Source organism: Rhizobium mesoamericanum STM3625, from assembly GCF_000312665.1.
In the GTDB taxonomy this organism is placed as follows: domain Bacteria; phylum Pseudomonadota; class Alphaproteobacteria; order Rhizobiales; family Rhizobiaceae; genus Rhizobium; species Rhizobium mesoamericanum.
In genome coordinates, this window is sequence record NZ_HF536773.1 from 183,100 (window position 1) to 235,481 (window position 52,382).

The 52,382-nt window shown below is 57.7% G+C and carries 49 protein-coding genes and 5 pseudogenes; 23 read left to right on the forward strand and 31 right to left on the reverse strand.

Annotation, left to right across the window (positions count from 1 at the left end):
* Positions 1–223 (forward strand): annotated as a pseudogene (locus BN77_RS34190) (ABC transporter ATP-binding protein); the annotation flags it as partial.
* 354 nt (positions 224–577) lie between these two features.
* Positions 578–802, forward strand: a pseudogene (locus BN77_RS32365) (BON domain-containing protein); the annotation flags it as partial.
* A 582-nt stretch (positions 803–1,384) separates the two neighbouring features.
* On the opposite strand, the gene BN77_RS33645 reads toward BN77_RS32365, so the two are convergent.
* From BN77_RS33645 to ccoN, 11 genes are all read right to left on the reverse strand, one after another.
* Complete coding sequence (locus tag BN77_RS33645; protein WP_007535850.1) at positions 1,385–1,795, reverse strand: hypothetical protein; 411 nt, start codon at positions 1,793–1,795, stop codon at positions 1,385–1,387.
* A 367-nt stretch (positions 1,796–2,162) separates the two neighbouring features.
* Positions 2,163–2,657, reverse strand: a complete 495-nt coding sequence (locus BN77_RS34920) for a hypothetical protein (RefSeq protein WP_244426225.1) — start codon at positions 2,655–2,657, stop codon at positions 2,163–2,165.
* Entirely contained in the window at positions 2,632–2,799 is a 168-nt protein-coding gene (gene ccoS, locus BN77_RS21205) for a cbb3-type cytochrome oxidase assembly protein CcoS (protein ID WP_007535853.1), read from the reverse strand. Before ccoS ends, BN77_RS34920 begins: the two co-directional genes overlap by 26 nt.
* On the reverse strand, positions 2,796–5,072 hold the full coding sequence (locus tag BN77_RS21210) for a cation-translocating P-type ATPase (protein ID WP_040678256.1): 2,277 nt from the start codon (positions 5,070–5,072) through the stop codon (positions 2,796–2,798). The genes ccoS and BN77_RS21210 overlap by 4 nt, the downstream gene beginning before the upstream one ends.
* Complete coding sequence (locus BN77_RS21215) at positions 5,069–5,560, reverse strand: FixH family protein (protein WP_007535855.1); 492 nt, start codon at positions 5,558–5,560, stop codon at positions 5,069–5,071. Before BN77_RS21215 ends, BN77_RS21210 begins: the two co-directional genes overlap by 4 nt.
* On the reverse strand, positions 5,557–7,125 hold the full coding sequence (gene ccoG, locus BN77_RS21220; protein ID WP_007535856.1) for a cytochrome c oxidase accessory protein CcoG: 1,569 nt from the start codon (positions 7,123–7,125) through the stop codon (positions 5,557–5,559). Before ccoG ends, BN77_RS21215 begins: the two co-directional genes overlap by 4 nt.
* Positions 7,126–7,299: 174 nt before the next feature.
* Positions 7,300–7,485 (reverse strand): hypothetical protein, encoded by a 186-nt coding sequence (locus BN77_RS34925; protein ID WP_007535857.1) that lies wholly within the window; start codon positions 7,483–7,485, stop codon positions 7,300–7,302.
* Between the two features lie 11 nt (positions 7,486–7,496).
* A complete protein-coding gene (gene ccoP / locus BN77_RS21225) occupies positions 7,497–8,360 on the reverse strand; it encodes a cytochrome-c oxidase, cbb3-type subunit III (RefSeq protein ID WP_007535858.1) in 864 nt (287 codons plus the stop codon).
* Between the two features lies 1 nt (position 8,361).
* Entirely contained in the window at positions 8,362–8,514 is a 153-nt protein-coding gene (locus tag BN77_RS21230) for a CcoQ/FixQ family Cbb3-type cytochrome c oxidase assembly chaperone (RefSeq protein ID WP_028749039.1), read from the reverse strand.
* An 8-nt stretch (positions 8,515–8,522) separates the two neighbouring features.
* The gene (gene ccoO, locus BN77_RS21235; RefSeq protein WP_007535860.1) at positions 8,523–9,257 is read right to left on the reverse strand and encodes a cytochrome-c oxidase, cbb3-type subunit II; all 735 of its coding nucleotides are present in this window, start codon (positions 9,255–9,257) and stop codon (positions 8,523–8,525) included.
* 9 nt (positions 9,258–9,266) lie between these two features.
* On the reverse strand, positions 9,267–10,886 hold the full coding sequence (ccoN, locus tag BN77_RS21240) for a cytochrome-c oxidase, cbb3-type subunit I (RefSeq protein WP_007535862.1): 1,620 nt from the start codon (positions 10,884–10,886) through the stop codon (positions 9,267–9,269).
* 241 nt (positions 10,887–11,127) lie between these two features.
* Between ccoN and BN77_RS21245 the strand changes: the two genes are divergently transcribed.
* The 3 genes from BN77_RS21245 to BN77_RS21260 all read left to right on the forward strand — a co-directional run bounded on the left by BN77_RS21245 (position 11,128) and on the right by BN77_RS21260 (position 14,745).
* Positions 11,128–11,844: a Crp/Fnr family transcriptional regulator gene (locus BN77_RS21245; protein ID WP_007535864.1), complete on the forward strand. Its 717-nt coding sequence runs from the start codon at positions 11,128–11,130 to the stop codon at positions 11,842–11,844.
* Between the two features lie 25 nt (positions 11,845–11,869).
* Entirely contained in the window at positions 11,870–13,804 is a 1,935-nt protein-coding gene (locus BN77_RS21250; RefSeq protein ID WP_040678259.1) for a hybrid sensor histidine kinase/response regulator, read from the forward strand.
* A 497-nt stretch (positions 13,805–14,301) separates the two neighbouring features.
* Positions 14,302–14,745 carry a pseudoazurin gene (locus tag BN77_RS21260; RefSeq protein WP_007535869.1) on the forward strand — a complete coding sequence of 148 codons (444 nt, stop codon included), beginning with the start codon at positions 14,302–14,304 and terminating at the stop codon, positions 14,743–14,745.
* A gap of 68 nt (positions 14,746–14,813) precedes the next feature.
* On the opposite strand, the gene BN77_RS34930 is transcribed toward BN77_RS21260, so the two are convergent.
* From BN77_RS34930 to BN77_RS21270, 3 genes are all read right to left on the reverse strand, one after another.
* Positions 14,814–15,200 carry a hypothetical protein gene (locus BN77_RS34930; RefSeq protein WP_244426226.1) on the reverse strand — a complete coding sequence of 129 codons (387 nt, stop codon included), beginning with the start codon at positions 15,198–15,200 and terminating at the stop codon, positions 14,814–14,816.
* Positions 15,201–15,298: 98 nt separating this feature from the next.
* Complete coding sequence (locus tag BN77_RS34935; RefSeq protein WP_007535871.1) at positions 15,299–15,622, reverse strand: hypothetical protein; 324 nt, start codon at positions 15,620–15,622, stop codon at positions 15,299–15,301.
* Positions 15,622–15,963: a hypothetical protein gene (locus BN77_RS21270; protein WP_007535872.1), complete on the reverse strand. Its 342-nt coding sequence runs from the start codon at positions 15,961–15,963 to the stop codon at positions 15,622–15,624. The genes BN77_RS34935 and BN77_RS21270 overlap by 1 nt, the downstream gene beginning before the upstream one ends.
* Before the next feature lie 963 nt (positions 15,964–16,926).
* On the opposite strand from BN77_RS21270, the gene BN77_RS21280 reads away from it, so the two are divergent.
* Genes BN77_RS21280 through BN77_RS21305 form a run of 6 tightly spaced genes read left to right on the forward strand, consistent with a single transcriptional unit; the run spans position 16,927 to position 21,179 of the window.
* A complete protein-coding gene (locus BN77_RS21280) occupies positions 16,927–17,766 on the forward strand; it encodes a transporter substrate-binding domain-containing protein (protein ID WP_007535874.1) in 840 nt (279 codons plus the stop codon).
* Between the two features lie 57 nt (positions 17,767–17,823).
* Entirely contained in the window at positions 17,824–18,486 is a 663-nt protein-coding gene (locus BN77_RS21285) for an amino acid ABC transporter permease (protein WP_007535876.1), read from the forward strand.
* A gap of 4 nt (positions 18,487–18,490) precedes the next feature.
* On the forward strand, positions 18,491–19,150 hold the full coding sequence (locus BN77_RS21290) for an amino acid ABC transporter permease (protein ID WP_007535877.1): 660 nt from the start codon (positions 18,491–18,493) through the stop codon (positions 19,148–19,150).
* Positions 19,151–19,162: 12 nt separating this feature from the next.
* Positions 19,163–19,933 (forward strand): amino acid ABC transporter ATP-binding protein, encoded by a 771-nt coding sequence (locus BN77_RS21295; RefSeq protein ID WP_007535878.1) that lies wholly within the window; start codon positions 19,163–19,165, stop codon positions 19,931–19,933.
* A gap of 36 nt (positions 19,934–19,969) precedes the next feature.
* The gene (locus tag BN77_RS21300; RefSeq protein ID WP_007535879.1) at positions 19,970–20,359 is read left to right on the forward strand and encodes a RidA family protein; all 390 of its coding nucleotides are present in this window, start codon (positions 19,970–19,972) and stop codon (positions 20,357–20,359) included.
* A 13-nt stretch (positions 20,360–20,372) separates the two neighbouring features.
* On the forward strand, positions 20,373–21,179 hold the full coding sequence (locus BN77_RS21305; protein WP_007535880.1) for an IclR family transcriptional regulator: 807 nt from the start codon (positions 20,373–20,375) through the stop codon (positions 21,177–21,179).
* Positions 21,180–21,274: 95 nt separating this feature from the next.
* Here the strand turns inward: BN77_RS21305 and BN77_RS21310 are convergent, their stop codons facing one another.
* The 9 genes from BN77_RS21310 to hemN all read right to left on the reverse strand — a co-directional run bounded on the left by BN77_RS21310 (position 21,275) and on the right by hemN (position 31,396).
* Positions 21,275–22,993, reverse strand: a complete 1,719-nt coding sequence (locus BN77_RS21310; protein WP_007535881.1) for a glycoside hydrolase family protein — start codon at positions 22,991–22,993, stop codon at positions 21,275–21,277.
* Positions 22,994–22,996: 3 nt separating this feature from the next.
* Positions 22,997–23,881, reverse strand: coding sequence for a carbohydrate ABC transporter permease (locus BN77_RS21315; protein WP_007535882.1), 885 nt, complete (start codon positions 23,879–23,881; stop codon positions 22,997–22,999).
* On the reverse strand, positions 23,874–24,806 hold the full coding sequence (locus tag BN77_RS21320) for a carbohydrate ABC transporter permease (protein WP_007535884.1): 933 nt from the start codon (positions 24,804–24,806) through the stop codon (positions 23,874–23,876). The genes BN77_RS21315 and BN77_RS21320 overlap by 8 nt, the downstream gene beginning before the upstream one ends.
* Positions 24,807–24,880: 74 nt before the next feature.
* Entirely contained in the window at positions 24,881–26,170 is a 1,290-nt protein-coding gene (locus BN77_RS21325) for an ABC transporter substrate-binding protein (protein ID WP_007535889.1), read from the reverse strand.
* Between the two features lie 36 nt (positions 26,171–26,206).
* The gene (locus BN77_RS21330) at positions 26,207–27,217 is read right to left on the reverse strand and encodes a LacI family DNA-binding transcriptional regulator (protein ID WP_040678268.1); all 1,011 of its coding nucleotides are present in this window, start codon (positions 27,215–27,217) and stop codon (positions 26,207–26,209) included.
* 164 nt (positions 27,218–27,381) lie between these two features.
* Entirely contained in the window at positions 27,382–27,615 is a 234-nt protein-coding gene (locus BN77_RS21335; RefSeq protein WP_007535891.1) for a hypothetical protein, read from the reverse strand.
* Between the two features lie 55 nt (positions 27,616–27,670).
* A complete protein-coding gene (gene groL, locus BN77_RS21340) occupies positions 27,671–29,299 on the reverse strand; it encodes a chaperonin GroEL (RefSeq protein ID WP_007535892.1) in 1,629 nt (542 codons plus the stop codon).
* A 46-nt stretch (positions 29,300–29,345) separates the two neighbouring features.
* Positions 29,346–29,660 (reverse strand): co-chaperone GroES, encoded by a 315-nt coding sequence (groES, locus tag BN77_RS21345; protein WP_007535893.1) that lies wholly within the window; start codon positions 29,658–29,660, stop codon positions 29,346–29,348.
* Between the two features lie 383 nt (positions 29,661–30,043).
* Entirely contained in the window at positions 30,044–31,396 is a 1,353-nt protein-coding gene (gene hemN, locus BN77_RS21350; RefSeq protein WP_007535894.1) for an oxygen-independent coproporphyrinogen III oxidase, read from the reverse strand.
* 147 nt (positions 31,397–31,543) lie between these two features.
* On the opposite strand from hemN, the pseudogene BN77_RS34940 reads away from it, so the two are divergent.
* A pseudogene (locus BN77_RS34940) lies at positions 31,544–31,871 on the forward strand (Crp/Fnr family transcriptional regulator); the annotation flags it as partial.
* A gap of 990 nt (positions 31,872–32,861) precedes the next feature.
* Positions 32,862–34,430, forward strand: coding sequence for a Na/Pi cotransporter family protein (locus tag BN77_RS21360; RefSeq protein ID WP_007535896.1), 1,569 nt, complete (start codon positions 32,862–32,864; stop codon positions 34,428–34,430).
* A 176-nt stretch (positions 34,431–34,606) separates the two neighbouring features.
* On the opposite strand, the gene BN77_RS21365 is transcribed toward BN77_RS21360, so the two are convergent.
* The 5 genes from BN77_RS21365 to BN77_RS21385 all read right to left on the reverse strand — a co-directional run bounded on the left by BN77_RS21365 (position 34,607) and on the right by BN77_RS21385 (position 38,817).
* Positions 34,607–35,059: a universal stress protein gene (locus BN77_RS21365; protein WP_007535897.1), complete on the reverse strand. Its 453-nt coding sequence runs from the start codon at positions 35,057–35,059 to the stop codon at positions 34,607–34,609.
* A gap of 295 nt (positions 35,060–35,354) precedes the next feature.
* Entirely contained in the window at positions 35,355–35,678 is a 324-nt protein-coding gene (locus tag BN77_RS21370; RefSeq protein WP_040678598.1) for a DUF6665 family protein, read from the reverse strand.
* 675 nt (positions 35,679–36,353) lie between these two features.
* The gene (locus tag BN77_RS21375; protein WP_007535899.1) at positions 36,354–36,638 is read right to left on the reverse strand and encodes a DUF1236 domain-containing protein; all 285 of its coding nucleotides are present in this window, start codon (positions 36,636–36,638) and stop codon (positions 36,354–36,356) included.
* Between the two features lie 81 nt (positions 36,639–36,719).
* Positions 36,720–38,030, reverse strand: coding sequence for a hemolysin family protein (locus BN77_RS21380; RefSeq protein ID WP_040678599.1), 1,311 nt, complete (start codon positions 38,028–38,030; stop codon positions 36,720–36,722).
* A 205-nt stretch (positions 38,031–38,235) separates the two neighbouring features.
* Entirely contained in the window at positions 38,236–38,817 is a 582-nt protein-coding gene (locus tag BN77_RS21385; protein ID WP_007535901.1) for a DedA family protein, read from the reverse strand.
* A 220-nt stretch (positions 38,818–39,037) separates the two neighbouring features.
* Here BN77_RS21385 and BN77_RS21390 point away from each other — a divergent pair, with 220 nt between their 5' ends.
* The 5 genes from BN77_RS21390 to BN77_RS21410 are packed head-to-tail and all read left to right on the forward strand — an operon-like array spanning position 39,038 to position 45,905.
* Positions 39,038–42,112, forward strand: a complete 3,075-nt coding sequence (locus BN77_RS21390; RefSeq protein WP_007535902.1) for an AAA family ATPase — start codon at positions 39,038–39,040, stop codon at positions 42,110–42,112.
* The gene (locus BN77_RS21395) at positions 42,096–43,307 is read left to right on the forward strand and encodes a YcaO-like family protein (RefSeq protein WP_007535903.1); all 1,212 of its coding nucleotides are present in this window, start codon (positions 42,096–42,098) and stop codon (positions 43,305–43,307) included. Before BN77_RS21390 ends, BN77_RS21395 begins: the two co-directional genes overlap by 17 nt.
* A 10-nt stretch (positions 43,308–43,317) precedes the next feature.
* The gene (locus BN77_RS21400) at positions 43,318–44,073 is read left to right on the forward strand and encodes a TfuA-like protein (protein ID WP_007535904.1); all 756 of its coding nucleotides are present in this window, start codon (positions 43,318–43,320) and stop codon (positions 44,071–44,073) included.
* Between the two features lie 40 nt (positions 44,074–44,113).
* A complete protein-coding gene (locus BN77_RS21405; RefSeq protein ID WP_007535905.1) occupies positions 44,114–45,292 on the forward strand; it encodes a gluzincin family metallopeptidase in 1,179 nt (392 codons plus the stop codon).
* Between the two features lie 22 nt (positions 45,293–45,314).
* Complete coding sequence (locus BN77_RS21410; protein WP_007535906.1) at positions 45,315–45,905, forward strand: hypothetical protein; 591 nt, start codon at positions 45,315–45,317, stop codon at positions 45,903–45,905.
* Positions 45,906–46,301: 396 nt separating this feature from the next.
* Here the strand turns inward: BN77_RS21410 and BN77_RS34200 are convergent, their stop codons facing one another.
* Both BN77_RS34200 and BN77_RS21420 read right to left on the reverse strand, forming a co-directional pair.
* Entirely contained in the window at positions 46,302–46,814 is a 513-nt protein-coding gene (locus BN77_RS34200; protein WP_007535907.1) for a hypothetical protein, read from the reverse strand.
* A 413-nt stretch (positions 46,815–47,227) separates the two neighbouring features.
* A pseudogene (locus BN77_RS21420) lies at positions 47,228–47,470 on the reverse strand (DUF2934 domain-containing protein); the annotation flags it as partial.
* Between the two features lie 221 nt (positions 47,471–47,691).
* Between BN77_RS21420 and BN77_RS21425 the strand changes: the two are divergent.
* From BN77_RS21425 to BN77_RS21450, 5 genes and pseudogenes are all read left to right on the forward strand, one after another.
* Positions 47,692–47,952 (forward strand): type II toxin-antitoxin system VapB family antitoxin, encoded by a 261-nt coding sequence (locus BN77_RS21425; protein WP_007535911.1) that lies wholly within the window; start codon positions 47,692–47,694, stop codon positions 47,950–47,952.
* Positions 47,946–48,331, forward strand: a pseudogene (locus tag BN77_RS21430) (type II toxin-antitoxin system VapC family toxin). The gene BN77_RS21425 and the pseudogene BN77_RS21430 overlap by 7 nt, the downstream one beginning before the upstream one ends.
* 149 nt (positions 48,332–48,480) lie before the next feature.
* The gene (locus BN77_RS21435; protein ID WP_007535914.1) at positions 48,481–48,648 is read left to right on the forward strand and encodes a hypothetical protein; all 168 of its coding nucleotides are present in this window, start codon (positions 48,481–48,483) and stop codon (positions 48,646–48,648) included.
* 536 nt (positions 48,649–49,184) lie between these two features.
* Complete coding sequence (locus tag BN77_RS21445) at positions 49,185–49,862, forward strand: dimethylsulfonioproprionate lyase family protein (RefSeq protein WP_007535916.1); 678 nt, start codon at positions 49,185–49,187, stop codon at positions 49,860–49,862.
* A gap of 116 nt (positions 49,863–49,978) precedes the next feature.
* Complete coding sequence (locus tag BN77_RS21450; RefSeq protein ID WP_007535917.1) at positions 49,979–51,781, forward strand: PAS domain S-box protein; 1,803 nt, start codon at positions 49,979–49,981, stop codon at positions 51,779–51,781.
* A gap of 68 nt (positions 51,782–51,849) precedes the next feature.
* On the opposite strand, the gene BN77_RS31480 is transcribed toward BN77_RS21450, so the two are convergent.
* The coding region (locus BN77_RS31480; RefSeq protein ID WP_051177211.1) for a DUF4082 domain-containing protein at positions 51,850–52,382 on the reverse strand (533 nt) is incomplete at its 5' end.

Sequence of the window (52,382 nt, forward strand, 5' to 3'; positions counted from 1 at the left end):
CTATGCCGGGATTTTTGCGCTCGGCGGCTACTACGTCATAACGGGCAGGATCGAGATTGGGACGGTCGTCGCCTTCATTTCGGGCCTCAACAAGGTGTCGGATCCCTGGGGAGCGCTTGTTGACTGGTATCGTGATCTGCGAGTGACTCAGGTCAAATACGAGCTCATCCGCGACGCAAGCGCTCCTGACGCGCACCAGCCAAGCGCGGTTACTCCGGACTAGACTTGTTGCGGTAAGTCATCGGTCGATCGTGCAGATGCTCGAACCGTTTTGCTCTCTTCCGAAGGAAGATCGTTGCTGGCCGCCAATGCTCCCAGGCTTTTTGACGGCCCACCGGGCAGGCGGGAGCTGATCTTTGGCCTCCGTCAATGCATGCAGTTGCAAACGCTGAATTGTATCGGCCATCCCACTTCCGTGAACGTGAAGGAAGCAGGGACAGATCTGAGAAGAAGTCCTGCTTGGGAGAAACAGACATGCTGGTCGAGAGTGCAATGACCCCGTCCCTGATTACCGTCGCAGCGTCCTCCACTTGCCTGTGATGGACGACAAAGGCGTGCTCCTTGGCGTGATCACCGAAGGCAGAGCTGGAGCCGGAACGGCTTCATCCGCTGTCAGGTCAGAAATGGCGTAGCTGAACTCGTCGGAACCATTTTCGATGAACCGGGGAGGCGCGCTGCAAAAGTCGCGACGGAGAACGTTCCAGGCGTGAAAGCGATCGCAGATAACCTGACTTGGATCGACCCGTATTACGGAGTGGCAATGCCGCCGCCGGTCGAAGAAGAGCTCGCATCTAGGAGCTAAGATTAGTTTGACACCTCATACTTAGATTGATCTCCGTCAAGGAAGAGATGTCCTCCTCCCCTATGCTGTTTACAAAGCTCATAGGTGGAACATGCAGGATCGAGAGTTATCCTTCCATGGCGCGGCCGGCTCGTTCATCAGTCCCTGCTTCTTTCTAGAGGTCCGGGATCCCAGATTGTGATCGGCTGCGGCATGTTCTGTGCATCCTTGGTCGAGGACCGTTCCCGGCGTGCACCCGAGCGGCTAGCGCGCCCGGATTGGCACAACGACGGCCGGAGCTTTGTCCTCAATCTGTCTGACCATCTCAACCAGGCCACCGATCAGAATGGTTCGGCCTGTCCTTCGGAACGTCAGGCGGGCACGTGAGCCGGAGCAGACATCAGGCAAAAAGGAGAATGCAGATGCTTTCGACCGATCGTGATTTCAAAGCAGGCGGCGAACGCTTTGCCGTTCCCACCCAGGGCGAAGTAGAAGGTAAGCTCATGGTCTCGGAGTTAGTCGCCGTCGCCTGCCTGCAGGAGCTTCTGAAGAAAGAACATGCGCCTGTTATCGAGAGGGTTCGGCGTCGGATCCTGCGAGATCTCAAGCACCGATGCTGTTGTCTGAAGCTCTGCCCGGACGATGAGAAGGCGACTGCAGACTACGCTTTGCAGATTTTGAAGTCCGCCGTGAGAGAGGCCGGATCCCGGTAGCCCGACGGGGCAAGAGAGCTTCAACATGAACAAGGAAGTTGGAAGTGGCCATCAATGCTGGTTCGTCACGCTTGAAAATCGGGATCTTCGACATCAGCGTCGGGACCGTAGCCGCGTCGGCCAAGGCACCATGCTTTTGGATCAACATCCACGGCTCAAATATCAAATGGGCGGAGAGATCCAAGAAATCGAACTGCCAACCGCCGCAGGTGGCGTTGGCATTGGGGTGAACTCGAACGTTCTCGATCGGCTGCGGCAAGGCGATTGCCACATCGGATTTGTCGGTCACCCCAGCGTTCATGGAGGGCTCATATCAAGAGACCAACCGAGTTTCCGGACGCCGACAAACTGGAGGACTTCCTCTCACCGATGCGGACTTCTGGGATACGCAGGCGCTCCTCGACGACTGCCGCCCCGCTTCGATGCGCACAACTGACACAAATCTGAGAAACCGGCTCATCACGCGGGGTCAGAGCCGCGCTCAATATTGGGTTATGTCGAGTTTGTAACGTCAAGAAATTGATGACCGCTCGTGTCAGCGATCTACCGTACTCCGCCTCCCGCCGTGTTTGGCCTCTGTTAGCGGTTTTCTACTTTCCCAAAACAATTGACATTAACGTCTCTTCGGAATGTTCAGAGGTACCATCTGGGCGCCAAGCTCTGAACCGTCAATGGTGTCGCTTCCAATTGGTCACATCAGCCTCACTGATCCGGATGGATTGCCCCAGAGCAAGCGAATTTAAAAGTTTCGCCTCCGCAATATCGCACAGTAATCGCACGTTCTCCTGGAGACGTGTTTCGTCGGCACGTGGCGGCGATCCAAGTGCCATCAATGCCTTCCGATCAACCAGCACCGTCTTTTGCTCGCCCCCGCTTTCGAGCATCACGATGCCGTTTTCGCCGGACGACTTGAGAAACGCGGTGAGAAATCTGACAGACATGTTGATAACCTCCTCCCGGAGACCTGACGCGGTCCAACCTGGACGTGCCAAGCCTCTTATGACATCAGCAACGGCGCTGATGCCGAACGACTGAATTCTAGCCGTGTAGTGGCAGAGTTCTTTGATCAGGATCAAAGTCTGCTGACCGGCGCAGCATAAGCGCGTTTTTTCACAAGCATCGAAATGTCCTTTCGATCTAGAAATTGTCTCGATGACGAACAACGTCATCTTCGTCGTCGAGAACGCGCCAGGCGGCACCCTGCAGATCGTCATACTGTCCGTTTTTAAGAGACCACAGGAACGCTGCGAGTCCGATACCTCCCATAAAAAGTGCAATGGGGATCAGATAGATCAACATGTTCATTGGGTTAAAACCTCTTGCGACGGCAGCGCTGGGGACCTGCCCAAGTGAGCACTATTACTGAAGGTGTTTAGTCGAAGGGCGTTCGTCACAACTATGAGGGACGACGTTGACATCGCAATCGCAGCAATCAGCGGGGTAGCGTACCCGGCAAGAGCGATCGGCACCGCCAGCACATTGTAGCCGATTGCGAGTACGAAGTTTTGCCGAATCAGTTTCGCCGCCCGCCGCGCGACGGCAATCGCTTGTGGCACAGCATCAAGACGTTCGTTGAAAAAGACGAGGTCAGCCGCGTGCCGACCGATGTCCGAGGCGGAAGCAGGAGCCATCGATACATGGGCTGCAGCAAGCGCTGGTGCGTCGTTGATGCCATCGCCAACCATGAGGACATGGTGCTCAGAACTCAAGCGCTTGCACTCCTCGACCTTTTGTTTTGGTGTCAGCGAACAAAAGGCGTTGCGAATGCCCAAGACCTCGGCCGTGTGTTCGACAACGAGCGCGCGGTCCCCTGACAAAATGGTCGCACCTATTCCGCAGGTGGCGAGCTGCGCGATCGCGTCGGCTGCGCCTGGCCGCAGCGTGTCATTGAACTGGAACAATGCAAGTGGGCTGCCATCGCGCGATAGCACGACTTCAGAAAACCGAGCATCTTGACTGGTCGCCTGCGCATCTCGACACGCGAACTTCGCGCTTCCGAGGCGATAGAGGCTGCGCCCTATCCTTGCCTCGAGACCGCCACCGGGAATTTCCTTGACGGTATCAATGAACTTTGGCGCTCTTGGAATGCCGTGCGCCAGCGCCTGAGACAACGGATGTCTGGAATGAGCAGCCATGCTCGTCGCGATTGCAATTGCTTCATCATCACCCGCCTCTGCCTTCACCAGCTGGGGACGGCCCATCGTCAACGTTCCCGTTTTATCGAAGGCAACTACATCCACTTCAGCCAGCCTCTCGAGCGCCGATCCGTCCTTCACCATGATTCCCTTACGGAAGAGCTCGCCGGCCGACACGACCTGGACTACCGGCACTGCCAAGCCCAGCGCACATGGGCATGTGATGACGAGCACCGACACGGCAATTAGCATCGCCTGCTTCCAATCCCCTCCAAGGATACCCCACGCGAGGAATGAGACGAGTGCAAGAAGGTGAACTGCGGGCGAGTAGAGAGCGGCCGCTCTGTCAGCAATGCGCCTATATCGAGCGCGGCCGCCTTCTGCGGCCTCCATCAACCCAATGATTTCAGCTAACAGCGAATTGCCCGCAGTCTTCGTAGCACGTACGATTAGCGAACCCGTCAGGTTCATGGCACCTGAACGAACCTCACTGTCTGGCTCGACCGCGACCGGACTGCTTTCTCCCGTTACGATCGACAGGTCGATTTCGCTCGCACCGCTCGCCACCACGCCGTCAACCGGGATACGCTCACCGGCAGCAATCACGACCTCATCGCCGATTGAAATCTCGTCAATCAGGACAAAACGCTTGCTCCCGTCGGTCGAGAGTACGAGCGCCCCACGGGGCGCGAGACGCGCCAAGCCATTGATCGCTGCACGGGCTTTTTCGCGCATGATGTGATCGAGCGTCCTGCCGATCAGCAGGAAGAAGAGAAGCGACACGGAGGCATCAAACCAGGCATGCTCTCCATGGTGCATCGTCTCCCAGAGCGAGACGCCATACGAAAGCGTGACCGCCAGGGAAATCGGGACATCCATGTTTGTGCGGCCATGCTTGAGGACATTCCACGCTGACGAAAAGAAGAAGCGCCCGGCATAGATCAGTGCAGGTGCGGCGATCAGTGCCGAGATCCAGTGAAACATGTCGCGTGTGGCGGCATCCGCTCCGGACCACACGGAGACAGACAGCAACATGATATTTGCTGCGGCAAATCCGGAGACCCCGACAGCCAAAAGCAATTGGTTCCTAAGGGTGTCGTTTTCTGCCGTCATCGGGATAAAGGGATGGGCTTGGTATCCGCGGCTCGCGATTGCCTCTAGGATCTGCACCGGGTCCACGGGACGCCCCCTTAGGGTTTCATGGTAGACGCAACTGACCCGCTTTGCGGTTAGATTGACACGCGCCTTCTTTACGAATGGGAGGCGGGCGAGCGCCGACTCTATGGTCGCGATACAGCCCCCACAGTGAACCCCCGGGACGCTGAGGTCGAGTTGGCGTAGCCCCTCACCTACGGGATGACTGGATGAAATAATCTCTTCCGAGCTGTGCGAGTTACTGCTGAGAGCTAGGACACTTTCCGCGTTCATCGTGCAGCAGGTCATTGGCCGAACTCCGCCGTATCCAGTCTCCTTGCCTCATGCATGACGACCGCGCCGGCTTTGCGCGAGACGATCTCCACGATCCAATCCCCTTTCCGAACTTCATGGCGCACCTTAAAATGGCCGCTCGCCACCTTGCTCAATGGAACCTGAAAATCTTCATGATCTCCGACAGGCCGTCTAAACGACAGAGTCACGTCATCCACGTCGGCGGGCAAACCGTCCTTGTTGCGAATTGCATAATCGATTTCATTTCCCCGAATCGACAGCGTCCCGGCAACTCCCGAGGCTGCTAACGCCTTCATGGCGGCCGCCTTGGCGTTGAATTCCTGGCTGGCCACGTAAGTGTTTTCGACCACCAAACCACTCCAACTGGACGAGGCATACCAGGCCATGGTGACGTTCACGCCAATTACCACCCCGAAGAAGGAAATCATGGCAACAAGCATGTGGCGTCCGGTGAAACCGTGGGGGGCTGTGCGAGCTGTCATTGGGTCTCTCCGGGCGAATTGAAGGTTGCCTTGTAAATCGATCTGTCACGATGTTCGCTGTCTTCGGCGATGAACAGGAAATCTGTCGCCGACCCCGCATTGCCATGTCGCGTCACGAACACCTTGAGGCTTGTCGCCGCGTCTGGACCCGCATCGATGGTGAAGCTTCGGCCATCCTCTCTGGAGAGTTCGGCAATTCGCATTGTGGCGCCATCCAACCCTTCCAACCTGAGGTTCACTTTCCGAGGGGCGGGAACCATGTTGAGAATGCGAAGCGTATAGCCGTTTCGTATCGAGCCGTCGGACTCCAGGACATACTGCGGATTCCGGTCGTGAACGACATTGAGTTCAAGCCTTTCGCGCAACGCCAGATGGACCAGCATGCCAACCCCGATTGCGGCCCAGACAGCTGCATAGAAAAGAACTCTTGGCCGAAAGATGATGTGCCAATCGAAGTGGCGAATGCTCGCAACGAATGAACCGTCTGGGTATCGAACGAGCGCCGGCTGGACGGGAGTCTTTCCTCCGTCTGTCGCTTGAAGCATGTTTTGCGAATACTCGCTAAGCGTCGCATAGGCTATCAGGCCGCGCGGTTTTCCGAGCTTGTCCATCACCCCGTCACATGCATCGATACAGAGCGCGCATGTGATGCACTCCATTTGCTGGCCGTCGCGAATGTCGATTCCCATCGGGCAGACTGCCACGCAAGCGTTGCAATCGACGCAGTCCCCGACACTTTGGCCCGCCGCCTGAGCCTTCTTGGCGTGGCGCGACCGAGGCTCGCCGCGCCAGTCGTTGTAAGTGACGACAAGCGAATTCTCGTCCAGCATCGCACCCTGGATGCGCGGCCAGGGACACATGTAGGTGCATACCTGCTCGCGCATCAATCCGCCGAGTACATAGGTCGTAGCGGTGAGGATACCGATCGTCGCAAAGGCGACCGCAGGCGCGCTGCCACTCAAGAGCGAAGTCAAGAGCGTTGGCGCGTCGGCAAAATAGAAAATCCACGCGCCACCGGTTGCGACACCAATCAACAGCCAGATGGCGTGCTTGATCAGCCGCTTCCGCAGCTTTTCAAGCGTCCAGGGGCTACAGTCGAGCTTCATTCGCGCGTTACGGTCGCCTTCGATCGCCCGCTCGACAACGAGAAAGAGGTCAACCCAGACCGTCTGGGGACAGGCATAACCGCACCACGCGCGGCCAACGGCGGATGTTACGAGAAACAGGCCGAAACCTGCCATCACAAGCAGGCCCGCCACGTAGTAGAATTCTTGTGGCCAGATCTCGACGAAGAAGAAAAAGAAGCGCCGGGAGGCCATGTCGACGAGGATAGCCTGGTCAGGGGCGTAAGGCCCTCGATCCCACCTGATCCACGGCGCAAGATAATAGATCCCCAGCGTGACCAGCATCACGAGCCACTTAAAACGGCGGAATCGGCCTTCGGCACGCTTGGGAAAGACCTTCTTGCGCGCCGCATAGAGCGGCTGCCTGTTCTTCTTGGCATTGACCGCCTCTGAAGGCAGCCGCTCGATGTCTTCTGGCTCCGGCGCTGTGTCGAGATTCATGGGCTACGTCCGATTTGTTTACCGGCACGTTTTCCCACCTTCGACGACCTGGCTCCTTGACGCAGATCAAGAACGAAACGGTTCGCACAAAACAAAAAGGCCGCGCCTTGGAGAGAAGACGCGGCCAGGAGGAACTGCGGGGGCAAGTTCAAAGGGACGTCCTCCCTTCGACAGCTATCGGCTCGTCGTCTCGTGATCTTTGAGGCACGTCAAATTCACGATTGAATTTCCAAGCTTCTCAGGATCGTCTTCCTCCGGGACGGGCGGGACGATTTTCGCTCTGGCAGAAACACGCTTGCGGATCACCGCCCGCGGAGTGCCATACAGGGACAGGAGAGCATTGTGATCGTGGCTGGACACTCTTTGAACTCCTATTTACCGCCACCGAGCGAGTGGACAAACACCGTCAACTCTTTCACGGTCGTGTCTCCGAGGCGAGCCGACCACGCAGGCATCACGCCGTGCTTCGGCTCAACGATCTGCCGCGCTATCGCGTCCTCGCCCTTCCCTTTCAACCAGATTGCATCGGCAAGATTGGGCGCGCCCATGTCTGGCTTGCCTTTCGCATCCTCGCCGTGGCAGGCTACGCAGTTATCGAGAAACACCTGTTTGCCCGCGTCGGCCATGGCCGGATCCCTTGGAGCGTTGGTTAGGCTCCACACATAAGCTGCCACTTCTCTTACCTGAGTGGGTTCGAGAATATCACGGAAGGCTGGCATCTCCGAAATATGGGTATCCGTGTCGGCATCGAAACGAATACCGTGGGCAATCGTCTGCTGAATGGCATTAAGGTCCCCACCCCAAAGCCAATCATCGTCATTGAGGTTGGGAAAACCGGGCCCACCCGTCGCACCCGATCCGTGACAAGGAGCGCAATTGACCTTGAATGCGGAGGCGCCGCCGGCAATCGCGAATTCCCTTAGGTCCTGGTCCGCGTCGATTTCCTGCACCGTTTTGGCGGCAACAAGGTCTCTGAACTTCGTCTGCGCTAGACTTGCCTGATCAATGTCTTGCTTTAGTTCAGCACGGCTGGAGAAACCCAACAACCCCTTTGTCGTGTCCCTAATCATTGGTATCGAGGGATAAGCGATTGCGTATCCGACCGCCCACAGGATGGTTGCGTAAAAGGTCCATACCCACCATCGCGGCATGGGATTGTTGAGTTCACGGATTCCATCCCATTCGTGTCCGGTAGTCTCGACGCCGCTCAATTCATCTACATGTTTGTCCGACATCTCAGTCATCCTTCAGTGGAATATCAGCCGCCTCGGCGGCGCATTGCTTGCTTCCCGGACGAAGGGTGAAGAGCACTGCGCCAACGAAAAACAGTGCCATGGCCACCAGGCCCCAACTATCGGCGAAGTGCCTCATCGCGGTATAAGTTTCCATAGATCACCTCACCGGTAGCCGCTGGCATCATCGTAGGTCGAGAAATCCACGAGCGTTCCCAGCATCTGAAGGTAGGACACCAGCGCGTCCATCTCGGTGAGCTTGGCGGGGTTGCCGTCGAAGTCGCCGACCTTGGCTTTGGGATATCGCGCGAGGAGTGCCGTCGTGTCGGCGTTTGGATCAGCTTGAGCCTTCATATCCGCTTCGGCGTTGGCCAGCATCTCCTCGGTGTAGGGAACCCCCACATCTTCATTGGCCTTCAGATCCATCCCGATGTCTTTGACGGTCACTTCCTGGTCCTTGAGGAAGGCATAGCTTGGCATGATCGATTCCGGCACGACACCACGTGGATTGGACAAATGCTGCACATGCCAGTCATTGGAGTAGCGCCCACCCACACGCGCCAGATCCGGCCCGGTTCGCTTCGAACCCCATTGGAACGGATGGTCGTACATCGACTCGGCGGCCAGCGAATAATGGCCGTACCGCTCCACTTCATCACGGAATGGCCGGATCATTTGGCTATGGCAAAGGTAACAACCCTCGCGGATGTAGATGTTTCGCCCCGCCAGCTCGAGAGGCGAATACGGACGCATGCCCTCAACCTTCTCGATGGTGTTCTGTAGATAGAATAAGGGCGCGATCTCGACGATTCCGCCTATGCTGACGACGAGGAGAGAGCCCACAAGCAGCAGCGTCGCGTTCTTCTCGAGAATCTGATGTTTGTCTAATATAGATGCCATTGTCTCACCTCACTCGGCGGGTTGTGCCTGGGGCACGAAAGCGGATGGAATAGCGGCTTCGTTGCGTTGATGCCCACGGATCGTCTGGAATACGTTCCACGCCATGACCGCACCGCCCGCGAGATAAAGCGTCCCGCCAACCGCCCGCAACACGTAGTAGGGGAACATGGCCGCGACGGTCTCCGCGAAGGAATAGACGAGGAAGCCTTGGGAGTTGTATTCCCGCCACATAAGCCCCTGCTGAATGCCCGCGACCCACAGCACGGCGGCGTAGACGACGATGCCGAGAGTGGCCAGCCAGAAATGCCAGTTGACCATGCGCAGGCTGTAGAGACGTTCGCGGCCCCAGAGCTTAGGGGTCAGATAGTAGATCGCACCGAACGTGATCATCCCTACCCAGCCCAGCGCGCCCGAGTGCACGTGGCCGATCGTCCATTCGGTATAGTGGCTCAACGAGTTGACGGTTTTCACCGACATCATCGGGCCTTCGAAGGTCGACATGCCATAAAACGCGATCGCGACGATCATCATGCGGATGATTGGATCAGTACGGATTTTGTCCCAAGCGCCCGAGAGGGTCATGAGGCCGTTGATCATACCACCCCAGGACGGCATCCACAGCATCACCGAGAAGACCATTCCGAGCGTTTGGGCCCAATCCGGCAAGGCGGTGTAATGAAGATGGTGCGGGCCGGCCCATATGTACATGAATATCAGGGCCCAGAAATGTATGATGGAGAGCCGGTACGAATAGATGGGGCGGTTCGCCTGCTTGGGAACGAAGTAATACATCATCCCAAGGAAGCCGGCGGTCAGGAAAAACCCGACGGCGTTGTGGCCATACCACCATTGCGTCAAGGCGTCCTGGACGCCCGAAAAAACTGAATAGCTTTTCGATCCGAGGAACGATACCGGCACCGCGAGGTTGTTCACCACGTGCAGCATCGCGATCGTCACGATGAAGCCGAGGTAAAACCAATTCGCCACATAAATATGCGGTTCCTTACGCTTGAGAATTGTGCCGAGGAACGCAGCCAGATAGGCGACCCACACGATCGTCAGCCAGATGTCGACATACCATTCCGGTTCCGCATATTCGCGCGCCTGGGTGATCCCAAGAACGTAACCGGTCGCCGCCATGATGATGAAGAGCTGATAGCCCCAGAAAACGAACCAGCCCAGGCTGCCTCCGAACAGCCGAGCGCGGCAGGTCCGCTGCACAACATAAAACGAAGTCATGATAAGGGCGTTGCCGCCAAAAGCGAAAATGACGGCGGATGTATGCACCGGCCTCAGTCGCCCGAAATTGAGATAGGGTGCGATGTTGAGATCGGGAAAAGCCAGCTGGAGCGCGATAACGACGCCGACAAGGAAGCCAACGACGCCCCAAAATACGGTCGCGATCAATCCATACCGGATTACCTCGTCAAAGTAGACTTCTGTCTTTGGTGGGTTCCGACCGGCCGGCGAAAAATCGATTCTTCTCAAAAGGAGCACCGTGCCTCCCAAGAGGCACCAGAACAGCACCCACATGTGTGCAGCGAATAAATGATCATGCGCCAACGCGGCTGCCAGCAAAGCAAGGAACGCGCTGACCGCGACCGCCATAGTTTCCGTTGAGTAGTTCATATCGTCGTCCCCAAGGCACAGACGACCCAAAACGAGGGTTGCCTTTCTTGCCACGTGATGGGGACTGTTCTCACGAGCAGAGCGCGCTAACCTTGATCTATGTCAACGATCTCCGCGGTCATGCGTGGATTGTGCCTTGTTACAGACTGTTACAGTATCTCGCCAATTCGCACACAACGATCATCGGTGCGTGACATCGCTCGTGTCTGTTGCCCTCGACAAACACACGAGGGCAAAGCCGATGCTGATGCAGAAAACCGCCTCTTTCGAGCGCAACACAATCGTCGGTGAAGCGGTGTCGCTCTCAGAGATATTTCAATATTCGCCGACGGAGACGATAGCATCGGGCAAGACGATCTGTTGGGAGGGAGATGCAGCCAACCATTTGTTCCAGGTGGTGGAGGGCGTAGTGCGACTTCAGCGCATCATAGGTGAAGGTCGCCGGGTCATCACGGCCTTCCTATTTCCGGGTGATCTCGTTGGTGCGGCTTTGCAGGCGACCTACCTCTTCACCGCCGAAGCGGTAAACGATTGCAAGATCCGCCGGATGTCGTGCAAGACCTTTCACGAAGAGGTCTCGCGCTCCGAGAACCTTCGTCCCGAATACATCGCACTCCTCAGCCAGGAAATGGCATCGGCTCACGAACAGATGGTACTTTTGTCGAAGAAGAATGCGGAGGAGCGTCTCTGCAGCTTCGTCGTTCGGCTTTCCGAGCGTCCGCACCTTGCCAAAGAGGATATGCTTTCCGTTCCAATGAACAGGCAGGACATCGCCGATTATCTGGGCCTGACGATCGAAACTGTTTCGAGGACCATCAGCAAGCTTGCGAGCCGCAAAATCCTTTCCCCTGTCGGGCGCCATGACCTCAAGGTTGCCAGCTACGAAAGGCTCGCTCGACTCTCCGGCAACACGGATGATTTTTTCGACAAAACCTGCGATAGGGGCAGCTTGCACTGAATCTATCATGACAAGGTCAGCCTCCATGCCTCATCGACTGGTATCGCCTCGGACAGCTTCGCAAAATGAGCTAGACGCGATGGTCCATGTCCTGGACGGAGCGGACATACTCATCCACGGATTCGACGGCAGGATTACCCACTGGTCGATTGGTTGTGAAAACATGTACGGCTGGGCCCGCGAGGAAGCGGTTGGCCAACAAGTCCACGACCTACTGGAAACGGTGCTGTCCGAGCCTTCTGACGACATCCAGTCTCAATTGCGCACGCGTGGATTTTGGCAAGGTGAACTGGTACATCGACACAAAACCGGTCGCCCAATCCATGTTGCATCCCGTTGTGTAATGGTGAACCTGCCTGACGGTAGTGCGGCCGTCATACAGACGAACAACGACATCACAGCACTGAAGCAAGCACAGGAAGCCGTCAACGCCCGCGAAGCCCATCTCCGGTCAATCCTCGAGACCGTGCCCGATGCAATGGTTGTCATCGATCAAAGGGGCATAGTGACCTCGTTCAGCAAGGCGGCCGAAAAGCTATTCGGCATGGACTCCGACGCGGTCTGCGGCAGCAACGTCAGCTGCCTGATGCCAAAACCGTACCGCGGTGAGCACGATGGCTATATCGAGCATTATCTGGCGACCGGCGAGAAGCGGATCATCGGCTATGGTCGCGTCGTAACCGGCCAGCGGGCTGACGGAACCCAGTTTCCGATGGAACTGCATGTGGGTGAAACGACCGCCAACGGAGAGCGGATATTCACCGGCTTTATTCGGGATTTAACAAGCCGTTACAAGATCGAAGAGGACCTCCGTCAGGCGCAAAAAATGGAGGCTGTTGGGCAGCTGACCGGCGGCATCGCCCATGACTTCAACAATCTGCTTACGGTCATTAGCGGAAACTTGGAGATGATCGAGGACAAACTCCAAGGTGGTGCGATTTGGGAATTGCTTCGCGAAGCGCAAGACGCTGCCGCCGATGGCGCAAAACTGACAGGCCAGTTGCTGGCCTTCGGACGGCGTCAACCTTTGAATTCGACAAGGACCGACCTTGGGCAACTGGTTACGGGCTTTTCGGATTTGTTGAGGCGTACATTGGGCGAAACCATCGAACTTAGGACTGTGCTTTCAGGGTCTGGCCTTTATGCCCTTGTTGACGCCTCACAGCTGCAGAACGCGGTACTCAATATTGCGCTCAACGCGCGCGATGCAATGCCGCGCGGAGGAACTCTCACGACGGAAATCTCGCAGGTTCGCTTGGACGCCGACTACGCCAAAATGTATCCCGACGTGCGGAGTGGCGAATTCGTTCTGATCTCGATGACCGATACGGGTCTTGGCATGAGTGACGAGGTGAAAAAACGAGCAATTGAGCCGTTCTTCACCACCAAGGACGTGGGTTCCGGAACAGGTCTTGGCCTTAGTATGGTGTACGGCTTCGTCAAACAATCGGGCGGCCACCTTCAACTTTACAGCGAAGAGGGGCGTGGAACGACCGTCAGGATCTACTTGCCCGCCGAGAAGATACTTCAGAGTGCCGCAACGGCAGACGAACGGGAGACCGAGGGGCGCTCTCCGCCACTGCCTCATGGGAGCGAAACCATCCTCGTTGTCGAGGATGACGCGCGTGTCCGCCGGGTTGCCGTCGCGAGGCTCGCTTCGATGGGATATTCGGTGTTGGAAGCCGATAATGCCCGTCGGGCCCTGGAAAAGCTTGCGTCCAATGACGAAATTGCCCTGCTGTTTACTGATATCGTCATGCCTGGTGGAATGACGGGGGATGAGCTAGCGAAGGAGGCACGTGCCCTACGTCCGTCGCTGAGAGTGTTGTTCACTTCAGGCTATTCGGAGCCAGGTCTCGCCAGCAAGAATGCCCTTCCAAATACGCATTGGCTTCGGAAACCTTACACAGCCAGAGAGCTTGCATTGCTCGTGCGATCGATCCTGGACAGCAAGGCGTAGCCATCGAATGTTGGCCGCTCGGATGGATCGGTGCCCCACCCCACTTTGTTACAGCCGATGTCTCGTCGAGACCTCATCAAAAGACCGGGATGGTGTCGATATCGCCGGTTCCACCACGCGAGTTCGAAATTTTAATGATTGGTCCTAAATAGGCGTTCGCGAAGTCCGTGCATATGCCATGCGAGGGACTGCCGAAGACCTGGTAGAGAGGACCGTTAGCACAGCAACGCGGTCCCTGGGAGTCCATCTCCGTCATGGCTTGCGACACGAGGATTCCTTTCAATTTCGCTGCCCTGTTGTGTGAATGCAACGTGGACTGCGTGCTCAATCTGATTGGCGCCAATACAACGAACGCTTCGTTCATTGCAGGAGAGCCTTTGAGCGGCAAGAGCTTGCATCGACGTTCCCGAATTTGACCAGCGTCAAAGATCGCGCGTTCCGCATGCCGTATTCCAGTCCACGAGGTCGATACGATCTCGAACAAAGGAGATATGGAAATGCGTTTAAAAGTCTGTCTGATCGCTGCAACGGCAGCCCTGGCTGTTTCGGCAGCTCCGCTGATGGCAGCCGACCACCAGGTTCAGATGCTCAACAAGGGTGCGGATGGAGCAATGGTATTCGAACCTGGCTTCATCAAAGTAGCCCCCGGCGATACTGTCACGTTCGTCCCGACGGACAAGACCCACAATGTTGAAACGTTCAAGGGACTGATTCCCGACGGCGCAGCTGAATTCAAGTCCAAGGCGAGCGAACAGTATCAGGCAAAATTCGATGTGCCCGGCGCATACGTCGTGAAATGCACGCCACATGCGGGCATGGGCATGGTTGCACTCATCCAAGTCGGCGACAATCCGGCCAATCTCGATGCCATCAAGACCGCGAAGGTTCCTAACATGGTGCGCAAGCGTCTGGATACTGACCTCGCGCAAGTGGGCAAATAGCCGCGGATTGTGCGGATGGCAGCGCATGAGCGCACAAAGCAATGGGGCCGCGCCCACTCCGGGTCAAATTAGGCTGTATCTCCCCAGCGACTGCCCGCTTCAGGCAAATCTGGCGAAGCTTCAGGCTCGGAGGTCGCTTTACGATAGACGATCCCGTCGGTGTTGAGGTCATAGATCTCCACCGGAACGCCTACAGTATCGACGGCCAATATCCCCACGAGCTCTGGGGGCGCATTACGCAGGCAGTTCTCTGCGTGATTCAGAGCAATGATGAGTTTGTCCCGGATCATTGCGGCAGTCCAGTCGGAAGGTAGGCCGCGAACATAGTCCTCGCTCCTGACGGACAAGGCTTTGCGCCGGATCTCGTCAATTGTACGCAAGGGCGAGAAGTGGGGAGGCTTGCCTGCTGCGGCCATAACTGATGGCCCTAGCGGACACATGTGGTTTTCGATCATCAGCAGATCGACGTAATCTCGAGCCTTCGTTCGCGAACGAGGCCGCGATCACCTTGTTTACGGCAAGATCAGCAGGGTGCAGACGGGCTCCCCATTCATCATCCCTGACAAGGGGAAAAAAGCGGGTTCGGGTCTCGCTCATCCATTGGAGGGGTGCGTTCCCCTCCGCGCATTACACTTGCCTCAACGCAGCCGTAGATGTTGACTTCGATGGAGACTTTGAAACCGTCAGCCTCTAATTTCGCGATATCAGCATCCGCAGAGATTCCAATTTGCTCATCGGTATCATGGAAGATGTCAATGTCATCGGACATCCGTGGCCAGTCCACATTCAAGACCAGGCCGCCGGCAATATAGCTGCTGTCGGATCTGTTCGCGGCAATGGAGGCCATGATTTCCTTTTGGATCTGCGTCAGCGCCATCAGTGTCCGTTTCCGAGCTGGGAGAGCATTTTTCGTCCCATGGCATAAGCCCGGGCATCACCGCGCTCCATAAGAGCGTTGGCGACAACTCGTGCCTTCTGCGGAAGATCGTTCAACTTTTCGATGTCGATATTGTCGAAAATTCTCAGCCCATACCTCTCGGTCGCAATCCTGATGAATTCCACAAGACGGCTCTTCTCAGCCCGATGCGCAGAGCGCAATTCTGCCGCAACATTCAAAATCTCATCTCTATGTGCTTTAGGAACGAGGACTTCCACCCTGACGAGGTCGGATGCTCCGCCAGTCTCCCGGTACCTCTTGATTCGCTCTTTCGCAGACATGGCAACAGCTCCTACCCGGCCAATATAGGCATATCCCGGATACTCATTAAGTTTTTGTAGCTGCTACAAAAAACTCAAGCTTCTAAGTGTTGGTTTTCTCACCCTAGTCCCGACCGGCTTTTCACCAAACACCGCGGTCTTGTACCAAGACAGGTTTCGCGGAGCGACGCTACCAGACAATCCGTGACGTCTTGGCTGCAAGGGCGACAACAGCTTTGTTCGGATACATACGAGCTGATGGTTACATCGGTTTTAGGCTGCTTCCGTCCGGGCGACATCAGGTGCTTGGCAATGTATCGCATCGGAGTTCACCGATCAGTGTGCGGCTGATTTGATGGTGGCGCCGGTTGTCCGGGCGATGAACTCTTGAGTTTCTTAAAAGAAACACCTGATCAGCTGGCGTTTGCGTTAGGCGATACGCTGAAGGGGAAAGATGGCTAGGGATTCCATTTGCTGGAATATTGGCCAACGCCCGCCTTCTTTAGCCATAGCAAAAGGCATGATTGGGGCTGATGGAACATCGAATACAGCCATCGCCAATCTCCCGATCCCCGTTCGGCCTTTGCAGCCCGCATAAGCCCACATCACTCCGGCACGCCCGCTCAAGGTGAGCGTTTACGGAACCCCAGGAAATGCCATTCGCCGGTAATAGCGCCAAGGCAAGTTGCGACTGTTGTGCTGCAATCCTGATCGCGCGAGCCAGCAGTCTTTACGGGGTATGCCGATGCCTGCAGGGGCCGACAGCTTTGAGAAAGCCCGGACCAAGTTAGATCAAGGAATACTCGTTGAAGGCAGCGACCTCGGACGCAGGGAAATGCTTCGCTGCCAATTGATTGAGCTCGCGGTTTTTTTGGCGGCCTGCCTTGACAAGGCATCGCCTATGACGCTTCCTATGTAAATCCAATAAAACAGACAGATGTCCGGAATATTGGACACTAGCAAAATGTTCACAAGGGGAACGTCATGACATCTTCTTTTCGTGTCGGCCTGATCGCTCTGGCCGCAACCACAATCCTTGCCAGCCCGGTTTTTGCAGACGGGAGCAAGCTCGACGAAGTGCTCGCTCGCGGTCACCTCGTCATGGGGACTGGCAGCACCAATGCGCCCTGGCATTTCAAGAGCGCCGATGACAAGCTCCAGGGATTTGACGTCGACATGGGCCACATCATCGCCAAGGCGCTCTTCGGAGATCCCGAGAAGATCGAATACGTCAACCAGTCCTCGGACGCTCGTATTCCAAACATCACCACCGACAAAGTCGACATCACCTGCCAGTTCATGACGGTGACGGGCGAGCGCGCACAGCAGATCGCCTTCACGATCCCGTACTATCGTGAAGGTGTCGGCCTGATGCTCAAGGCCGATGGCAAATATGCCGACTACGCTGCGCTTAAGGCTGCAGGCTCATCGGTGACGATTTCGGTTCTGCAGAATGTTTACGCCGAAGCCATGGTTCATGCCGCGCTTCCCGAAGCGACCGTCGACCAGTATGACTCCGTAGACCTGATTTATCAGGCACTGGAATCCGGTCGTGCCGACGCTGTGGCTACCGACCAGTCCTCGCTAGCCTGGTACATGACCCAGAACCCCGGCAAGTACAAGGATGCTGGCTTCGGCTGGAACCCGCAGACCTATGCCTGCGGCGTCAAGCGCGGTGACCAGGATTGGCTGAATTTCGTCAATACCGCCCTTCACGAAGCAATGACCGGCGTTGAATTCGATACCTACGCCAAATCGTTCAAGACCTGGTTTGGCAAGGATCTGACGCCTCCGCAAATCGGCTTCCCGGTCGAATACAAGTAACTGGCAAAATGGAGCGGGGCTGCCAATCCCGCTCCCGCTTCTGGAGGGCAGCCTGTCATGGGTTATACGCTGAATTTTGCGGCCGTTTGGCGCAACTTCGATTTCCTGCTCAGCGGCTTGATGTTGAGCCTCGGCTTGGCGGTGACCTCGATTTTAATCGGGGCTATCCTGGGTCTTTTTGTCGCTTTCGCACTGCTCTCCAAGAACCGCATCATCGCCGTGCCGGCGCGCTCCTACGTTACTGTGATCCGAAATCTTCCGATTCTCGTTCTGGTCCTGTTTGCGTTCTTTGCGCTGCCTCAGATGGGCCTCCGGCTCGACAAGATAAAGAGCTTCGTCCTGGTTTTGTCGCTCTACTCGGGAGCGTATCTGGCGGAGGTCTTCCGCGCTGGACTTCTTTCGATTCCAAAGGGATTGACGGAAGCCGGAATGGCGATTGGTTTGACGTCAATGCAGATACGCACTTCGATCATAGCGCCACTGATGATCCGCAACGTTCTCCCTTCGCTGTCCTCGACGATCATCTCTCTCTTCAAGGACACATCGCTTGCCGCAACGATCGCCGTACCCGAGCTGACGTTCGCAGCACGCAAAATCAACGTCGAAAGCTTCCGTGTTATCGAGACCTGGATAGTCACGTCAGGTCTCTATGTCGTCACCTGTTTCCTCATTGCCGCCCTGATGCGCCTTGTCGAGCGGCGGCTGGCATTGCCGAGGTAAGCCAATGTCTCAGACCTTTCTCGATCAGCTTTGGATCGCCCGCCATGTCATCCTCAATGGCATCGCGATGACGGTATCGATCTCCCTCCTGGCCATTCTCGCCGGCTCCGTGCTCGGGATCTTCGTGGGTCTGGCTCTGGTTTATGGAAACGGACTGCTGCGCCTGATCGTGCGGGCCTATACGGACGTGATCCGTGGCACGCCGGTTTTGGTGCTTGTCCTCGCCAGCTATTACGTTTCGAGCGCCGTGGGCATCGAATTGGGACCTTTCGCAGCGGGCGTTCTGGCGCTCGCGATATTTTGCTCCTCCCACGTCGGTGAGATCGTTCGCGGCGCGCTACAAGCCATTCCGAAGGGGCAGACCGAAGCGGCGAAAGCGATCGGTCTAACGTTCACGCAGACATTCACCTCCGTCCTTTGGCCCCAAGCACTGCGCCAGTGCCTGCCAGCCTGGGTCAATACCGCGGCGGAAATGGTCAAAGCATCGACGCTGCTGTCGGTTATCGGTGTCGCGGAGCTGCTGTTGCGCACACAGGAGATCATCTCCCGCAACTTCATGAGTCTGCAGTTCTACTTCCTGGCGGGAGCTCTCTATTTCGTCGTCAACTTCGGTATCGAGCGTTTCGGCAAATTCGTCGAGCGCAAGACTGCCCTTCCATCCTGAGGAGGCCGATCGATGGCCAAGACAATGCTTGAAATCAAGGGGCTGCGCAAAACGTACGGCCAACACGAGGTTCTCAAAGGCGTCGACTGCTCCGTTGAGGAAGGCGAGGTCATCTCGATCATCGGCTCATCCGGCTCGGGTAAGACCACAATGCTGCGCTGCGTGAACATGCTGGAGGAATTCCAGGGCGGCACGATCAGCCTCGATGGCGAAGAGATCGGTTACCACGTTCAAGGCTCGACGCGGCGGCGCAAGAGCGAGAAGGAGATTGCCCGTCAACGCGCTCTCACCGGCACGGCTTTCCAACAGTTCAACCTCTTCCCTCACATGACTGCAGCCCAGAACGTCATGCTCGGGCTCGTCAAGGTCAAGAAGATGCCGAAAGCCGAAGCGCGCGTAATCGCAGAGCGTTGGCTCGATCGCGTCGGGCTGTCGGCGCGGACCAATCATTACCCAGGCCAGCTTTCCGGTGGTCAGCAACAACGTGTGGCAATTGCTCGTGCAATCGCAATGTCACCGCGTCTTATGCTGTTCGATGAAGTGACCTCAGCTCTTGATCCCGAACTGGTGGGTGAAGTGCTGCAGGTAATAAAGGGTCTTGCGGCAGACGGCATGACCATGCTGCTGGTCACCCATGAGATGCGTTTTGCCTTTGAAGTATCATCGCGGGTCATCTTCATGAATCAAGGGGTCATCTGCGAAGAGGGTGATCCAAAGGAGATGTTCGTGAAGCCCAAGACGGCGCGCCTGGCCGAATTCCTCAAGACCTCGAGCTTCAACTAGAAAAGCCAGCTTCAACTAGAAAAGAAAGTGAAAAGAATGACGATCAAGCGTTATGGGGCCGGTGAGACAGGCGCAGGCGGACAACCACTCCCCTTCGCCCGAGCAACCGAAGCAGGCGGCTGGCTGTATGTGTCCGGTCAGGTCCCTATGGAGAAAGGTGAGATCGTCGGTGGCGGAATCGTTGCCCAGAGCCGAAAGGCGATCGAAAACCTGATTGCCATTCTCAATGAGGCGGGCTACAGCCTTGAAGACGTTGTGCGGGTGGGCGTGTGGCTTGACGATCCACGCGATTTCTGGAGCTTTAACGGTGTGTACGCCGAGTATTTCGGTGGCAACCCTCCAGCCCGCGCTTGCGTCCAGTCGCGCATGATGGTCGATTGCAAGGTCGAGGTCGACTGCGTGGCCTACCGTGCGGATCGTACCTAGTTTGGAGAAAAGCATGGCTGAGGCTGGTGTCGACACGGTATCTCGGCGCACCCGGGGACTGGATCGCGCGTTCGAGATTCTCGAATTCCTGCGCGTGAGGCGTCAGCCCATGCGTCCGAACGAGATTGCAACCGAGATCGGCGCGCCGCGCTCCTCGGTCTACGAGCTCGTCAACCTGTTGCTCAGCCATGGCATGCTTGATTACTTTCAGGATGACGGCCGGGTTTATCTCGGTCGTCGGCTTTATTTCCTTGGCACGGCCTATGCCGAACAGTTCGACCTCATGCGCGAATGCGAGCGCATGCTGATCCGCCTCGCGGAGGAAACCCGTGAAACGGCACAGATGTGCCTCCTTGAGGGCCGGAAGTATACTGTCGCCATGATGCGTGAGGGTATCCGCCCGTTCCGAATTTCCTCGAACGTCGGTGAACTCGTGTCCATTCCCTGGACTGCCTCAGGGCGGCTGCTTGTGTCGCACCTTTCCGATCAGGAAATTCTCGATTTCATCCCGCCGGACGATTTCACGCTTCCCGACGGAAGGCGTCTTGATCCGGCAGATTTCATTAGCCAGGTCCGCGGCGCAGCGCGCGATGGATATTTCACCTTCAACAGTGAGGTCGAAAACTTTACCCACTGCTTCGCCGTGCCAATCTATCAAGCCGACGGCACGTGCATCGCCACGCTCTGTCTCGTGGCACCGCGGGAGGATGGCCTACGCAACCGCACAGAATATCTGAAGAGCCTGCTTTCCGCAGCGAACGAGATTTCCGAGAAGCTCGGATATCATCCGGTCGATCGGAGGGTCGCCTCACGCGTCTGATCCTCGCGCAGATCCCGTGGGCGCCCTTGACCTGCGAAACAATCCGGTGATCACCAAATCGGTCGTTCGATGCGCTTCGCCCGATAGTCTCTTCCTCAAATTAAAAGCTTAAGCTGCCAGACGCGGGCGCCGGAGATCGCTCCCCTTGGCGCCGCAAGGCGTACGGAGGTTACGGGCGAAACGCTTGGCAGCCGCTTCGTCCCTACCCAACGGCCGTTATCCGCGAAGACCTCGATGGAGCCTGCATCAAGGAAAACACGCACCGTCGATGGCCGTGCGCCCGTCGCAAGATAACGGGGCGACGCCTTGGCGTTACGATCGCCGAAAAGTATCTCTAGCCCTTCGGTGTCCAAGCGCACTCCAAGGTCGATGTCTGGGTGCTCGAAAACCAACTCGAACGGCGTCCCCGGCATCACCAGATCAAGTTCGATCTCGACCGCGCCGCTCAGAAGTGTCACCCGTTCGCCGGTGGCCAGGAGGCCGGCCTCGTCGATCTGCAAATGCCGCAGACTAGTCACGCTCTCGACGGGAGGTGTCAAAACCGAACAGCCGTCCCATAAAATCCGACGCGGCAACGTCATTGCGGTTGCGAAGTCCTCCTTCTTCGAAACATCCGTCCAGTTTGCCAGCCAGGCAATTCCGACCGGACCGCCGTCGTCTACGAAGGCTTGGAATGCATAGGCGTCAGAGCCGAAATCGAGCTCCTGCTCGGCTTCGCGTTCGAAGGTCCTGCCATCGAAGCGGCCAACAGTGATGCTGGTGAGGTTGCGCCGGCCCGTTTTCGGGTCTCGGCTCGTTAGCAGGCCGAAGACCAAAGCCCAACGCGTCTCAGGATTTTTGCGCTCGCCGAGCGGCAGAATACACGGGCATTCTGCCGCCGTCATGCCATAGCGATCCTCCCGATGGAGTGTGCCGACAAAGGTCCATCCACCAGCACCTTTTGGATCGAGCGTCTCGTAGAGGAGAACGACCCCACCCGCCTTGTCGCGGCTGCCGAGAAGCATCTTCCAATTTCCATCCGGGCCTTCGAAGACATAGGGATCCCGGAAATCGAGCGTCAGGTCCAATCCCTCAGGCCGTTTAGGCACGATCACAGAAGGAGCCTGCGCAGAAATACCATCGTGACTTAGGGCGGACAGTTGGATCTGTTCTTCCGGCTTGCGGTCGCGTACCTGCTCGGTGAAGAAAACGCGAATGCTCTCCCCAGTCCCGATTCCCGGTATCGCTGAACCCGAAAAGGCGCCACCCCGTCCATCGTCGCGTTGCGAGAGTTCGTCGGATGGGAAAAGGAAAACCGGCAAATGCTTCCAGCGGATGTAGTCTTTTGAGATCGCGTGTCCCCAATGCATGGTGTTCCAGCGAAGGCTGTGAGGATAGTGCTGGTAGAAGAGATGCACCTGCCCGCCAAAACGACCAAAGCCGTTCGGATCGTTCATCCAGCCGAAGGGCGGACGGAAATGGTAACCGTCCGTAAGGATAGGAGGCGCATTCCGTGATGCCTGATGCAAGATGAAAATGCCTTCGTCTCGAACGGTCAATGGGTGAAATGCGTAGATGACCGAGACCGAAGCCTCCAGCGGGTTAAAGCTCAGCACCGCTTTTCCGCCTTGGGAGAGTTCCAATTCGCGAAACTCAAATTCGTCGGTTCGAGTCGTAACAACACTTGCTAGTTCAATATCTTCGACGGCGACCCTTAAGTCGGCCATGAGACCTGGCCGGCATGATTTAAGCCACAGATGAATGACAGTTCCCGCGTCGAGATCTGCTTGGATGATTTGCAGAGCGGATGGAATGGACGTGGCTTGGTAAGTCATCAATCAACCTTTCACGGCAGAGCCTACGAACGAGCTTACGAACCAGCGCTGGAACGCGAGATAAAGGGCCAGGATGGGGATCATCATCAGAACCGAAGCCGCCATGGCCCGATCCCAGTAAATGCTGTCCTGACCGAAGAAGGTGGCAATCGCGACCGAGATCGGTCGGGCATAGTCTGTCTGTGTCACGAGCGTCGGCCAGAGATACTGGTTCCAGCTTTCGATACCCATCAAGATCGATACCGTTGCGAGAGCGGGAAGGCTGAGCGGCAGGTAGACCGAGCGGTAGATCCTGAAAATCGAAGCTCCGTCGATCTCCGCCGCTTCATAGAGCTCCTTCGGAAGTTGGGCGAAAAACTGGTAGAAGAGGAAGATGTATAGCGGGCTTGCGACCCAAGGCAGGATCTGGACCGCGAAAGTGTCCGTCAATCCCGCACGGGACATCATCACGACCAGCGGCATGATGATGCTTTCCTGCGGGATGACGTAGAGCGCGACGACGAGTGACAAAAGCACCGCCTTGCCGCGAAGAGAACCCCAAGCGAGGATGAAGCCGGCCATGGAGTTGACGATAAGGCCTGACCCAACGGTAACGGCCAGGATAACCAAGGAATTGAAAAGATAGCGACCGAAGGCGAGTTCACCGGAAAAGTTCGCGATCTCTTTGAAGTTGGACAGGGTCGGGTTGGAGACCCAGAAGGCGCGAAAGCTACCCATGTCCGCCAGAATCAGAAAGCGGTCATCCTTGAGGCTCGCGATCAAAAGCATGAAGAGGGGCGAGATCACGACGAGCGCGATGATAAAGATGCAAACCGTCTGAACGATGCGAAGCGAGATCTTGCCGGAGCGCTCGGCGGTCACGACACGAGGGAGAGCGATATCAGACATCGAAGCGTCTCAGCAGTTGGCGCTGAAGTAACGCGATTACAAGGACGATGACGAAGAGGATCACCGAGACGGCGGAGGCATAACCGAGCTTCTGCTGCTCGAAACCGGTTCTCACCATGTAATGGACGACCGTTTCCGTGCTACCGCTCGGTCCACCCTGGGTCAGGATGGCCACTTGGGTATAGAGCTTGAAGGCCTGGATCGTGGTGATGACAAGCACGAAGACGTGGGTCGGCCGCAATCCCGGCATCGTCACATGCCAGAACCGCTGAAAGACGTTGGCCCCGTCGATCCTTGACGCGTCGTACAATTCGTCTGGAATTCCCTGAAGACCGGCTAGATAGACGATCATCTGGAAACCATAGGCCTGCCAGGCTGACAGAAGGACGATCGAAAACATCGCCCACCTGGGATTGCCGAGCCAGTCTATCGGCTGGATGCGACCTGCAGAAACGAAGCCGATGATCTGGTTTAGCGGACCGCTCGGATACTGGAAGAGCGTGCCCCAGATGACGCAGACCACAACCATCGATGTGATTGCGGGCAGAAAGAACATGCCGCGAAGCAGATTGCGGCCGGGAATCTTCTGGTGGAGCAGCAAAGCCGTGGCAAATGCCATGCCGCACTGGATCGGAAGGACCCAGATAGTGAAGCGCGTCACGTTCCACAACGAGGTCCAGAAGAGCGGGTCGTTGAAAATGCGGATGAAGTTTTGCATGCCGATGAACCGAACCGGTGTCGGCCGCGGCACCAGCGGCTGATTGGTCATCGACGTCCAGAACGACAAGAGGAAAGGCGCAATCAGAAAGCAGGCAAGCAGGAGGACTGCCGGCGCAATCATCAGCATCTCCTGCGTCAGCCGGTGAGGATCCCGGCGCCCGCCGACGTGCGGTCGGGCAGCGGCAGGTGATTGTTGCAGTCTCATCGTCCCCTCCTCGTGGTTTGTTCTGTGATGACAGTGTTTTTCGGGGCCGGACTTCCCGGCCCCGGGTTCGGTCCCTATTGCAGGGAGTCGAACGGCGGGTAGCCGTCATTGTCCTCGATATCTTCGTCGATCTTCTGGGCGGCCTCGGAAAGCGCCTGTTTCACATCGCCACCATTGAAGGCCTTGTCGACGGCTTGCATAAAGGCAGACGTGATCGCTGGATAAGCAGGGTGCGGCGGACGGGCAACCGCGGTCTTCGAGGCTTGCTCGAAGGCCACCGCCATTGCGCCGCCCGGCGCATAGAGCGGCGAGGATTGAGCGAAGCTCTTCAGGCCCGGGAAGGCCGACTCGTGCTTGGCGTATTCGCGATAATCCTTGTCCTTCAGCAAGAAGCTCAGGAACTTTCCGGCAACGTCGGGATGTTCGGAGGTCTTTGTGATTCCCCAGATCCAGGTGCCGTTGGGGCTGACGCCCTTGTCGCCCAGCTTCGGCAGCGGCATGACGACAATTTCGTCCTTCATCGCGGCTGCGGCTTCCGCGTAGAACCAGTGCCCGCCAAGCGCAAGCGCTGCCGGGCGACCTTCGGTATAGAATTGATTGGTGCCTGACGATCCAGGTACCACCCAGCCGTTCTTGACCCAGGTCTGCATCATCGTGAGCGCCGCAACGCAGGCGTCGCTGTCGAGTGTACCCGTCGCCTTCCAGGTCTTGCGGTCGATCAGGTCGCAACCGGCGCTTTCAAGCAATGGACCATACGCGTAAGTAATCCACTCCGTCTTGATACCGTATCCGCGGAAGGTGTCGATCGGCCATTTCACGCCACCAAGCCTGGAGAGTTTTTCAAGATACCCTTCGAACTCTTCTTTCGTCCAGGCATCGTCCACGGACTTCGGGATACGCGCGCCAATCGCCTCCAGGTACTTCTTGTTGCCGTAGAGCACAACTGACGAGTCCGTCAGGCCGACTGCGTAGAGTTCCTTGTCAACGGGATACGTCCCCTGCGACACGTTCGAGGACGTCATGTCGTCGATGACGTCCTTGTCGATCAGCGACTTAATCGGACGCAGATAGCCCGACCAGGCGTAATTGGCGAGAAAGGGCGCATCGATTTCCATGATGTCCGGCAGTTGTTTGGACATGACGGCGGCACTGAACTTCTCATTGTAAGCGTCATGTGGCGCATAGATGAATTCGATGTCGACGTCGGGATTGGCCTCCTCGAAGCGCTTTGCGACTTCGGCATAGGCCTTGACCCACCCTGGATCGCCCTGGTGCATCATGTGGATGACAGTCTTTGCTTCGGCCGTGGTTGCTGCCAACGAAGCCGCGGTTACAAGCAGAACCGGTAGTAAACGTTTACCCATCATATTCTCCTCCTCTTGATAGACATGCTTCGAAAGTTAAATGGAAGACCGCTCCACAAGCTGGAACGGCAGCTTTCGCAATTTTGGCCCGCCGGCTTCTTCCGCCAGCAGAATCCCGGCGGCCAGACGGCCCATGGCGCGGTGCGGCAGCGCCATGGTCGTCAAGGGTGGATCAAGCCGCGAGGCGATTTCGATCTGATTGTCGAAGCTCCCGACAGCGACATCGTCCGGTATGGAGGCCCCTACCCGACGCAGCGCAGAATAGACCTCCATGGCGACGCGATCGTTGCCGCACAGGATGGCATCAGGCCTTTCGCCGGCCTCCATCAACGCAGTCACATGCAACTGGACTGAGCTCGATGCGCGATCGTTGTAAATCGCGCGGCGGACGGCTGGGAGGACGGCAATAGGAGAAAGCCCCGCTGCTGCAAGGGTCGTTCGAAAGCCCCGCTCGCGTAGCTCCCCGGCAAGGATCCCAGGAAGATTGATGAAGGCAATCCGTCGCCGTCCGGCAGCGAGCAAGTAACGGGTCATCTCTGCTGCTGCCTCCTCCTCGTCCGGCACGAGCGAGGTCACGCGATCGCCAGCTTCCCGGCAGTTGATCATTACACCAACGCTCTTCGATAGTTCCGGAGGCAGTGACACCGTCTTGTGATACATCGCTGCATACGCGATCGCTCGTGGACGGAACCGGCGAACTTCCTCGAGAACAGAAGCAACGCTACGGCCTCCACTTAAGTTCATGGCGAACACTGCCATCTCAGCGCTGCGCGCTGCACCATCGAGACCGCGAATGATTTCCGTGGCGAAGGGCGAGGTGATGAGTTCGTCTGCGACGACGCCAATCAGGGGCAGCCATCCCTGCCTTACGCCGCGAGCAGCAAGATTGGTGACATAACCGAGTTCCTCGGCGATCTGCTTGATCCTTGCACGAGTGACGTCTGACATGCGCGCCGATCCGCCATGCAACGCACCCGAGACCGTCTTTACAGATACTCCCGCCCTCTCCGCTATATCCGCAAGCGATGCCGTCAATCTTCGCTCCATGGGTTATCGGTTACCCAATACCGTTCCCTTGCACCAAATGTCAATAGCTGGGCATCCTTAGCCGGTCATTAATCGGCCAACTGCGATCAAGCCGCCGTCGCTTGCCCCGGGGGCGAACGAAGCTCATCGACGTCGGTCACGAAAAGTCTGCCCGAAAAGCCATCCTACCCTGTCGGTTGGAAGAGGCCGCGCGCCGCCTCGACCATCGACTGCAGTTGCTTGGGATCGCGAACGCCCTGTCGGTAGAGCGAAATGATGATGCTCGCGATGAATTCGGCTTCCGGGCTATCCTTTGTTACATGATGATCTGTTCTGATCTCGTCGAAAACGAGCTGGCAAGTTTCGAGATCGCGAGAGTCCAGCGGCACCTGCGATCGGTTTATGATCGTTGGAACCATCCCACTTTCCTCCGAATAGGCCCGCCCGGGTCGGGCGGGCCAGTATCGAATGCTCTTAGAAATCCATGCCGGGAGCACTCGGCATTGGCGAAGCAACATCCTTCTTGGGCTTCTCGGCGATCATTGCTTCGGTGGTGACGAGAAGGCCGGCGATGGAAGATGCGTCCTCAAGGGCGGTGCGAACAACCTTGGCCGGATCGATCACGCCCTGCGCAAACAAGTCGCCAAATTCGCCCGTCTGAGCGTTCCAGCCATACGAAAACTCGCTCCTTTCGCGCAGCTTGCCGACGATAAGCGAGCCTTCCGCTCCGGCATTTTCGGCGATCTGGCGGACAGGGGCCTCGATTGCCCGGCGAACGATGTCGACGCCGACGCGCTGATCGTCATTGGCAGTTTCGACATTGTCGAGCGCCTTGATGGAGCGCAACAGCGCCACGCCGCCGCCCGGCAAGATACCTTCCTCGACCGCCGCGCGAGTTGCATGAAGGGCATCGTCAACCCGATCCTTCTTCTCCTTCACTTCGACTTCGGTCGAGCCACCGACGCGGATAACGGCAACGCCGCCTGCGAGTTTGGCAAGACGCTCCTGCAGCTTTTCGCGGTCGTAGTCCGAGGTGGTTTCTTCGATCTGGGCCTTGATCTGGGCAACGCGACCGGAGATTTCGGACTTCGAGCCCGCGCCATCGACAATGGTGGTGTTCTCCTTCTCGATCGAAACCTTCTTGGCACGGCCAAGCATGTTGAGCGTCACATTTTCAAGCTTGATGCCGAGATCTTCGGAAATGACCGTACCGCCGGCGAGGATCGCGATATCCTCGAGCATGGCCTTGCGGCGATCGCCGAAGCCCGGAGCCTTGACAGCAGCAATCTTCAGGCCGCCGCGCAGCTTGTTGACGACGAGCGTCGCAAGTGCTTCGCCTTCGACGTCTTCAGCGATGATGAGGAGCGGCTTGCCGGTCTGAACGACAGCTTCCAGGATCGGCAGCATGGCTTGCAGGTTCGAAAGCTTCTTTTCGTGGATGAGGATATAAGGATCTTCGAACTCGACCCGCATCTTGTCGGCGTTGGTAACGAAGTACGGGCTGAGATAGCCGCGGTCGAACTGCATGCCTTCGACGACTTCGAGTTCGGTTTCAGCGGTCTTGGCTTCCTCGACGGTGATAACGCCGTCATTGCCGACCTTTTCCATGGCTTCCGCCAGGAAGCGGCCGATTTCCGGGTCACCATTGGCCGAGATCGTCCCGACCTGGGCGATCTCGGAATTGTTTGAGATCCTGCGGGCATTAGCCTTCAGCTCCGCAACGAGAGCATTAACAGCGAGGTCGATACCACGCTTCAGGTCCATCGGGTTCATGCCTGAGACAACTGCCTTTGCGCCTTCGCGAACGATGGCCTGAGCGAGAACCGTTGCGGTCGTCGTGCCATCGCCGGCTATGTCGCTCGTCTTTGAGGCCACTTCCCGGACCATCTGGGCTCCCATGTTCTCGAACTTGTCTTCAAGCTCGACTTCCTTGGCGACCGAGACGCCATCCTTGGTGATGCGCGGAGCACCGAAGGACCTGTCGATCACGACGTTGCGGCCCTTGGGGCCGAGCGTTACCTTCACCGCGTCAGCGAGAATGTCGACACCACGCAGCATCTTCTCGCGGGCTTCCGTGCTGAATTTGACGTCTTTCGCAGCCATTTTTTCCACTCCTGTTTGACAGCTTGACTGAGGAACTGAGAACGCCTCAGGCGGCCTGCATTTGCTCGGTCTGGCCATCGATGATGCCCATCACGTCGCTTTCCTTCATGATCAGCAGCTCCTCGCCGTCGATCTTGATCTCGGTGCCGGACCACTTGCCGAACAGGATGCGGTCGCCCACCTTGACATCGAGCGCCTGGATCTGGCCGGCATCGTTGCGTGCGCCCGCACCCACAGCAAGGACTTCGCCTTCCTGCGGCTTTTCCTTGGCGGTATCGGGAATGATGATGCCGCCCTTGGTCTTCTCCTCGGTGTCGACCCGGCGGACAAGGATGCGGTCATGAAGCGGTCGGAATGACATGGTTTCCTCCAATGGACACACAGGATGACGTTGTTGCCCTGCCCGGACCGGATGACCGGGCGGTGCACGGCCTCGCGCGAGGTCTTTGCGCAAAATGATCTGGTTTTGTCATTTTTCGATTTCAAGAGGTCCGGACGGGAAAATTAGCACTCTCTGCTCGAGACTGCTAACTGGTCTGCGGGGGGAGCTCCAGCGTAGAGATAGAGATGGTCATCAACAGGGGTAAGTGCATCAACCTCGATGGGTCCGCTGTCGTAGAGAATGACTTGCTTCCGTTAATGCACATAACCGATTGCGCGACACGTTAAACCGCGTGCAGGCGAGCCGCGGCCGCTCCCGATGACCACACTCCGCAGCTCGATTCTGATTGTCTCGCCTTGCCTTCAAGCCGCCTTGCTGTGCGTGCGACCATGAGAACCAAAGTAGGCATCAAAGGCGGCGGCCACGGCGCGAACCATAAATCGCGACCGCTGTGCAACGGAAACGCGACCATCACATATGGTCACGACTCCGTCCGCCTCCAGATCCTTGAGACGGTCGTTGCGATCGAGGAGAAAACCTGCATCGTAGCCGAACTCACTGGTGAGCTGATCGAGATCGACTTCAAAATCACACATCAGGCGTTCGATAACTTTTGCCCGCAATTTATCCTCGCGCGTCAAGAGGTATCCTTTGGCGGTGGGTAGTACACCAGCTGAGACCCGCTCGGCGTAAAGACCGATAGGAACATGGTTTTGGATATAGCCGGTCGGCAAACGTCCGATAGCGGAAGCTCCAAGACCGACAAGGGTGTTACATGTGTCCGTGGTGTAGCCTTGGAAATTCCTGCGCAGAGTACCCGTGCGCGCGGCGATCGCCAGCTCGTCATCCGGCAGTGCGAAATGATCGAGCCCGATGCGCACGTAACCTGCCTTCGCGAGTTCGTCCGCAATCGCTTCCGCCTGATCGTTTCGCTCGGAGGCGTCGGGAAGTGCTGCTTCATCGATAAGGCGTTGGTGCTTCTTGAAGACGGGGATGTGGGCGTAACCGAAGACGGCTAGTCTTTCCGGCCTCAACGTCGTCGCCAATGCAACCGTTTCAACGCATGAACGAACGCTCTGGTGCGGAAGGCCATAAATGAGATCGAAGTTGATGCTCGAAACGCCCACCGCGCGGAGTCCCAAAACGGCAGCCTGCGTCTGCTCGAAGCTCTGGACGCGGTTGATCGCTTCCTGCACGATGGGGTCGAAACTCTGCACGCCAAGACTTGCGCGATTGACGCCGTTTTCCCCGAGCGCTTGGATCATAGGGGTCGTCAGGGTACGGGGATCGATCTCCACCGCCACGCTGGTCTGATCCTCGAGTTCGAAGGCGCTCTTCAGCTTGTTCATGAGGTCAGCAAATTCATCGGGCTTCATGATCGTCGGCGTGCCACCGCCGAAATGGATGTTTTTCACGGGAACTGAATTGCCGACGGCAAACGCCACCAATTCGATCTCATGCTTCATCGCACCCAAATACTCATGAACCGGAGCATCCTGTCGGGTGATCGTCGTGTGGCACCCACAATACAAGCACATGGAGCGGCAGAACGGCACGTGCAAATAAATCGAAACCGGTCCTGCTGTCCCCGCATCCGCAAGGCCTCGGGCATATTCATCCGGGCCAACGGTAGCAGAAAACGCTGGAGCGGTCGGATAACTGGTATAGCGCGGCAGCCGCGCGTCGCCGTACTTCGTGACCAAACAGTCTGACATCCGCGAGTTCCTTTCAACGATCACGAGGTGCTTATGACGCGTCAGGCATGGCGTTTCCTTGTTCCAAGTCAATGAGGAGAGGCTCTGCTACGGAAAATGGTGAAGATTGGTCCGGCCCTACAGCCATCGTCCGGGTCGAAGTCCGGGGCAACGCTTGCAATCCAGACCATCGGAGAGGCTTGAAGAGGCCCATAGCCGGATCCTCGAGATGCCGACCGAAGAAGTCGAAATGCGTGTCCCATTTCGTGCTGAGGCTTTCCAAACAAGCAGGCAAGCCGGTGGGCGGCGCGGCCATTCGCATCGATTTTCAAGTTTCCCGACAGGACATCGCGGAACTGGCGGGGACAACTCTGCACACCGTTGACGTACTCTAAGCGCGTGGAAATCAAGAGGAATCGTGCAAGGCGGCCGTCAAAAACCGACAATCTGCGACCCGCAGCGGTTGCTAAAATTAGCAGAAGGCGGGTGTGACTAGGATCAGGCGTGGCAAATCTGCTCGCAATCGATCGGGTGATTGCCCGCGATGTTCATTCTACAATAAGACGCGACATCCCCCTTTGCGCGGAGCTGGATGAACACTCATGATGGCTGGCTTAGGCAGACGCACTCTGCACGCCCGGAGCGTTTCACTTCAATACCATGAGACGTGGGCTGCTATCGCCGCCTGCTGATGCGATGCATGTCCACAACGCGACCGTCGCTCCGCCTTACGGCAATCTCGAACCGGTTATTGCCTCGCCACGCGCGGTAAATAAAGAAGCGTCCATGGCAATCTATACGCCGGACATCCCTAAAGCCCCGGTTGCGCAGTAGCCTTTCACCCTGGCTACAGCTAATTCCCCTGCCTCTGTTGAGATTGCTTCCTATACTGATAGTGACGTTGGTTTGCGCGCTTGCCGCCGCCGGAGGCAGTATCGGCGTCGATAGCAGTATCAAAGCAAGTCCTAGTGGTACCCACACAGTTTTGCGCAAAGCGTCCTCCCTGACGAAAAAATTCGTTCCACCCGAAAAGAAATGGACTTTTGGGCGTTCGCTTCAACCCCAAGACGTTGGCGTTTGAACATGGGCGATGTCACGTTATCTTATTGTCTGAGTGAAAGCGGTGAGCCGTGAGAATCCGGTACGTGTTCCGCGCTTCGTCTCAACGTGGCAACAACACCGCGACGTGGTTGCGATCAACGACGCCCGCCTTGCCCTCTTTCTGGGGCTTGGTATTCTTCCTCGTCGCGGAGGCCGAGCAATTTGGCATTCGGGGAGTTTACGCTGGCCGGCGCGCCGGTTCTCTTGGAGACGCCAGCCCATAACCGGACGATCGGTGCCGCGCGCCGGCTGTGGTCATATTGCGGGTCGGGCCGAGCCTGCTGCAATCCTGACGTGCTCAGGAGGGGGACAAGCGATGCGAGGGCAGAATATTCACAGCAGCGACATCAGGATTGGCCCCAGTCCGAGATAGGAGGTTCGTTCGATGACCGCCTCGGCTGTGGTGACGCTGATGGGTGGATTGGGCCTGTTCTTGTTAGGCATCCACCACCTGACCGAGGGTCTGAAAAGCCTTGCGGGCGAATCGCTACGTCGCGTGCTCCAGCGGCTTGTCGCGGGCCGGTTCAGCGCCGTCGCTTTCGGTGCACTTTTCACAACAGCCACCCAGTCTTCGACAGCGACAAGCCTCACAGTGATCGGCTTCGTCAGCGCTGGACTGGTTACCCTCCCGCAGGCGATCGCGGTGATCGCGGGGGCGACCCTGGGAACGACCTCGACGCCCTGGATGGTGGCGATATTCGGTTTTCGCGTCCGAATAGCCGACGGAGCACTGCCGATCCTTGGAGTTGGTGCCTTTCTTTGGCTGATTGGGAGCGGGAGGATGCGATCGCTAGGGGCAATCTTGGCCGGCTTCGGGTTGATTTTCACCGGCATCGAATACCTCCAGACAGGCATGAACGGGGTATCATGGAATCTCGAAGCATTCGCAGGCGAGGGTATCGGCTCGATGTGGATGCTGGCCGGAATAGGCGTCCTGATGACCCTGGTGATGCAGAGCTCAAGTGCCGCCGGCGCGACCACGCTTGTTGCGTTGAACGCGGGCTCGCTGACGTTCGTGCAGGGATGCGCGATGATCGTTGGGCAAAGTGTTGGCTCGGCCGCAACCACCGCCTTGGTCACAATTGGCGGCAGCCTTGCGGTCCGCCGGGCAGCACTCGCGCACATCGCTTTCAGCTTGATCGTCGGCGTTCTAGCCATGGTGTTTATCGCTCCGCTCTCCGCCGCGGCGAATTGGGTGGGCGCGGGCCTCGGCGACGTCGATGGTGTGTTGGGACTTGCGGCGTTCAGCAGCATCTTCAAGTTCGCAGGGATCGTCGTCTTTTATCCCTGGCTCGATCACTTCGCACGGTTCATTGTCAACATTTATGGCGATGAAAATGATACGGCCGTCAGCCGTCTCGATCCGGCCATTGCCAAAGCGGGAGGCGCCCTCGCCATCGAGGCTGCATGGCGCGCAACACTCGAGATTGCGTTGGGCGCGGTCCATGCCATCCGCCGCCGGCTTGTCGGCGAATCCGTCGTTTACGAGCCGCCGCTCGAAGCTGTTCAATCTATCGAGCGTTTCCTTGAAACGCTCTCCCTGGAAACGACGGATCTGGGCACCATTGCACCACGCTTAGTTCGGCTTTGCCATGCACTCGATCATCTCTCCCGGCTGCATGTCGACGTCATGCGCATCCCGCCCGTTGCAAGCGGTTGGAAGCCCCCTGACGGCTTCGCAGCAGGCGCCGTGGCGCTTGGCGCGTGGCTCGAGCAGTCCAGGGATCCAAAGGCTGTACCCGCCCCAACCGTTTACAGCGCAATCGAAGCTGCCTCGAAACAACTCCGTAGAGAAAGTGAGATCAGTCGAACGAAACTGCTCGAAGACATAGCGTTGCAACGTACGTCAATGGCCGCCGCCCGCGCAGATCTGGATCTTATGGCGTGGGCGAATGGGACTCTTTACCACGCATGGCGGTTGGCAGAGTCGTTAAGAGCTGCCTCCGGCAAGTAACGAAGGTCTTGATCTGGCAATCGACACTTAGCACCCAAAGCTTGCCAAACGCCGGCGCGCCGCCCCGATACCTCTCGAACTACGGCGCCCCTCCCCGGCAAGGCCCGAGTAGAAGCAACTGTGAGACACACCTGGCTCAATGTGATCGAAACTCGCATCGGTCGCTATCGTCGGCTTCAGCGCACTACCAACACAGGTACGGGGCTATTTGCCAGGACTTCCGATGTCTGGCTTCCGAGCAGCAGTTTCCTGAAGCCTCTGCGGCCATGTGACGCCATGACGATCAGACTGCAGCCACGAGCCTTGACCAGATCGATGATCGCTTCGGCCGGGTAGGCTTCCGGGACGTGGACAGTGTCCACCGATACACCGAGGTTTTCTGCTGTCGCTTTTACCGCCGCCAGCACATTTTGAGCTGTTTCCGCTTGACCGGCTTCATATTGAGCCATTTCACTCGGCCCTGGAATATATGCCCCGGCAATCCCGGCGTGAACGGAGAGTGGGAACCGTTCCGTTGCCATGATTACGGTCACGCGGGCGTTGAGGCTCTTTGCAAGCGACAGCCCATGATCGATCCCCTTTTGGGCCAATTCCGATCCATCAGTGGAAATGAGAATATGGTTGTACATCCTCGTCCTCTCCGAGCGATCTCAAATATTTTGTGAGTCTTGGCCTTTCTGCAAAACTGTCAACGTGATTTTACTTTACCATCGCCTGGGCATGCCGAGGTGGCCGGACCACCCGTCAACAGAAACGCCTGGCTTGGAGCGTAGGGACAAATTCCTTACCCGGCCGTCATGACAGCAAAATGGAAAGACGCCGCCTGATGCGGTGAACACCGCACTGCTGTGGTGGGAGGACGTTCCATAGTCCCAACAGAAGGCCGCCGTGCTCGCCGTCTTATCTTTAGAATCGCTCCACCGATCACTTGCGCGCCGCGCCAAGCCTTGCCAGAACCTCGCCAGGGATCTGATAGAGGCTGACGACATCCTTGTCATTGCGGAGTCCACAGATCTCGCGCTGGATAAACAACGCCCAGACCGCGTCGGAAGCCTCGTCAAGCAGGGTTTGTCGATCGGTCTTGTGATTGTTCTCCGGCGACCATGATGCCAGCCTCACCAACGCAGTCTCCACTTTACGCCCCTGGCGGCCCAACACGTCCGCCCGCGCGGACGCAAGCTCGTATTCCAGGGGATTGAGCCCGGCGCTGGCCGACGTCGAGATTGATCGTGGCGGCCTGAGACTCACGACGCCTCCTTCCTCGGATATCGTGCATGCCTTGTCATTGTTGGCACAGCCGCGGTCATCGGCACAAACGAGCTGCGGCAGTCGGATTTTGCCCGACGGCACCGAAAAAACAAGACGGACACTTCCTGGCGAACTGTCGAGCGCCACGGGGGAAACTGCTGGTCGCATCCATTCGGTCTCGATACCCCATGCGGCTGGAGAGCCGAAACGAGGCAGGCACTCCTGCTCGCAGGCGGCGCCATCAGCGCGTTCTGTTTTGCAGTCATTAGTGACGGCGATCATATCGCTCAACACTCTTTTCACCATACCTGCCATGGGCGACTGCGTGCAGCTACGCTCTTCCCGTCGCTTCGACGCGCGCAGTTGCGACCGCGATCTCTCCCACACCGGACCCCTAGCTGTCTAACAAGCTTTATCGAGCCTCACTGGCGGTGGCTTTGACCGGACCCGTGACTACCTGATAGCAGCGAGGCTGATCGGCGCCGGCTTGCCAGTTCTGAACTGGTTTTGCGATTATCTATCGCTACCCAGATGCCCGCCGTACTGATCGGGGGCGATATCTTCTTTGCTCCGCTGGCTCTCCACCCCACTAGAAGACCAGTCGAACTCGCATTTCGTTACGTAAGGTGGAGCCGGGTTCAATCACAATGTCAGCCAGCTCCACGATCCATTTGATTATTTGACGATTTCGACTACACGGTGCGTATGTGGATCGACGATCACGCGCTTCTTGTTGATCACCGTGTAAGCATATGCGTCATTGCTTGGAATTGTATGCACTTCAACCGAAGACGGCAGTTCCGTTCCGACCACGACATCGCCGTCGTAAGCAACGGATGGAACGTCCTGCTCGGTCACATAGGTACGCACCTCGCCAGGCACAGTCACGACCGTCGTTTGAGCTAGAGCGGTGCCGGTAAACGCCAGTGCCGCCGCGGCAGCTATTGTAAGAGCTTTCATATCTGCCTCCATATGTGAAAAGGGGGAACTCCCCTTTCACTTGAAGGTTCCGCGCAGAGAGAACGAGCGGGTCGGATAGACTTACTGAAGCGTTCGGCTTCCGACATCGTCGGGCGGCACTTCAGAGGTAAGGAGAAGCTTGTCTATTCTGCGTCCATCAAGGTCGACCACCTCGAATCGCCAACCATTCATCACGAAACTCTCGCCGACGTCAGGCAGATGCTTCATCTCTTCCAGCACGAGCCCGGCAACTGTCTGATAGTCCCTGTCAGTATCAATCTGAAAGCCCATGAAATCGGCAAACTCATCAATTGGCGTCCAGCCGGATACGAGATAGCTGCCATCGTGGCGGCGTACGATCGCCTTCTCGCCGATCGAGTCCTCCTGAACCGCGCCAAGAATTGCTTCCAGAATGTCGCCGGAGGTGATAACGCCTTCGAAGTGACCGTATTCGTCATAGACCAGCACCATGTGGCAGCGTGAGCGACGAATGGCCTGAATGACGTCGAGGGCGCCTGACAGATCTGATACGATCGGCACTTCCTGCGCAAGAGCGGCGATGTCGACATGGCCCGACGACGCAAGCGCGTCGTAGAAATCCTTAGTCAAAAGCACGCCGATGATTTCGTCGGAGCTATTCCTGCGCACCGGCAATCGCGCCTGGGCAGTCCGGCGGAGTTGGTCCCGAATCTCGGCAAAGCCATCCTCCACATCGATCACCTCAACGTCACGGCGCGGCGTCATTAAGGCTCTCGCACTTCGGTCTGCCAGGCGCATGACCCCGGAAATCATTGCCGACTCTTCCGTCTCGATGACCCCTGCGCTGTGGGCCTCCGCGAGCACTGTCTTGATCTCTTCATCGGTGACGGCATCGCCCGACTTGCCCGACTGCCCGAGAAGTCGAAGGAGGATCCGACCGGACACGTCGAGCAGCCAGACGAGCGGGGCTGCCAGACGAGACAGGAATATCATCGCTGGAGCAACCTTGCTTGCCACCGTCTCGGGCGCGCGAAGTGCAATCTGCTTCGGCACCAATTCACCAACGATTAGCGACAGGTATGTGATGGCAACGACGACTGAACCGACACCAAGCGCATCCGCCGCCGCTAGTGACAAGCCATGAGAGGCCAGCCAGCCGGAAAGTCGCGCACCAAGTGTAGCACCCGAGAAGGCGCCGGACAGCACGCCAACAAGCGTAATGCCGATCTGAACAGTCGATAGAAAACGTCCGGGCTCGTCTGCCAGCCGGATTGCCATGGCTGCCCCGCGGCTTCCCTGATCAGCAAGCACTTTGAGACGAGCAGGTCGCGCAGATACGACCGCGAGCTCGGACATGGCGAGGACGCCATTCAAGATCGTGAGAATAGCAACGATTGAAATTTCGAGAAGCAAAAAAGGGAATCCTGTAATTTCGTAACTACGCGAAAGATAGGCATTCTGCCGCAGAACACCAGCTTCCCGCTTGCCGCAAGCGCGTGTTTCTTTCGCTTCTTCAATATCGTCGATTGCTTGGCACCGGATCACCATGAGGAGTAGGCGCCCGATCAACGACAATAAGCCGTCGCCGGCTGTGAGCGCCACTGCTCGTTTGTCTTCCTCAGGTGCCGCCCGGGCGAGCGGAACGCCTCGCGACTTCTCGTCTGACGGCATAGGCAGTGATCGGAACAAGGATTGCAGCGAAGCCCAGAGCAATCAGCAGATGCAAGTGGAGTTGCAGCCGTCCGAGCAACGCCTCGACGGCTTGACCGGCCACGAACCCGATCGCGGTTATCAGCACGCCCCATGCGAGTGCAGCGATCGCATTTAGTATGACAAACCTGCGCGTAGAAACGCTTGAGACGCCGATTGCAATGGGGCTGATCGTTCGGATGCCGTAGATAAAGCGAAAGGCGAAAATGAAACCTGTCGGGTGAGCGTCGAGGAGCCGCGTCGCCCTCGCGACCGGCTCAGATCCAAGCAGCGTCTGAACATAGGACCATTTAGTGGCGTAGCGACCCGCGAAGAAGAGGACTTGATCTGCGGCAAACGATCCAAGACATGCAGCCAACGCCACCTGCCAGTAGGGAATGAGCTGCCTGTGGGCGAAAACGCCTCCCAGAAACGCTGCCGTTTCCCCTTCCACCGCAGCTCCAAGAAAAACGGCCAGGACGCCGTACTCACCAATCAGCCTTTCCAGCAACGCCCAACCTCCGGCGGCCCCACAATACGCAATCTGCCCTGAATTGCCCCTTGGGGCAATCTTAGCTGCGAGCAGGTGACCGACCCTTCGGGTGCGCCAAGCTGGTTGCGCCTGTGCTACCCAGCAATGCACAAGACTTCAATGCAATGATGCGCTCGCAACCCGCTAAGAATGTGTTAGCCTTACAGGGTGGTTTTTGCTAGCGGTCTGGGGAAGCGCGATGCAGGACAACGATCCGAACAGCGCCAGGAACCCATCGGCTAGGAGCGGCCGGAGGAAACCCGAAGTCGCAACCGATGCGATCGAGCGCCGGATCGTTACGGCGCTTTGTTACGATCTCGTCGATTCGACCGAACTCTTCCACCGCATGGATCTCGAAGATTATCGAGAATTGATATCGGCGTTTCAATCGGCCGCAAACAAATCTATCGCAGCGCATTCGGGGGTATTGCGGGTGGAAGCCGGCGATGGCGGGCTCGCCTTGTTTCCGACCGACCTCGGACCGCGGGATGCCGCCTCCCTTGCCATACGGGCAGGCTTGCAGATCGTCGAAACTTGCCGACACATTGGCGAGGCGGCAGGTCGCGCCGATCTGCAAGTTCGCGTTGGCATTGCGACGTCCATCGCCCTCGTCCAGGGACCTCAGGCGCAGGGCTGGAGCCAGGAGCCTGTTGTCGGCGTGGCGCTTGCTCTTGCCACCCGTCTTGAGACCGTCGCCGCTCCCAACACCGTCTTCGTGTCCGATGAAACCTGCAGGCTGGCTGGACGCTCGCATGCATTCTCGTTCGAGGGCATATGGAATCTGAAGGGCTTCGAAGCGCCGGAAAGAGCCTGGCGCGCGCTCGGCCATAAGAATGAAGTCGACAGATTCTATGCGTTTGGAAGACTGGGTAGCCCCTTTGTCGGCCGCACGGACGAACTCGGCACACTCTCGAAAGCCTGGAAGGGCGTCCTGGCCGGAACCGGGCAAACGGTCGTCATCGAAGGGGACGCCGGCATTGGAAAGTCACGCCTCCTTCACGAGTTCCGCAGATTAACGCGCGCAGAGCGGTCGAAATCCTTCCTCTTCCAATGCGTGCCAGGCGGCTTTCATTCGACACTCCATCCCCTGGTGAACAGCCTCACCGGCATGCCCGAAACGGGTGGACAATCGAAATTGACCGCATCCACAGTCGCTGGACGCTTTCGGCGCCACGGCATACGGCAAGACGATATCATCGAGATCTTCGCCTATATCCTTGGCGCCGAGGGGCGCAGCGAAAGCCTGGCGAGCATCAATCCCAAACTGATACGAGACCGAGCCAAAAACGCAATCTCACAGGTGCTGCGCGCCCTGTGTGAAGGCGGACCGGTTCTCATCGTGGTTGAAGATATCCACTGGATAGATCCGACCTCGCGCGAGTTTCTGATGGAGGCGGCTCGCACCATTCCTGGGCTGCCAATCCTTCTCATCGCGACGATGCGTCCGGAGCCTACTGTGGAATGGCTGGCGGAGACCAATCCTTCCCGATTGCTTTTGCGACCTCTCGGTGCTGACGAGACGCGGCTGGCGATCGAGCGCAATTGGCCACCACATCGACGGGCCGAATTTTCAGAGCTGTTTGAGGTTGCGGAACGAATTTCGGGGGGAGTCCCGCTCTTCATCGAGCAGATATGCCAATGGGTGTCCGAGACCAAGGTCGCCGACCAGGTGACGATGCCGAAGACTGCATCGACGACGCACATTTCGGCATTCGAAGAAATTCTCGAAGCGCGGCTCGGCCAATTGGGACCGATCCGGGATGTGGCGCGAGCTGGCGCCGTTGCAGGCTCCCGTTTCACCTTGCCACTGCTTCGTAGGCTGCTCCCGGACTATGGAAAGAAGGCATTGGCGACCGCGGCAGACACGCTGTGCGATACCGGTTTCGTAACGCATGTACGTGCTGGTGGAACCGTCACTTATGGTTTTCGTCACGCTTTAATTCAGGAAACGATCTACAAGCTGTTGCTGCGGAGGCAGAGCCAAACGCTCCATCGGCGTCTCTTTGACGCTCTGAGCGAGGACCCCACGATTGCGCCTTGGATCGATGTCGGCTCCCGTGGCGAACATGCCGAACATGCGGGCCTCAAGGAAACGGCCGTGGGACTGTTCATCTCGGCTGGTCAAGAAGCGGCCCGTCGGTCGGCCTTGGCAGAGGCCCGCCATCATCTCGAACACGCCCTCTCGATCTGCGACGATCTCGAAATGGTCGACCGGATTGATCGACTGCGGCTGACGGCGGTGACCGCATTGGGACCGGTGCTTGCCGGGGCGGTCGGCACGAACTCACCGCCGGCGCGCAAGCTTTACGAAGAAGGAGTGGAAATCGCCAATCGCCAGCCGCTGGAAGAGAAGTCGCGATGGTTTCCAATCTATTGGGGTTGGTGGCTGACAGGATCCGATTTTCTAACAATGCACGAGCGTGCCATGGAAGTGCAGGTCATGCTGGCGGGCGTTCAGGATCCGGAGATCCGCCTGCAGATGAACCATTGCGTCTGGGCAATCGACTTCAACCTCGGGCGTCATCGGGAAACGCAAAATGCGATACGCGAGGGCCTAGCCCTCTACGACATACAAAGGGCCTCCGAAGCGCGAACCATCTACGGCGGTCACGATGCGCGCGTCTGTGGACTCGGTCAACTGGCGCTTTCCTTGTGGCTGACGGGTCATGTTCATGAGTCCGATCGTGTGCTTCAGGAGATGATCCAATTCGCGAATGAGATCTCCCACCTGCCGAGCAAGGCACACTCTCTAGACACGGAGGCAGTCTCCGCCTTTTATCGCAATGACTACAAACGCTTGGCAGCTGTTTCGGAAGAGATGTCTGAATTTGCCAAACAGCACGAAATGCAGTCCCTCGTGGGCCTTTCGCATTTATTCGGGGGGTGGGCTGAGGCACATCTTGGAAATCTTGCGGGCGGCTATTTGAGGTTCTGCAAGGGGTTTGATCTTCTTGGAGAGCTCGGCGCGGTCATAGACTTGCCGATCTATCTCTCAATGCAGGCCGCAATGATCGGTCTTGACGGCAAGATCGATCGCGCCATCGAGGTGGCGAGCGAAGCGATCCACAAAGCAAGGGAAACCGGTCACGCCTATTGGCTCGCCGAGCTCTACCGCGTGCGCGCCATGCTGCATGCCCGCGCCGGTGCTTTACGCAATGTCGTGATGGCGGATCTGCATATTGCTGCAGAGACTGCCCAAGCACAGGGGGCAGCCGCACTCCAGCAGAGAATCCAGCAGTCGATCGAGGAGCTTGGTCTTGTTGTCGACCGGTGAGCAAAACTGCGCTGTTTCAGGGGACGAACTCTTCGACGAGTTTGCGGCAGAGATCTCCGCCAACTTCGGCACATCGTTGGCCCGCGAGGCAGATCCGCCAGACAAGTACCTGCGAAAGCTCCTGCCAATTTGCAGACAGGCAGGAATAACACGCATCGCAGACCTCACGGGGCTTGATCGGTTGGACCTGCCCACTGCCCAGGCAATCCGTCCAAATGCCCTTTCAGAGGTGACTTCGCTTGGTCGCGGCCAATCCATCACCCAAGCCGCCATCGGCGCGATCATGGAGACGCTCGAGCGCCATCATGCCGAATTGGTTCCGGCCAACAGCGCTGTCCTTGGAAGCGCCAATGAGCTCGCCATTCTGGAAGGCCTGTTCGATAATCAGCTTGCCGCCCAACCAACGCCCGCCTGGCGGCGAACACCAACCCTCTGGATTTCCGGTTATAACCTCGGCTCCGGGCAAAACCAGATGGTTCCTCTTGAACTTGTGCACACACGTTATACCGACCCGCCCCCGGACTTCGACGGGCTCTTCCTGCGCACGACGACAGGCCTTGCCTGCCATTCAACCTGGCATCAAGCAACAGCGCACGGTCTCTTCGAGTGCATAGAACGCGACGCAATTGCGAGAGCGTTCGACACGCACGGCTTCTTCGACAGATACCGGCTTGCTCCGGAAGCCCTCGGCCCCGCCGTCAGTCGCCTGACCGGTCTTTTATCGGCACATAATATATCGGCCGGGTTCTGGCATGCCCCCTCCCCGACTGGCGTTGCCGTCGTTTGGTGCCAGACCATCGAAATCGGTCCCGGTCATCCAGTGCTTGCATTGCCAACAGAAGGTTATTCGGCTGGGCAAGACCTCGCACAAGCGGCGGAAAATGCCTTGCGCGAGGCGCTGGCAACCCGCGCCGGAGCCATTTCCGGCGCTCGCGACGATCAGACGAGGCTCCACTATCACAAGCGCATCGACAGCATTGTTTCAAAGGCCCGGCAGCTCATCCTCAATCCAGATACTTTCATACAAATCGCAGAAGATCGTCCCGTGTCCACTCTTCAGGAACTGCTGAAACGTGTCACAGATGCCGGGCTTGAACCCGTTCTTGGGGTTCCGTTGGGTTCGAATTTTGACGCCCCTGTTCGTTGCGTCCGGGTGTTGATGCCGAGGGCTCGCCCTTTCAGCGTCGTGCGTTAGGAGGTCAAAAATGAGTGCGACCGATCAAGCCGGGCCGATACTGGTCTTTTTGGGTCCGACGTTGCGACTGACGGAAGCTCAAGCTGCGCTTGATGCCATTTACCTGCAGCCAGTGGCCCAGGGCGACATACTTCTTGCTGCTCATGCATTTCATCCAAAAGCGATGGTGATCATTGATGGACAGTTCGAAGACCGCCCATCGGTCAGGCACAAGGAGATCTTGTGGGCGCTTGCACAGGGGATCGTCGTGATCGGAGCCGCAAGCATGGGAGCGCTTCGGGCAGCGGAGTTGGCCCCATACGGCATGATCGGCGTCGGACTGATCTTCCGGTGGTACCGGCGCTGGATGCTGGCCCCAGACGATGCAGTCGCAGTTCAATCGGGGCCGGCGGAACTGGGCTTTCCGCCGGTGACGGACGCATTGATCGATCTTCAAAAGACATTTTCCCATCTCATGCGACAAGGCCATGTAAGCGCCGCTCAACGTGATTGTTTGACAGCGGCTGCCCGGCGAATGAATTTTCGTGATCGATCCTTTGAAAAGATACTTCGCGCCGAGGGTTGGCGCCGAGAAGAAATCGCCAGCCTGCGGCGTGAATTTGTTCGACAGAAGGCTCTCGACGCACTATTGGCGCTGAACCTCGCGCCTAGATTGTCGCCTGAATTTGCCGCCGATCGCGGATATAAAACCTGGGTTGCAACGAATACTTTCATTCGTGATCTCGAGGCAGCTAATATTGACAGAAATTTAATTAATAATTACTAATTAAACGTAAAGTTGTTTCGACCCGTAGGGCGAGGCCAACATGGATGTGCAGTCGAGTGTTGGGCGGGCCTCTACCGGGGCCGGCACGGGAACACGATTCTGGATTTTTCCTCAACCTCCCTTCATCCCGGGCTACGAGGAGCCAGACCGCGTTTGGCTGTCTATTCTACCTGACGAGATCCAGGCGGGCCCAAGCGATGCCCGAATGTATGTGGCTGATCCGCTCTATAGCAAACAGCCATACGGTTTTTCGCGCCTGCCACCCTTCAACGGCATCAGGCGTCCACCGGTGCGGGCCGGCCCCGACGGTCATTTCGACAGCCTCGACCCGCTATCGCGCCCCTATCTTGGCGTGCATGCCTATGCCTGCATTCATCGCGTGCTCGAAATCTGGCAGAGTTATCTCGGTCATCGGGTTCGCTGGTTCTTCGGAGGCACAATTCCCAGACTGGAGATCATTCCTTTCGTCGAATGGGACAACTCACAGGCGGGCTATGGCTTTCTAGAACTTGGACGCTCGAATGCCACTGGCACACCACGACCTTACGCCCTGAACTTCGATGCGATCGCCCATGAAGTCGGACACCTGATTATCTACTCGGAAATAGGCGTACCGATCGGCGCCTCCCGCGAGAGTGATTTCTTCCCCTTCTCGGAAGGATTTTCCGACTGTGTGTCGCTGATCTCTTTTCTCTCCTTTGATTCCGCTATCGACCGTCTTTTGCGAAGGACGCAGGGCAATTTGCTGCTCTATAACGAGCTTAATCGCTTCGCTGAAACCAGCCCGGAAACCCAGATCCGCCTCGCGACCAACTTCAGACGCATGTCAGAAGTCACCCGTGAGCCGCACGACCGAGCGCTGCCTTTTATCGGCGCCGTATTCGACGCGATCGTTGAACTTTATCATCGCAATCTCGTGGCCAATGGTTCTGCCGAACGCCGACTTCTCCAAGTGGATTTACGTGATCTGACACTCGACGAATTTGGTCGCTTCCGCGAGCTGACGGCGCAGTCTTTTCGTAAAAGACCCCTGTTCTTCCAGCTGGCATTGGAAAAGGCCCGTGACGACATCGGACGCGCGCTCGGCGCATCACTGATGAAACTTGACGCGCGGACTTTGACACTCAACCAAGCCGCAAGGGCAATTGTTGATGCCGCCGAAGGTACCGTGGCGGAAGTTCTGAATGCAAGTTTTGCGTGGCGAGAAATCATTTACTGACGCAACCCGAGAGGAGAGGGCAATGAGCGATTGCTGCATAAATCCAAACGTCGGAACGTCCGGCCCCTACGACCCGAGTGAGGTGCGACTGTATGGACGCGCTGCAACCGAAAGCACCAAAATCGAGGACCTTGATGATTTTTCTGACGACGACGGGGTGGATTACACCGAAAGGAACACGAGCGCCGAAAAGGCGAAAGCAAGCGTGAACATTTCGCTGCAGTCTGGCCACAAGACAATCTTCCTGCCGATAGCAGTGGGGCTGCCGTGGCGCAGCTTTGGAGACCCCTGCCGAGGCTACCTCAAGAGCATCGGCGTTATCTATGGCTACGCCTACGAAGGGCATTGCTACAAGCTGCCAAAACCCCAGATCATGCTGCTCCCAGAGCTGCCAAAACCCATTGCGCATGACGATTGCGGCTGCGATTGCGGCTTCTCGCCGGCGCTTGGCTACCTCGTCTGGCAATTGGACAAAAGGCAGAGTGCAGTTGCACTCGATGTTAGGACGGACGATCTCAGGACGCTCGTACTTGATGAAAACATGCCCGGGAACAGATCGCCGCAGGCCTATTCGCAATCCTTGTCCATGGCACCCATGCGTGCACGGGAGTGACTACCCCGGTTTGAGATATCGGTTTTCCGAACGGCCGGTCTGCCGTGCCAGCTAGCTTGCGGACCTCTGTTCCGCTATGCGGGCAAGATCCGACTTGACCAGGCAGCAAGGGGAGCAGTGCCGCCAGGGCTTGGGGCCCTGCGTCTGACGCGCAAACTCTGCTGGCCAAGCGGCAAGCCACCGGCAAGGGCAACCTGGCAGCCCCTGCCGACACTGCCCCCGACGTGCTCTTGAAGGCCGTCGTCGTGCCCGCTGCGAATTAGACACGGTTGGATTCGACACGATCAGTAGTGTCACGTTGTTATTAGGTCTGTTGAATCGGTCGACGAGATGAAGGCTACGTTCCGTTCACGATCTTCTTGAACCCGTCAGCCGAGCCTTGACCCTTGCCCGACCTTACTGCTTTGTTGGGCACGCCTTCGCGAGGCGAGATATCTGGTCGCGCGCCCCTGTGAGTTCAAAGCCGGTGCTGTAATCTATCTCACCGGCCTTGATGGCGAACATGGTGGCGAAATCAGCGCCAGATGTGAGGGCGGCAAGCAGCTTCGGATGCGTTGAGAGAACAATCGTTCGCTGATCGGGACTGTTGCCGTCGAGGCGGATCGTCTCTTTGTACCTCCCAATCTCGAAGCGCGCCAATCGCAGGCCGTTCTCACCAACAGTGGCATCGCCGATCTCGAAGATGAGACCATTCTTGGCGTCGCACCGGACCATGTAACAAGCCTCGATGTCGCTCGCATCAAGCATTGAGCATGTTCCGACCGCTCCGGCATGCGAACCGGCGAGCTTGACCCATGGAGCGGGCGGCTCGACTTCCTGTGAGAGCGCAGATGATGCCGAAAGGCTCATGCCAAACACACACGATGCCAAACCAATCACGCCTGCGACTGCCAGTCTGTTGGACCTCATCCTATCCTCGTTTTTCCACGACGTTGTAAGCCCAATAGCGCCTCGACCTGGACGCGCTTGTCAAGCTGGATGCACGGCAGACGCAGACCAGCAGGTGGGCGGCACTTATGATCACCTCACTCGCTCCTGGTCGGCAGATCGGGATAGGAGACCATTCGTCATGTTCTCTTCTACGAGGCGTTCATCTTGTTGGGGCTGTTGAGGGCTGAGGTCCGATGCGACAGGCACCCGAAACTGATCAACGAACGCCCCTTGCCGCGGTCACCGGCCCGGGCGCACCAGCGATCGTGCTCTGTCGATTTAGTCGCGCGCTTCGGTTCTCATTAACAGACTTGGCGGAGCCCTTTGAAAGCCCACATCCTCCTCGCCCATCCGGCGCCACGATCACGCCTTGGCATCCTGCTGGCTCACCTTTTGCTAGCGCCGGAAGATGTTCCACGGCTCCGATCGATTTCGCCGCTCTCTCCGGCGCCCTGAAGCAGTGCCGCATCGTCCCTATCGTCCCGCAGGTCCTGCGCCGTCTCATGTTGGTCTTCGCCGCCCAATTCGTCGCAGGCTTGTTGCCAATTGCGCAATGCGGCACCCTCTGGGCGGCCCTCACTCTCCCAGATTTCGTAAGCGCGACGTCGGATTTGCTCTTTCTTATTCGAGACCATGATGCTTTCCTCCGAAGCAGACAGGCACGTTCAAAGAAGATTTAAGAAAAATGGCGGTCTCGTCGACATCCATCAGCCATTAAATCGCCGCCCGATGGCATTGATTGAAACGTCAGCGGCAAGGTGCCACGGTGTGAGTGATACAGGCCGGTCCAATCGCTCACCGGAACACACTTGCGATAGCAGTTGGCTTAGGTAGAATATGAAGAGTAGGAACCAGCATGGCGCTGAGCATCAAAGAATCCGAGACTGAACGCCTCGCCAACGCGCTCGCCGAGAAAACCGGAGAGACGATTACCATGGCCACGCGCCGCGCCTTGGAAGAGCGGCTGCGGCGTCTCTCCAATGCAGGAAATCGCACCGTTCTATTGGAGGAGCTTGCCGCCAACCGCAGGCGCTGGGGTAAGCTGGCGGTTCTCGATAACCGTTCTACCGACGAGGTTCTGGGCTATGACGAAAACGGACTTCCCGGCCGATGGTAATCGATACATCCGCGGTCGTGGCGATCGCCTTCAGCGAGCCGGAAGCCGAAGCATTCGAGGCAAAGATTGTTGATGCTCCACGGCGCTTCATGTCAGAGGCTTCAGCCCTCGAGTTGGCAATTGTGATAGAAGCGCGCATGGGTGAGGCAGGCGCTGCGGAATTGGATTTGTGGCTTCACAAAGCCGGCGTCGAAATCGTCTCGGTCGACACCGACCAGATCACACTCGCGCGACGAGCTTGGCGTGCCTTTGGTAAAGGACGCCATCCGGCAGGGTTGAACTATGGCGACTGCTTCTCGTATGCACTGGCAAAGAGCCGCGGCAAGCCGCTCCTTTCAAGGGCGATGATTTCCCGCGAACCGACATCGAAACAGTGTGAAGTGATTTGCGCGGTTCGGTGATGAACCCGCGGGGGCTTTAAGGACCAACTGATCAGATCGACGTTGGACCAAAAAAGCGCGTGCGCACAACTCAACGCGCAACGGCAATCTCCCAGACAACTCTGAAGAATTTCTGAAAGGAAACCTCATGGAAACCGAAACGGTCACGATTGAAAGCCGGAACGATTTCGCGCAGTGGGCAATCGAGCGGGCGCGGGCGATCGTGGCCGAACAAGGCGGAGACCTTGCGATTGCAGCGCGCGATATGGACGAGCAGGCTATCGGGCAAGCGGAAACGCCCTCGGCAGCGCCATAACAGAAGCTCTCCTCGACGTATTTGACAGTTTGGTGCCGGCAGGCGACGAATAGGCTCAACGCACCGGTGTTTGATGAAGAGACTATCGGCAATGCGCTGCCGCGCTGCACCGTCAAACTCCTTTTGAGATCCCCCAATCTACGTCGGGTTTTGAAGAGAAGCCCCCCAATGACGGAACCCTGGACAACTAGCCGCGGCCTGATCACGGCAAACGGGGCAGATCGTGCCAAGGCGTGCGCTGTCGATGGTCCCCTTCTGCGCCCGCGCAAAGCTGGCCGATGCCATCCGACCTTTTGCACTCAGCCTCTGGAAACGACATTCGCCCTCTCCCGAAGAGTGAGTCGGCGTCACGAAGTTGCGCCCGCCATCGACGCCTATTTGCATTCCAAGCGTTATTTCTTCGAGCCGGCCAGCCGACTTTTCGAACAATTCTCCAGTTGGCATGCCACCTCTCGAAAAAGGCGCATCGGACAGTTTGCTTTTTGGTCCCGCCGAGATAAGGATCCTCTTGTGTGACCAAGGAGTTTTCCATATCGATGTCGAAACCCCGGTTGAGACGGGAGGCAGATCTCCTTCTGCATCGTGGGACCAGGGCGGCCAACGGCGACTATCCGGTGAGCCGCGCGAGGAGGCCTGCTGCGGTACAACGCCTCATCGGTGCGTTGGGCAACATCATGCTGTCCGACGCCGCGCCGTTCATGGAAAAATTCGTGGCCGGGAAGGTGTTCCACCTGCTGCAGGAGCCGCGTGCAATCGCAACGAAACCAGCCACGCCTGTGCCCTTGGGTCCCCAGTTGCAGTTTGCGCTGCGCAACTTGGCCTTGGCGGGCGGGCCTTTCGCTGAGGTCGCGGCTGCCATCAATGACCTTGCCAAGAACCTCGAATGGGTTGCGAGCAAGACCGGCCCATTTGCCAGCATCAACATAGAGCATACGCACGCACATGCGATGGTGGCAGGCATCTCAGGCGTGGAGGAACGGGATGACGTGGCGCTCGGCCTGACTGTAATGGCACCGTACAGCCGTTTCCCGGATCACATTCAATATCGGTCCCGCGTTTTCCTGGCGCTATCCGACTGCGAGTTTTCCTGTGACGACAAGGGATGGCAGCGCGCTTCCATCGGCTCCATTTTCTTCAATGAAGCGGGTCATACTGTCGCGATGCGGTGCACCGCGCGTCCCCTTCTGGCCGCCTGGTGCCACCTCGAGCGATAGCTGACCGCCTCCTCATTTGCCTTTTGCCGTTTGCGCCCCAAACTTTTGAATCGAAGGTCATTCGAGAGAGGATAAAGCCCCTGCGCAGCAATCAGACAAATGTCGGATCGGGCGAGATGGCCGATCGGATTTATGGCAGTGACTGGGTGGAAAGCGGCCTTGGCCCGCCGGCCTCGTGGCCGCTCTGCCTGAAATCGGCCGTCGACCTCATGCTGCCGGCCAAAGCACAGATCGTCTTGTTCTGGGGCGAAGATTTCATCGCCTTTTATAACGATGCCTATGCGCCCACCATCGGAAGCAAGCATCCTCAAGCCCTCGGTCGCCCCGCCCGGGAGAACTGGAGCGAATTGTGGAGCGATCTGGAACCGCTCCTGCGGCGGGTCCTCGACCACGGAGAATCGGTGGTCGCAAAAGACCGGCCGTTCTATATCGAACGGCACGGATATCCCGAGACCGTCCACTTCGACATCTCCTATTCACCGATCAGGGACGAGGCTGGCAAGATCGGCGGCGTGTTCTGCATCGTCGGCGAGACAACGGAACGCGTGAAGTACGAAACGGCATTGCGGGAGAGCGACGAACGATTTCGTGCGATATTCTCGCAGACTGCGGCAGGCATCGGTCAGTCGGATCTCGCCGGAAGGCTCCTGCTCGTCAACAGGCGCTTCTGCGAGATCGTCGGTTATTCAGAAGAAGAGCTTTTGAAGATGCGGGTTCAGGACATTACCTTTCCCAAGGATCTCGACGACTACGTCCGATCTTTCAGGACAATGCTGGAAACCGGTCAGAGCTTTGACATCGAGAAGCGCTACGTTCGTAAGGACGGAAGCCTTGTCTGGGTGGCGAATTCGGTCTCCCCTCTGCGCGACACGAATGGAGCCGTGCGGCAGACCGCCGCCGTTGTCGTCGATATCACGGAACGCAAACGGGCTCAGGAAGTTGAGCGTCGCCTAGCCGCCATCATTGCCTCATCCGATGACGCCATTCTCAGCACCGATCTGAACATGAGGATCACCAGCTGGAACAGCGGAGCCGAAAAGCTCTACGGCTACTCGGCTGAGGAAGCGATCGGCCACTCGGTCGTTCTTCTGGTTCCTGACGACAGGATTGAGGAGGAACCGGCGATCATTCGGCAGATCAGTGCCGGTCTCAGGGTGGACCCGTTCGAGACCAAGCGGCGGCGCAAGGATGGCCGCTTGGTCGATGTCTTGCTCAGCGTTTCCCCCATTCTTGATGCTTATGGCAGGACCGTTGGAGCCTCAAAAATTGCGCATGATATCAGTGCGCGAAAGGAGACCGAGCGACTTCAGACTGTTCTCGTCGGCGAACTCAATCATCGCGTGAAGAACGTGCTCGCAACGGTGATGGCCATCGCACGCCAGACGCTCGGACGCGACGAAGCCAACAGAGTTGGAGTAGAAGCGTTCGAGGCCCGCCTTGCCTTGATGTCAAGGGCACACGATCTCCTGACGCATGGCAACTGGGAACAAGCTGAGCTGGAGAAGGTCGTCAGACAGGCGCTTTCGCCATATCAACAGGAGAGGTTTTCGATCTCCGGGCCGAGTATTCAACTTGCCCCGCGAGCCGTCGTGTCGATCTCGCTGGCGCTGCATGAACTGGCGACGAATGCCGCCAAATATGGCGCCCTGTCGGTAGCGGAAGGCCACATTTCGATTGAATGGTCGCTTACGCGGAATGAACCTGCCAGGCTGCGACTGCAATGGCGGGAAATGCGGGGGCCGGCTGTCACTCAGCCCTCGCGCAAAGGCTTCGGTTCACGCCTGATTGAAAGCCTGCTCGCGGCTGAGTTGAAAGGTGACGTGACCATCACCTACGATGCTGCCGGCGTGGTCTGCGTCGTCGACGCCCCTGTTGGCGCTGGATGGGATCACGATCCCTCGCTCGGATCTGCGCCGTGACACCGCTTCGGCCCATCCCGCAACCAAGACCCCTTTGGCGACACGCCGCGTCAGGTTGCCTCTCCACATCATGCGGCGAGCTGCGGCCGGAAGACCACATCGGCCCAGTAGTTCGCTGAATCATAGGTGCTGGTGGGGAAGAGGCCCGAGCTGGCGGAGCCGCCATAGGCATAGACGCCGTTGCCACCGGCTGAGGCACTCGACAGGGCCGTCAGCGGGCCGCTGCTGACGTCGCTGGTGAAGAAGCCGTCGGTCGCCACATAGGCTCCGGTCGTGTGGTACGACGCGACATAGGTGGTATTGGCAGCGATGGTAACCGCGGTCGCAAAGTTGACCGTCTGCCAACCGCTCCCCGTGGTGCCAGAATAGGTGGCTGTGGCAAGCTTGGTGCCTGTCGACGTCCACAGGTCTACGACGTTTTGACCGTTGTCGTTGGCGCTGCGATAGAATCTGATGCCGGTGACGTCGCCGGCAACGTTCGACTGGAACTTGACGCCGAGTTCGAGTTGCTGACCATCGTTGAGGTTCGTCTGGGCCGGTGTGCTGGAGGCGCTGAACAGGCTGTAGGTCGAGGGCGCTGTCGTGGTGATATTGAAGGTCT

Coding starts and splice junctions, on each gene's coding strand:
- BN77_RS33645 (WP_007535850.1), bottom strand. CDS start 1,795: ATGAACGCTGGGGTGACCGACAAATCCGATGTGGCAATCGCCTTGCCG.
- ccoS (WP_007535853.1), bottom strand. CDS start 2,799: ATGAACATGTTGATCTATCTGATCCCCATTGCACTTTTTATGGGAGGT.
- BN77_RS21210 (WP_040678256.1), bottom strand. CDS start 5,072: ATGACCTGCTGCACGATGAACGCGGAAAGTGTCCTAGCTCTCAGCAGT.
- BN77_RS21215 (WP_007535855.1), bottom strand. CDS start 5,560: ATGACAGCTCGCACAGCCCCCCACGGTTTCACCGGACGCCACATGCTT.
- ccoG (WP_007535856.1), bottom strand. CDS start 7,125: ATGAATCTCGACACAGCGCCGGAGCCAGAAGACATCGAGCGGCTGCCT.
- ccoP (WP_007535858.1), bottom strand. CDS start 8,360: ATGTCGGACAAACATGTAGATGAATTGAGCGGCGTCGAGACTACCGGA.
- BN77_RS21230 (WP_028749039.1), bottom strand. CDS start 8,514: ATGGAAACTTATACCGCGATGAGGCACTTCGCCGATAGTTGGGGCCTG.
- ccoO (WP_007535860.1), bottom strand. CDS start 9,257: ATGGCATCTATATTAGACAAACATCAGATTCTCGAGAAGAACGCGACG.
- ccoN (WP_007535862.1), bottom strand. CDS start 10,886: ATGAACTACTCAACGGAAACTATGGCGGTCGCGGTCAGCGCGTTCCTT.
- BN77_RS21245 (WP_007535864.1), top strand. CDS start 11,128: ATGCTGATGCAGAAAACCGCCTCTTTCGAGCGCAACACAATCGTCGGT.
- BN77_RS21250 (WP_040678259.1), top strand. CDS start 11,870: ATGCCTCATCGACTGGTATCGCCTCGGACAGCTTCGCAAAATGAGCTA.
- BN77_RS21260 (WP_007535869.1), top strand. CDS start 14,302: ATGCGTTTAAAAGTCTGTCTGATCGCTGCAACGGCAGCCCTGGCTGTT.
- BN77_RS34930 (WP_244426226.1), bottom strand. CDS start 15,200: ATGATCGAAAACCACATGTGTCCGCTAGGGCCATCAGTTATGGCCGCA.
- BN77_RS34935 (WP_007535871.1), bottom strand. CDS start 15,622: ATGGCGCTGACGCAGATCCAAAAGGAAATCATGGCCTCCATTGCCGCG.
- BN77_RS21270 (WP_007535872.1), bottom strand. CDS start 15,963: ATGTCTGCGAAAGAGCGAATCAAGAGGTACCGGGAGACTGGCGGAGCA.
- BN77_RS21280 (WP_007535874.1), top strand. CDS start 16,927: ATGACATCTTCTTTTCGTGTCGGCCTGATCGCTCTGGCCGCAACCACA.
- BN77_RS21285 (WP_007535876.1), top strand. CDS start 17,824: ATGGGTTATACGCTGAATTTTGCGGCCGTTTGGCGCAACTTCGATTTC.
- BN77_RS21290 (WP_007535877.1), top strand. CDS start 18,491: ATGTCTCAGACCTTTCTCGATCAGCTTTGGATCGCCCGCCATGTCATC.
- BN77_RS21295 (WP_007535878.1), top strand. CDS start 19,163: ATGGCCAAGACAATGCTTGAAATCAAGGGGCTGCGCAAAACGTACGGC.
- BN77_RS21300 (WP_007535879.1), top strand. CDS start 19,970: ATGACGATCAAGCGTTATGGGGCCGGTGAGACAGGCGCAGGCGGACAA.
- BN77_RS21305 (WP_007535880.1), top strand. CDS start 20,373: ATGGCTGAGGCTGGTGTCGACACGGTATCTCGGCGCACCCGGGGACTG.
- BN77_RS21310 (WP_007535881.1), bottom strand. CDS start 22,993: ATGACTTACCAAGCCACGTCCATTCCATCCGCTCTGCAAATCATCCAA.
- BN77_RS21315 (WP_007535882.1), bottom strand. CDS start 23,881: ATGTCTGATATCGCTCTCCCTCGTGTCGTGACCGCCGAGCGCTCCGGC.
- BN77_RS21320 (WP_007535884.1), bottom strand. CDS start 24,806: ATGAGACTGCAACAATCACCTGCCGCTGCCCGACCGCACGTCGGCGGG.
- BN77_RS21325 (WP_007535889.1), bottom strand. CDS start 26,170: ATGGGTAAACGTTTACTACCGGTTCTGCTTGTAACCGCGGCTTCGTTG.
- BN77_RS21330 (WP_040678268.1), bottom strand. CDS start 27,217: ATGGAGCGAAGATTGACGGCATCGCTTGCGGATATAGCGGAGAGGGCG.
- BN77_RS21335 (WP_007535891.1), bottom strand. CDS start 27,615: ATGGTTCCAACGATCATAAACCGATCGCAGGTGCCGCTGGACTCTCGC.
- groL (WP_007535892.1), bottom strand. CDS start 29,299: ATGGCTGCGAAAGACGTCAAATTCAGCACGGAAGCCCGCGAGAAGATG.
- groES (WP_007535893.1), bottom strand. CDS start 29,660: ATGTCATTCCGACCGCTTCATGACCGCATCCTTGTCCGCCGGGTCGAC.
- hemN (WP_007535894.1), bottom strand. CDS start 31,396: ATGTCAGACTGTTTGGTCACGAAGTACGGCGACGCGCGGCTGCCGCGC.
- BN77_RS21360 (WP_007535896.1), top strand. CDS start 32,862: ATGACCGCCTCGGCTGTGGTGACGCTGATGGGTGGATTGGGCCTGTTC.
- BN77_RS21365 (WP_007535897.1), bottom strand. CDS start 35,059: ATGTACAACCATATTCTCATTTCCACTGATGGATCGGAATTGGCCCAA.
- BN77_RS21375 (WP_007535899.1), bottom strand. CDS start 36,638: ATGAAAGCTCTTACAATAGCTGCCGCGGCGGCACTGGCGTTTACCGGC.
- BN77_RS21390 (WP_007535902.1), top strand. CDS start 39,038: ATGCAGGACAACGATCCGAACAGCGCCAGGAACCCATCGGCTAGGAGC.
- BN77_RS21400 (WP_007535904.1), top strand. CDS start 43,318: ATGAGTGCGACCGATCAAGCCGGGCCGATACTGGTCTTTTTGGGTCCG.
- BN77_RS21405 (WP_007535905.1), top strand. CDS start 44,114: ATGGATGTGCAGTCGAGTGTTGGGCGGGCCTCTACCGGGGCCGGCACG.
- BN77_RS21410 (WP_007535906.1), top strand. CDS start 45,315: ATGAGCGATTGCTGCATAAATCCAAACGTCGGAACGTCCGGCCCCTAC.
- BN77_RS34200 (WP_007535907.1), bottom strand. CDS start 46,814: ATGAGGTCCAACAGACTGGCAGTCGCAGGCGTGATTGGTTTGGCATCG.
- BN77_RS21425 (WP_007535911.1), top strand. CDS start 47,692: ATGGCGCTGAGCATCAAAGAATCCGAGACTGAACGCCTCGCCAACGCG.
- BN77_RS21435 (WP_007535914.1), top strand. CDS start 48,481: ATGGAAACCGAAACGGTCACGATTGAAAGCCGGAACGATTTCGCGCAG.
- BN77_RS21445 (WP_007535916.1), top strand. CDS start 49,185: ATGTCGAAACCCCGGTTGAGACGGGAGGCAGATCTCCTTCTGCATCGT.
- BN77_RS21450 (WP_007535917.1), top strand. CDS start 49,979: ATGGCCGATCGGATTTATGGCAGTGACTGGGTGGAAAGCGGCCTTGGC.